Below are 57671 nucleotides of genomic sequence, written 5' to 3' on the forward strand. Positions count from 1 at the left end.
CGGGTTTGTCGATCTCTACGCGCCTGACCGCTGAGGGTTGGTATTCACYTCGCTCTAACTGATATTTACACTGTTGCCAGCCGCCTTGTTGCATCCAGAGCGGGAAGGCTTCGATGGTCATGCCATCGATGCCCGCCGCACCTTTATTGGCTTTAACTTGACGCCAAGCTCGGTGTAGATTTTCAGGTTCGAGCAGTTGTTGAAATAGATCGCGGTTGAAGGCCGGTTGCATATCAATACGCTGCCGATAGTAATCGTCTGGCGACGTAGTGGGTATCGATAAGTTTGACAAGACTCCTCCTTCTTCTAAATGTTCAGGCCTTCACCATGTCCCAATCATTACAATGGGCGTTGGGCTACTATGCCGTCTGCTGACTTCTGCTTAATCACATGCCAAGTTACCCCGTCATGCGCTATCGGTTTCCATCTGRTTCGCTCTTTTCAGTCGATGAWRYTGAAAAGCCAAGGCACTTATACACCAGAGCCTYACTGGTTAATKACCRATCGCGTGTTAAGCAGATCTCCCCAGATAAGAACATGAACTTTCTTTGCACTGCTGCATCATTTACGGTGGCCAWTAGATCACGTGGTTTCGTCGTCTTGTGCCAACTCACCTCTAGCCTACGCCTCATATGATGTTCTTGTTCATCAGCTCGCAAATTTGCTAGCGGCTTCCTCYGGACMAAACCTCGCGRTTAAGCCCTTGCCATTCGCTAGTAGTTAACGTTTAATAACAGTATGTTATTCTCTTTAAGAAAGAGTAACGGTGACCTTCCTACAGAGGACTTTCACCTCATTAGTTCATGCCCATGCTGGGCGTACACAAACGCATCAAGTCGCTCGGATAAACCGGGCTGGGACACCAAAACTACGCGGCGATTTAGTTTTGCAGCCCCTTATGCGGGCGTTACTAAATCATTTCTGTCCAGCTTCGTGCTGACGGGCTAGATCTCGTAACGCAGATATGCCCTATTCCTTGCTATGGATGCCCATTCGCCGATTTCAACATACTGAATAATTTCAGTCCATTCGAGTAATAAAGGTTTGCTCGTCATCCACAAAAGCCACAAAGCCGCCGTGATAGATAAATACCCGACCACGCCCCTCAACTAAGCAGGCAAGTTGTGGGCTCAAATCTTCTTCGTTATCCTGACGTTGAAAAGTGCCAGTATCTGTGATTACGCCGCTAAGTGTAGGCAAATATCCATAAGTGCGTTTGGCTTGCTCAATCAGGTTCAATTCGCTGGCGGTAGAGAAGCAAAAGGGGATCGTACCAGCTTCTTCAATAAATAACGTTTTCAGTTCTTCAAAAGCTGTAATCACCAGCCAGTCGATGCCGTTAACATGATGGATAAACATAGATTTTCTCGGTTATTCTAATGCGGCTATTTTATCACTACTAAGGGAGAACCTAGTAGAGATTTAGTTGCTAAAGTTATGTCCAGAGATTCATTAAACCAACTTGAAATACGTCTTTACTCAAATACAATTTAGCAAACAATCTATATCAAACAATCTATATCAAACAATCTATATCAAACAATCTATATCAAGCCAAAGCCGCTTTACGCTTTATCGATAATTTATATTATCGCTACTCAGGCTTAACCTTCCCTGCAATATAAATTAAATCAATACTGCGAATTGCAAATCCTAGGTCGTGAGGTCGTGATCAGTGCTGTTTGCATTCTGCAACGACATAGTTTCAAACCGCAATTAAAGCTTAGCAATAAGCAACCCACAGCCACGCCGCCTCAAAACAAAACCACAAACAACTGATTAATAACAGATAAATAATTGGCACGCATCCTGCTAACTATAGATTAAGCAGAGGATAAATGATTAATCCACCCCTTCAATTTTAGGCGTCATTTATCTCATCACGATTTAGTAAATCAAAGTTAGCGCATCAATAGATGTTTAGGAGCAGGTTATGAAATTTGAAATCAAAGTAGCCCAACACGCAAGCGTAGTAACATTACCTATCAGAATGTTTATGGCTCATACCCCAACTTACCGAGCGGCACTGGTTGATTATATTGATAGAGGCCATACCCGTTTAGTTATCGACATGCAGCATTTAGAGTACATCGATTCAAGTGGCTTATCTGTGCTGATCTCCGCCCGTAATCAAGCGCTGAATTATCAAGGCAACATCGTATTACTGTCACCGAGTCCTGCTGTACGTTCATTAATTGAATTAACGCGCCTACACCATATTTTTGAGATTTTTGAAACCGAGGCGTTAGCGTTAGATTTTTTACGTCATAGCAGCATTGTTGAACCTTCTGACTTTGATGAGCAAATCATTTCAGAGTTAGCAAGCTAAGCAGGAATCACTAAATCACGGACGTAAAGGGGAACAGAAATGAACATATTCAAATCACTACTTTCTATCACTATTATCGCAGGCTTAACGGCTTGCGTGACCCCTATGCAACCAGCCGAGCAAGATGTTTGTGATTTAGAGCAGCAACTCACTAGCTGCCATTACTTTGGCCAAAAAACGCCTTATAACAGAAAGGTCAGTGCTGTGACCTCAAACCATACGACTTTTCCTACTGCGCCAATTTTCGGTAATAAGTCGATGGTGGTTGATACCCAGCAAGCGTTGTCATTATCTGTGGGTGATAAAATTTCGGTAAAAATACTCAATGGTGATGAATTTAGTAAAGATGTGGAAGTAGATGCCGACGGCAATATTTATTTGCCTTATTTACCGCCAATTTCAGTTACAGGGCTGACTCTTAAGCAATTAAATAATCAAATCAGAAACATATTAATCGATGAAAATCTGATGCTGGCCCATGCGGTGCGTATCAGTATATTACCTATTAGCTGGGCGCCTATTGAAATCACCACCTCCGGTGCAGTATTTGAGCCGGGCCAGCACATGATCAACAAAAAACTCCCCATTGAACTTAAAGATGATGGCAGTAACTTTGCTGGTGACCAAGCCATTCAGCGTAATGTTGCCGCCGCGGTAAAGTCCTCTGGTGGGGTGCGCCCAGATGCTGATATTTCAGCAATCAAGGTCATCCGTAATGGTCAGGTTTTCAATATGGATTTACGTGGTATGCTAACAGGAGAGAAAGTACCAAACATGACTTTAATGGCTGGCGATCATGTACATGTTCCTTCAACGCATTCATTTAATGATCAATTAGCCAGACCTTCTCAATTGACAACGCCAGGGATCAGGGTATTTATGTCAAACTTAACGCAACCTGCAAGTTCAAATAGTCAGTCAGCAGTAGACCGTGAAGCGACACGCTTTCCTTACGGCACCCGCTTGCTAAATGGCGCCATTGCGGCCAACTGTGTCGGTGGTGCCCAAACCACCAATGCCAGTCGTTACGTTATCCTAGTGACTAAAAACCCATTATCTAATCAAATAGATGTTGTCGAACGCTCAATTGATGGCTTAATTCAAACGGCTTGGAATAATGAATCAAATCCAGTATTGCTCCCCGGTGACGGACTTGCCTGTTATGACTCTCGCGTAACTAATATCCGTGAAATAGCCAGAACAGTAACTGAATTGGTCGTGCCAACAACCCTTATCGGATGGTTGTAAGGAGACAATAATGAGCCAAGGAAACAGCAAAAGCGGCAAAGGCGAACAAAGCCAGAAACAAGCAGACTCAAGCGCAGAGGCGCGCACAAGCTCAAGCGCTGATACTGACGTTAAGCTTGATAACGAAACCCAAAGCGCACAAAGCGCTAGCACTAGCATCAAAACAGAGCAAGATTACGCCAGCTTTTCAGAACTTGCCTATTTATATTGGATTAAACGCGCCACATTAGAAGGCAGTCACTTAACCCCTAAAGCCCGTAAACGCCTGTACATCAAAACAGCCTTGATATCACTGCTCATTGTCTGGCTGTTGGTGGCTGTTTTTATTGCATTAACCCCCACTAAATACGAAAGTAAATGGGTGGTCATATTACCTGGGGTCGCTGCGGGGTCTTCCCTAAGCCTTGACAGTCTTGGTCAAGCAAGTAGCTCAAATAGCTCGCCTTATATGAGCTCTGCCATTGATCCAAGAGAGAATTTCAAAGCGATTTCCATGAGCAGCTTGCTGATGCAAACCGCTGCGTTTTATTTAAAAGTGCCTAGCAGTGAAATAGCAAAACCCAAACTTAAACTCCCCAGTCAAACGGGCTTAATGGAGTTTAGTATTAATGGCGCATCGCCAGAGCAAGCTCAAAAACGTGGCTGGGCTATGTATCGTTCTTTACAAGACATTCTTGACGATCTGCGTTTTGATGAAAATAGCCTGCGCGAGCGTGGTATTCAGCGTAGCCTGAAAAGCTATAACGCCCGAGTAAAGCAAACCCAAAAACAATTACTGGATTTTCAATCTGAGCGAGGCCTAATAACCCTTGATCAGTTTAAAGAGTTAGCCATCACCATTGAGCGCTTACGCCATAGTAAAGTAACCCTTTCAGCGTCACTGCAAGGTTTAAATGCCAGTTATGCTCTGTATGAAAAACACCTTGGCATTAATGACTCACAAGCTGCGATTTTACTCAAACTCAACAATGATAAGCTGTTTCAGCAGTTACTTGAAAAGCACAACACCGCCAATACCACCTACATTGAAAATGCCGGGCGCTTGGGTCGTCGTCACCCGACATTAGTCACCTTAAAAGCAGAATTAGACAGTATTTTCGATAGTATGAAGCAGCGCTTTAATACCATTATTGGATTTCAAGATGAGAAAATTTTGATGATGCTAACCGTGGATGATGTTGATGGCCGCGCAGTGATGATGCAAGAGTTCATTACCATAGCCTCCAAACGACAAGCGACGCAATCAGAAGTCGATTCACTGATCGCGCAAATTGATCAGTGGGAGCTACGTTTGCAGCACAGTAACGATGATGCCGCCAAGCTTGCAGATTTACAACGTGAACACCAGTTAGCCACAACGGTATTAACCTCTGCGATGGCAAAATTGGATGTGGGTAAATCAGATATCTACTCGGCTTACCCCATGTTGCAATTATTTTCGCCGCCGAGTTTAGCTCATTCTCCCAATAAATTAGCCAGCATACTAATTATCTTTGGTGGGTTAAGCGCTTCTTTCATGTTACTGCTAGGGTTGAGCATTTTATGGATCCGCAAACCATTGTTGCGCAAAATGTTGACGAAAAAATAATATACAACAGCATTGTTTATAGTTACTTATTTTGGCTGTTTGGTGCTTTATATGTCATTGCGCCTGTGATTGCATGGGTGCTATTTGCACGCTTACTTTATAAAAAACTTTCAGGTCAGCACACCTATAGAATTAGCATCAGCCATTATGTATGGGTGTTTGGCATGTTGTTCATGCTTATTGCCTTAGTGGTCGGCCACCTCGATTTTGGCTTAGGTATTGGCAAACTAATTAAATCATCTATTGGCTGGGCCAAAGGCTGGGCCTTACTGGCAATATTTCCGCTTATTGGCTGCTTATCTATTCGGCCTGAAATTATTTATCGCGCCTGCTGCAGAGTCTGCAAACATACTATTTTGCTGTTCCCGCTGTTTTTAATTGCTTGGAAAGTTGGCTTACCCAGCACCTTATATGTGTCGCCACTGAGCATTATTGGTGGTCCGGGGCCTGAGTTTTTCAGCGTCAGTTTATATGAAATCGACCCTGGCAGCGGCGTTCCCCGCTGGCGTCTGTTTACCCCATGGGCGCCGGCATTAGGCATGCTAGGTAACTTATATTTTATTTTTGCCGTACAAGAAAAGGATTCACGTTGGAAAAAGTGGGGCATTGCAGGCAGCTTACTAATGGTATTAATGTCGCAATCCCGCCTTGGTTTGGTGTGTTATTTCGCCTTAATCGGCTTTTTCACCCTATTTAAACTTGTGCGCTCACCTTTATTGTACTTTTTACTTAGCCCGTTAATGTTACTTATTGGGGTTGTCGGTGAAGCCACTATCAACAAAATACAAATCAGTATTGCCGCCATTAAAGCTGCCCGCGCCGATTCAACTCGCGTTCGTCAAGCTTTGGCGGATATTGCCGTTGAAAGGTGGATGAATGAAGCGGTGGTCTTTGGTCATGGCATCGTTGAGCGAGGGCCGCACATGGTGGAATACATGCCCATAGGTTCGCATCATACTTGGTATGGATTATTGTTTGTTAAAGGCGTTGTCGGCGCTGTAGCGTTAGCAATTCCGATGTTAGTCACCTTCTTGATGCTATTGATTCGATTATTTAGTCAGCCCATGGCCAGAGTCGGCATGGCAATTTTACTGATGTTGGGGTTATATACCTTCGGCGAGAATTTAGAAATTCTAGCCTATTTATTTTGGCCAGGATTAATTGTATTAGGTATGACGCTGCGAGCTGAAGAGCCTGAAGCCGTACTCAAAAAAGCCGCTGCATTGAAAGACTAATCATGGTGTTTTGTTACCTAAGTGGTAACAAAACACTGTCATCACAGCGGCTATGGCTTACGCCATTAAATAATTTGTATCACTTGATCAAATGCAAGACGCGACTTAGGTAAGCTGGCATTGTAATCTTCATCACTATGATGATAACCAATAGCTAAACCAACATAGCATTCATAACCATCTAATTCTTTGGCAAAAATATCACCGATAAGTTTACTATCAACCCCTTCCATTGTGGTCGAGTCAATACCTAAACGGGCTAAAGTATGCAAGGTGTTACCCAGTGCAAGATAAGCTTGAGATCGTGTCCAAGCCTCGTTATTGCCCTGTGCATCGGTATTTAATTCAGCAAAAGAGTAACCACCAAAAGCTTGCTCGCGGTTTTCAGGTTTTGTGCGACCATCTTCAATGCCCTTATCAACCACTTTGGCATAATCGTCACGGGTATAGTGAGGATTATGGGCAAATAAAATAATATGCGAACAGGCTTTAGCATGGGGCTGATTGAACTGATACTTATTGGCGAAAGTGTCGTGCATTCTTTGTTTTGCCGCATCACTTTCAAGCACAATAAACTTCCAAGGCTGTGAATTAATTGAAGATGCAGAAAGTCGCATCGCCTCACAGATCACCGCTAAATCTTCTTTTGAAACACGCTTTGAAGGATCATAACGCTTTGCTGTATAGCGATTATTTAAATCCTCAATAATTGGATGTGTCATATTTACTGTCTCCACTTTCATTAATATTCCCGGCTATCATCCACGGGAAATGCAACTGCCGAATGCCATAAGTTATAAAGTATGCAATAAAATCCATATCTTGCTTAGCTAAGCTAAGCTAAATAAAACTTAAAACAAATGCTTATTTAATAAGTTACTGTTAACTTTTTATGTGAAAAACTCTTATTAATTAAGCACTTTATATGGTTATAACCTTATTTAACCCCGCCATAGCAAACAGAATTAACATAACCTCCTAACCACATAACAGCGGTAATAATAGTCGCTAGGTCTCTAAGCTTAAAGGGGCTAATAGTTGTTACATTATCAACATTTTTTTGGTAATAGATAATTCACCCCCATAGCATGCACAGCGATGACCCCTTGTTATAATCGCAAACCGCTAACCGCTAAAGTGACGCAGAAGTCAGCCCTTGATAAGAGCTGATAATAATGGATAACACTCACATAGATAATAACAGTTAGTTACTGAGATAATTTCTGCTGCACATACGCGCACCAAGCCGTAGTGTGTCGATTAGGCACATCAGTGTCGCCCCTTACGCCTAACTTAAATTCAATCACCGACTGCCATTCATCTGAGCCTAAGTCGGGCCCATGGCCTTGACCATCCCCAGAAATCAGTTGTTGCTCTACTTGTTTAAACCAAGCTTGAGTACACAGGCTAGTTTCAGCTGCACTTGATTGTGCTGTTGCTTGCTTAGCCGATTGCGTAGCCGATTGCGCAGTTTGCTGCTTTGGCACATCTTGGCTACAGCCTGATAAGGTTACTCCAGCTAACAAGATTAAGCTCGCTGGTAGCAAACCCATACTCGCCAATAAAGAAGTCGATTTGTTCATTTGTCCATCCTGTTAATTTTGCCTGTCACTCACTTGCCAATACGCACTGGCACAGCTAATCGCTGAGGGATTAATAACTGCGGCATATCAATCCTAAACGGGTTAATGCCATACATCAAAGCAAACCAATAAAAAGCGCTTTGATGCTCTCAGTTAAAGTATTGCAAACTGCAACTGCCCTATCTCAATTTGCTAAAACACCTCAACAGTATTAGTTCCCAATAACACAAAATACTATTAAAACAACGAGATAAAAGTTGGCACGATAAGTGTAACTCCCCTTGTAAGCAGTCAGCTAGTCCTAATTTGAATTTGCAAACAACATCAAATTAGCTAACAAGATCAAGGGTACAAATAATGCAAACAACCACTAACTCACTAGGTCCTAAAACGACCGTCAACCAGATGCTGAATCAAGGCATCCGTACATTGGGTAAAAACCTAATGTGGTTGGCGAGTGCTCAGTTTAGTGGCCGCATTGTGAGATTAGCAGCTAGCGTGATAACCGCGAGATTACTGACACCTGAAATCTTCGGTCAAGTGGCCATTACCTTAACCCTATTTGAATTAATTTGTACTCCAACTCGCCGGATTACTTCAGCTGCACTTATTCGCATGAATGATACCGAGTTTAAAGACAACTTAGCCAGCGCCAATGTGATTAACTTCGGCGTCTGCCTTATTGCCTTTGCACTAATGAGTTTAATCAGCTTACCACTGGCTTATTACTACCAAGACAGCCAACTTGTTTTGCCTATCTTGTTTGTTGCCAGCAGCTATTTATTACTGCCATTTGGCATGTTGTACGCCACGGTGAACTTACGTAACAACAATATGCGTAAAGTGGCTAGCGCCAACCTTTGGCAAACCGTGGGCGATGGCATCTTAACTGCAATACTTGCACTGAGCGGCTTTGGCTTGTGGGCCATTATCATCCCTAAAGTGGTGATGGTATTGGTCTGGATTTACCTACATAAAAATGGCAATCCGTTACCGACTTTTACCCAAAAAGCCTCCGTTAAAAATGTTAAATCAATCCTTAGCTTTAGCATTCCGGTGAGCTCAAGCGATTTGATTAACACCCTAAGACAAAGCATTGATTATCTGGTTATTGGTTACTTTATGGGGGTTGAGGCATTGGGGGTTTACTTCTTTGCTTATAACGTCAGCTTGGGGATCAGTTTAGGGCTAGTTCAAAGCTTTGGTACCGCGTTTTACTCGCACCTTTGTAGCGACGATAAAATCGCCAGCAATGCAGCAAATAGCCAACAACTTGCTAAGCAGAAGTTTCGCCACAGTGTGATGGCCATTAGCGCGATTACCGCCCCTATCATCATCTTACAAACAACACTTGCGCCCTTTTACGTGCCATTTGTATACGGTGAGCAATGGTTAACAACCGATGCCATTTCAGTGTTCATCTTCTTATGTTTAAGCGGCCTTGTTCGCCCAATGGCAGAAGCCGCCAGTCAGTTATTACTTGCCCACGGCCATAGCCGTTTAAATTTCAAACTCAATTTAGCTATCACCGCTTTGTTAACTCTGGTGATCAGTGTTGCAAGTCAGTTCAGCTTAAGCACAGTCGCACTGAGTGTGATGATGACTTACTTAATTATTATGCCTTGGCTTTGCTGGTACAGCAGCCGTATCTCATTTAATCAACCAACTGTTACAAACAGTTAAGGAAAACATTATGTCTCCTAGAATCTCAGTAGTAATGCCAGTTTATAACGTTGAACAGTTTGTTAAATCGGCTATTGAATCAGTATTAAAGCAAACCTATGACAACTTCGAGCTATTGATTGTTGATGATCGCGGTGATGATAATAGCATGCAAATATGTAAACAATTTATCGGCGATCCAAGAGTACATATCATCCGCCATCAAACCAACAAAGGTTTAGCTGCGGCAAGAAACACCGGTATTCGTCATTCATTAGGTGAGTTTGTAGCCTTTATTGATTCTGATGATCTATGGCACCCTGAAAAACTCCAACGCCATGTGGTGCATTTAGATAAGAACCCACAAGTTGGATTAAGTTTTTCACGCTCAAGCTTTATTGACTATCAAGGTAAATTTATCGATTTTTATCAAATGCCAAAACTTTTTGACATTGATGCGGCCCATTTATTATGCCGTAACCCTGTAGGAAATGGCTCTGCGCCGGTTATTCGCCGCAGCACCTTAAACGACATACGCTTTCAGCCAGCAAGCAGTAAAAATCGCCACAGCTGCTACTTTGATGAAGACTTCCGCCAATCAGAAGATATTGAATGTTGGTTACGTATTGCTGCAACCACCTCTTGGGAAATTGAAGGGCTACCAGAGCCATTAACTTACTACCGTTTAAATCACGGTGGCTTATCAGCAAACCTTGAGAAGCAATATGCCTCATGGGAGAAAATGATTGAAAAAGCCCGTGGTTTTGCTCCTAAATTATTAAAGCAACATGAAGAGTCTGCTCGCGGATTCCAGTTACGATACTTATCAAGACAAGCTATTCGCATTGGTGATGGCAGCGCTGCTGTAAAGCTGTTTAACCGCGCGATGAAAGCATCACCTAGCATTATAAGAAGTGAAACCTTTAAAACCGTCACCACCATGATTGCCGCATATGCGCAGTGGATAATACCTGCTTGGGGTTATATCGCTATCGAGGCTGTTGGGCAAAAATTTATCGGCATTTTACAAAAACTGCGTATTTCACGTGACGGCGTTTCAAGTGAATTTATGCAAGAAAGTAAATTGTAACCCGCAGCGCTTATCTCATCTTCCCTGTTCTGGCTTTGCAGTGCGATTCGCATTCTGCAAAGTCAGCTTTTTATTGTAACCCCCATGCTAAAAACTCACCACTTAAACCAGCCAAAAAATACAATAAAACACCATTAATTAGATGCTTAATAAATATGGAACAGTTCGTGCAATAACAAGGTATCGAACGATTAATCATTGCATTTTATGAGGTATGGTATGGACGCTCATCAATCAGTAAACACTCAAACCCAGTCGCAGGCATCTAGTGCAACCTTATTGTCTGTCCGCGTTTTTGATTGCTTTATGGCGATAATATTACTGGTTTTAATGCTACCAATAATGGTGTTTAAAACCTTAATACTTGCCTGCTCAAAGCAAGCTATTTTCGACACCATTTACATTCATGTATCAGATCGCCAAGTCGCGCTGTATCAATTTAACCAAGGGCGCTTTTCAAGACTGCCGTTTTTATTGGGGATCATTAAAGGCGATATTGGTTTTTTAGGCAGTGCCTTTGAGTATTGCGTGTTTGAGCCAAGTTCAGCCAATAGCCGCCCTGGTGTTTTTTCCATTGAAAAAATGCAGCGCAATATGGGGATTGAACATATCAATAACGCTGCCCCTGAATTTAGCAGCTTATTTCATTACCTAATTAACCTAGGTAAGTGCCTAATTTGCCGTTTAATTGTTGTCTCTACTGAGCTGAATTACCCTGAGCAATTCAACTTACTTGGGGTCAATATTGATAATAATAAAATGGCTGACAGTGTTGAAAAACTGGTTAATGCAGCGCAGCAATCTGCGGGCGATGAAACCCAACATTTTGCCTTTGTAAATGCAGACTGCTTGAACATTGCCTCAACAGACAGCTCTTATAAAAATATCCTCAATCAATGCCAACAAGTTTTTGCTGATGGTAGTGGTGTCCGTATTGCTTGTCAGCTACACGGTATCGGCCTTAAAGACAATGTAAATGGTACTGATATGCTGCCAATACTGTGTCAACGCGCCAGTGAGCAAGGGATAAAACTGTTTTTTCTGGGGGCTGCTGCTGGCACTACTGAAGAGGCGGCGACCAACCTCAAACAGCAATACCCAGATTTACACATAGTGGGCTGTCATCATGGTTATTTAAATGAGCGCAACCAACAAGAAGTGATTGAGCAAATCAATCAATCTGGGGCGCAGCTCCTACTCGTCGGCATGGGCGCATCTAAGCAAGAACACTGGATTGAACAGCATAAATATCAACTAAATGTGGGCGCAGCCGTTGGGGTTGGTGGACTGTTTGATTACTTCGCCAATAATGTTTCTCGTGCACCTATTGCCGTCAGACAAGTAGGAATGGAATGGATATGGCGCTTAGCACAAGAGCCACAACGCATGTGGAAACGCTACGTGGTGGGTAACCCGCTATTTTTAGCGCGAGTGTTAAAGCAAAAACAACAGCTAAATTTGGCCTCAGCCACCAGCCAAGCTAAGGCTCAGCCGCTATCAGCTGTTTCAAATCACAACCGTCATTGGTACTTCTTTAAAATCAAATGTGGCCAATTTGCAAAACGCACATTCGATATTGTTGCTGCTAGCATTTTGCTAATTTTATTAGCGCCTTTATTTGCGTTAACCGCATTAAGTATCCGAATTGAGTCGAAAGGGGCGATCTTTTTTTCACAAACACGCAGTGGCATAAATAACCAGCCTTTCACCATGTGGAAGTTTCGCTCAATGTATATTGATGCCGAGCAAAGGTTAGAAAAAATCAAACAAAACAATGAAATGCAAGGTGGCGTCATTTTTAAAATGAAGCAAGATCCGCGTATTACCACCATGGGAAAACTTATCCGCAAAGCTTCAATCGATGAGTTACCACAACTTTGGAACGTTTTAATTGGTGATATGTCACTAGTTGGCCCAAGACCTGCACTACCTAATGAAGTAAGCCAATATCAGTTAAGCGACCGTCGCAGATTAGGGGTAAAACCTGGCATCACCTGCATTTGGCAAGTTAGCGGACGCTCAGATATTCCTTTTGATAAGCAAGTAGAACTGGACATTGATTACATCTACAAACAATCGCTTAAAGAAGATATCACACTGTTATTAAAAACTATTCCAGCTGTACTTTTGGCGCGTGGCGCCTACTAGGAGACCTTATGCAAGCTATCGTATTTGCCAACCGCAATGGAAATGAATTAGCGCCGCTAAACCAGCAATATTGCCCAGCGCTATTACCGCTAGCAAACAAGCCTCTAGTGGAGTACACCCTAGAAGATTTAGCGGATGCAGGCATAACCCAAGTCAAAATGGTGATTTGCGCTGATGCAAAACAAGTGGAAGCCCAAATTGGCAATGGCCAGCAATGGGGTTTGAACATTGAGTATTTTTTAAGTAAGCCACAAGAAGCTGTAAATAGCGTGCTTGCCAGAATGCATATCGATAACACCAGCCAGGCATTAGTGGTTCGAGGCGATATATTAAGAAGCCCCTGCCTAGAGCGTTTTGTGGCATTTTCCAGCATGGTACCGGCCAAATTTGTTCACGCAACAATGGCGCAGCGTAACCCTGGAATGATGATGCTACCCGCTGGCTGGAAACACCATCAATTGCTTAACTGGCCACTGCAAACCACAGCGGTAGATCATGACGATAGCATCGCCCAAGTGCTTCATGGTCAGTGCTTTTATTTAGACAGCTTGTCAGGCTATGTGGCAGCCACTGAATTTGTGATTTGTAGTCAGATATTTAGCAGTAAAGGTCGCAAACACCAAACAGGCTCAAGCAGCCAAAGCCTTATGGTTGAAGCGCAATGCGAGCTGCCGCAATTAGATAATGCGGACGTTTATGGTGCAATTGGTGAATACACCAAAGTGTCTCATAAAGCCCAATTAACTGATGCAGTGGTGGTGGGAAAATACTGCTTTATTGAAGATAGCCAGATTCAAAACAGTATCATTTTGCCTAACACCTATGTTGGGCCGCAATTATCGGTCAACAATAAAATCATTTCCCAAGATTTGATGATTGACCCGCAAACTAGCAGCTGGAGCAGAATTGAAGATCAAAGTTTAATCGCCACATCGACCCAAAGCGCCAGTAATTACCACACGCTAATGCAGCGTGGACTAATGATGATGTTTTATATCTTACTGTCACCACTATTACTGACCTTATTTGTGGGGGCATTGATCATCAAGCCTAAAAAACCTGTGCTGACTGAAACCGTGATTAATAACCACAATAAAGCCGTTAAAGCGCACAAGTTTAATTTTAACAACAAGTTTTTTGCACTACTGCCACAGCTTTGGTTAGCAGCCAAAGGCGATTTAGCCCTATTTGGCGCATCGAGTAAGCATCAACATTTGCATGACAGCAACACCCGTTATGGGGTCTATGGACCGGTGCAATTGAATTTTGACCAGCATACTCCTGATGAAGAAATACAAATGGTTGAAATGGAATTTGCCCAAGCGCAAAAGCCACTGTACCTAGCAAACATGTTGCAGCAAAAGCTTCACCACCAACAAGCTGACATCATCATTAAAAGCTAAATTGATTTTAAATTAGAGATTGTAACTAATTACTGATTAAACAAGGATATTCATTATGAAAACCATCATTACTTACGGTACATTTGATTTATTCCACTTTGGCCATGTGAGATTATTTGAACGCCTAAGCAAAATGTGTGATCAGCTCATTGTTGGGGTCTCTACCGATGAATTTAATGCCTTAAAAGGTAAAGCCGCTTTCTTTAGCTATCAGCAACGAGCAGAAATTGTCGCGGCTTGTAAATATGTATCAAAGGTCATTCCTGAGCAAAACTGGCAACAAAAATCAGCTGATGTTAGCCGCTTTGATGTTGATATTTTTGCCATCGGTGATGATTGGCAAGGTGAATTTGATTTCTTAAAAAGTCAGTGCGAAGTCATGTACCTCACCCGTACCGACGATATTTCAACCACTGAGATTAAAAATAACCTCGCGGTTAAATCTGTTAATGCGGCCTAAGCTTATTAGCAGTTTAGTGCTATCTTTGTATTTAAAGGAATTTACAGTCAAGGAGACATTGCATGAGCCAATTTATTGCCAATTGCATCAAATATGTCATGACTCAAAGCGTGTATTTTTTATCTGGCTTAACGCCAAGAACGCGCAAAGCAGTGATGGGATGTTATAAAAATAAATTTGCCGATAATAGCAAATACCTGTTTTTACATTGGCAGCACAATAAAACGATACGCGCGATATGGATAAGTGGCGATAGTGATGTGATTAAGGCATTAAGCCAGCAAGGCTATGAAGCTTATCACCGCTGGAGCGCTAAAGGGGTTTATCATGCATTAACCGCTGAGTTTTATTTTTATACCAGCTATATTGGTGATATTAATCAGTACTTTGCAAAAGGTGCGACCAAGGTTAATTTATGGCATGGCTCGCCGCTAAAACGTATTGAGTATGATATTAACAACGGCCCTTTATTAAGGGTTTATCACCCCCAAAGCCTGAGTGAAAAACTTAACGCAGCAAGTTTATACCACCAGCAAAAAGTAAAACCTGACTATATGATTGCCCCCAGTGATTTAGTGGCTAATCTTTTTGCCAGCGCCTTTAACATCAATCTCAAGCAAATGCTCCATTGCGGTAATCCGCGCACGGATTATTACCGCCACTATCCCCAAGCAAGCTCCTTAGTGGATGAACTTAAGCAAATTAATCACGCTGAGCGTATTATTCTTTATGCCCCATCATGGCGTGATGCATCAGCACTTGCTGAAAAGCAATCGAATCCTTACTTACAGGCATTTGATTTTGAGTTGTTATCAGCTTACTTAGTAGCGACTAAGCAGCTATTTTTATTACGGTTTCACCCTAATGAAGCCCAGCTTGGCAATGAGTTATCTGATTACCCCAACATCATTAATATCAGTGACTGGCAAGATACCTATGAAATTATTAATGAGGTGGATCTATTAATTACCGATTATTCGTCTTTGTATATCGATATGCTGCAAAGCCAAGCAGATATTGTGTTTTATCAATTTGATCAGCTGCAATATAGCACTGACAGCCGCCAATGCTACGACTATGCCGCCTCTATTCCTGTAGCAGGTTTGCAGCTAACTGAATTTAGCCAACTTATGGCTTACCTTGCAGCGTCGTTGGATGAAAACGGCTCCAGTCAACAAACTGAGCGACACTCTCATCAACAAACTCATCAACAAACTCATCAACAAACTGAGAATTTCATTGAGCAACAACTTGCACATAAAAAAAATAGAGCTGAGTTATCTCAGCTCTATTGGCAATATCAACATATCAATGTGTTTGATTGTATGGACGAGTTTGTTAAGGCGCAATAAAGCCCTATTAGCTACTTACTAACTAGCGAAGCAGTGACAACAAATCATCTGCATTACCCGTCCACTGGCTTTTAGCACTGCCTGCAAGAATGCTATCAGCTAGGCTTTGCTTGTGCTGCTGCATCTCTTGAATTTTTTCTTCTACCGTCCCTTGAGCAATCAGTTTATACACAAACACAGGGTTAAGTTGACCGATACGGTGCGCCCTATCTGTAGCTTGCTTTTCAGCTGCGGGGTTCCACCATGGGTCAAAATGGATCACGGTATCGGCGGCAGTTAAGTTAAGTCCTGTGCCGCCCGCTTTTAAGCTAATCAAAAACACCGGTATTTCGCCTTCTTGGAAAGCATCAATTTCAACCTGACGGTTACGGGTTTGCCCGGTAAGCTTGCTATAGCTTATGCCTAAATCAATCAACTCTTGCTCAATTAGCGCCAACATACCGGTAAACTGGCTGAAAATAAGGATTTTACGGCCCTCTTCAACCATCTCAGGTACATTCTCAGTCAGCCAAGTGAGTTTGGCGTTATCTTTGACGTACTGCGCTTGCTCTAGCTTCACTAAGCGTGGATCACAACAGGCTTGGCGCAGTTTAAGCAGTGCATCTAAAAACTCAATGTGACTGCTTGATACACCTTGTTTCGCAAACAATTCACGTAATTTTTTCTCCATCACTAAACGGATACTTTCATATAAATTACGCTGATCTTTTTCTAACTCTAAGGTTTGAATGATAATGGTTTTTTCAGGTAGCTCCGACATTACTTCACTTTTGGTGCGGCGCAGTAAAAACGGCGCGATACGATTTAGCAATATCGCCGATTTTTCAGTATCAGCTTGCTTTTCAATCGGGCCTCTAAATTCTTTATTAAAGTAATTATGCTGGCCTAATAACCCCGGTAAGCAAAAATCCATTAATGATTTTAATTCGCCTAAATGATTTTCAAGTGGCGTACCTGATAAGCACAATCTAAATTGGCCTTTGAAGGTTTTAAGCGCTTGAGTGACTTTTGCTTGGGCATTTTTAATCTGCTGCGCTTCATCTAAAATAATATGTTCAAAGCTGTATTCGCTATAGAACAATTCATCACGCAAGATCAAAGGATAAGTGGTCACAATCACATCGTAATCTTCAATCTGCTCAAGTAATGCCTGACGTTTACTGCCATGTACCACCAGCACTTTTAAACTTGGGGTAAACTTTTGTGCTTCTTTAAACCAGTTGCCCACTAAGCTGGTTGGGCAAACAATTAAACTGGGCCTAAATGCCCGCGGATTAACTGCGCTACTTTGTTGCTTTGATTGTTTCGCTTTAAGTAAAAATGCAAGCGTTTGCAAGGTTTTACCTAGCCCCATATCATCAGCAAGAATACCGCCTAATTGGTATTCTTTTAAGAAACACAGCCAGTCATAACCTTGCTTTTGATAATCACGTAAGGTGGCATTAAGCCCTTCAGGCAACGGCGCTGACTCTATGCCTTTAAATTCGGTAAGTTTATTGGCTAACTGTCTAACGCGCTCACCATTAAGTAACCGAATATCGCTTTCTGATAATTCATTCAATAAGTCAGCCCGATTACGAGGGACTTCAAGTTGGTCGCCACCACCACGCTGGAATAACTCTTGGATAACCGAAATAAGCGGTTTAATGGTTTTGGCTTTAATCTTCACAAAGCGGCCATTAGGCCCTGGCAGAATAAGCTCTTGTTCGTCATCTGGCTCGCCATTTTGCTGCAGCCAACGGGCAACTAAACTTAATAACGGCACACTTTGACCATCAATATCAGCATTAAGTGACAGTGAGAACCAGCCGCTGTCTTCATCATCGTCAAGGTCAACTTCAATGTCGGCTTCAACAATATTAAGGTCAAACTCTGGGGCAAACTCTACGTTGTAGCCTAAGTCTTCTAAGGTCATCACCCCGAAGGTGGTGAGCTGGGCCCACTCATTTACCATATCAGGCATTAAGCCTAAACTGTAAAAGCTACTGGCATGGTTATAGGTCAGCAGGCTGTTATCAATAAGTTGTAGTTGCAAGCTTTGTAGTATTTGCACCACTTGCGCTTCTTGCTCAGGATCACGATGAATTTGATACTGGACTTTACCTTGCTTAATCAAGGTGATTTTTTCGCGGGCTAATTTGCCTGACAACAGCATATCGCCATAGCTAAACTGCAACTGTAATACCGGCTGCATAACGGCGCTGTCGCTTAATTGCACCATGGTAAAAGTCAGCTTGGCAACTAATGCCTGCTCAATCTCATAAAATTCAATTTCACTGGGTACAGGCACACTTTTAGGGGAAAAGTGACGCAGCATTTTATCGCTAATATCGTCGACTTTATCTAATGGCACTGGCGGCATTTGTTGCAATAGCTTTAATTTTTCAACGCTTAAGTCAGTGTCTAAATGGCCAATCTTTAGATAGTCTAAATCCATGAACATCGGTGGATTGGTGGCTATAAACTCCCAGTTTTCAAGCTCAGGCATGGTCATACTGATTTGCGTATGGCGAGCGTCAGTTTCTTGCCAAATAAAGTCTGGGGTTAACGCGCGGGTCATCTGAATTGGGGTGCGGCTTTCTTCCCAAAAGCAACTGCCAAGCTGGATCATCTTATTTAATGCGAGTGCGCAAATTTCACCTTCAAGATAGATTTTTGAGGCACTTTTTGAAGACGATAATAATAAGCTAATGATTTGGCTATCTTCGGCGTTAATCCACCATGGCAGATGATACTTCACATCGTTCAGCGCAACTTTACTGCCTTTGTTGAATTGCTGTTTTTTGTTTAATTTACTGCGTTTAAACTCAACAAAAATACCATGATGATCGCTTGATAATACAAAGATGATCCGTTCTTTGTCTTCATCATCTTCGGTCTGTGTGAGGGTGTCTTGCTTATCTAATTGTAAGATCCATTGGCTAAGGCGCTGCTCTTCAACTGGCTTTTTATCCACTAACGCCAGTAACGCTGCGGCAACGTGCTTACAATTGCTAGCAACAGGGCAAGTACAATGAGATTTCATCACGATTTTATGATTGACATTGACCAAGCTGATGTCTTGACGATAAGGCTCGGTGGCGGTTCCTACCACATAGGATTCAACATTGTGGTTATCTTGACTGGCGTGAACGTCGAGTACCCGCCCCTCAATCAAATAATTCTGCGCCTTTTGCAGTTGAGTAGATGAAAATAGCTTAGCAACAAGTTCTAAGGTAATTTTTATTGGAAGATTAAACAATTTGGCCGACATGCATTATTCCATACGAGCTGTAGCAAAAGATGGCTACACAACAACGAGCGTAACCATCCATTCTATGGAAGATGTCAGTAAAATTCTACCGTGACATGCGCTTTAATGATTTTTTTTAAAGCTAATGTCATAGTGTGGTCAAGTATAGTGATGCTACCCTTGTTACTAACCTTGTCACTAACCCTATAACTAACCTTGTAATAAGTGCTCTTCAACGGCTTCAATTGCACGAGGTTTTCCCACCACCATCACAATATCACGGCGCTCAAACACCCAATCATCTGGCGGTGGACTTAACTCCTCACCTTTGCGCCTCACGGCTCGGGCTTCAACATGAAATTGCGACCAATCTATATCGGTGAGTTTCTTGCCGATAGCATCTGCGCCTGTATCTAACGCCACGGCGTGCAACAACTCCAAGGTAAAATCGGTTTCGGCGCCAGTGAAAAAGCCATGTAAATATTGGTAGTGATTACGGCGCTCAGACTCTAAACGTTTAATAATTCTTGGTAGCGGCACGCCGCATTTATACAGCACTTGCGACACTAACATTAAACTGCCTTCGAGCTTTTCTGGAATGACTTGAGTGGCGCCAGCTTGTGTTAAATTTTCTAATTCAGCATCATCTGTAGTGCGAACAATAATTTTAGTTTCAGGGGCTAATTTACGTGATAATGCTAAGCAGTCTTCAACCTGTCTTGACTCACCAAAGGTGATCACCACCATACTGGCTCGGCGAATGCCTATTTGCTTTAACAAGCCCATTTTACAGGCATCACCAAAATAGACAGGCTCGCCTGCAGCGCGGGCTTCAGAAACACGTTTAGGATCTAAGTCCAGCACCACAAATGGCACCGCTTCGGTTTTTAAAAAACGCGCAATGGTTTGCCCTACACGGCCATAACCCAATATTAATACCAAGTCGCCATCATCAGGGCTGGGTAAAATGAATTCTTCATCCATTTGATCTTTACTATTGGTTTTACCCTCAATTTTTGCTGCAATATCAACACAATGCCTGACTAACCAAGGCGCGATGGACATGGATAACACCGCCACCATCACTAAAATGGTACTCATTTGAGTTTCTAATAGCTGATAATTAACCGCCAAGGCTAATACCACGAAACTGAATTCGCCCACTTGAGCCAAACTGATGGCGGTACTTAATGCCACTTTAAATTGCTCGCCCCCAAGCTTTAATAAACCAAACACCACTAAGATTTTGGTCATTAACACTGCAATGAGGATTAATAAAATTTGCCACCAAAACTCAGCAACAATGGCAAAATTTAATAGCATGCCGATGGAGATAAAAAACAGTCCCATCAGTAAATCTCTAAATGGTCTAATATCCGCTTCTAACTGACGTCGATACTGACTTTCCCCTAACAGCATCCCCGCTATAAAGGCACCTAACGCCATGGATAACCCCAGCCACTGGGTAAACGCCCCAGTCACTAACACCACCACTAAGGTTGATAATACAAACAATTCATTAGAGCGAGAGCGGGCTACTTCATCAAAAATACGCGGTAAAATCCATTTACCAAATGACATCAATGCTAAAAAGGCCAAAATACCCGTGAACAGCCCCCAAGCTATTTCAACTGCGCCCATGGCTTCACTGCTAGGAGATAACAAAGGTAAGACGATAAGTAGCGGAACCACGGCAATATCTTGAAATAACAGCACACTGACAGAGAGCTCGCCATGACGGCGACGCATCCAGCCTTGATCATTAACCAGTTTTAGCACAATCGCCGTTGATGATAGCGCCACAGCAGAGCCAATCACCACTGCAGCAACCATATTTTGACCAAATAAGTAGGCCACTAAACCGGCAATTAATGCGGTGAACGTCACCTGAGCACTGCCTAAACCAAATACTGTGCGGCGCATAGACCAGAGCTTAGGAACCGAAAACTCTAACCCTAAGCTAAACATAAGCAGCACCACACCCAATTCTGCCACTGAATGCATTTGCGCTTGAGTAAACCAATGAAAGCCACTCGGTCCGCTGAAAACCCCGGTTAATAGATAAGCCAATATTGGCGGTAAACCCACTCGGCGTAACAAGGAAATTGCCACAATCGCAATGACTAGCATTGAGAGAATATGGATGAAAATACTGTGCTCCATAAAGGCATGTTCTCCGAGTCAATAAAATAACGATTAGATAAACAGTCTATTAACAAAGTGGCAAATTAACAATAACCTTATGAAAATGGTAAACAAATAATAACAGGCATAATTATTGCTTCATAAATTCATCAAACGAATAACAATTAGAAACTTGAAATCATCATTGGGATAATAGCTATGGACTACGCAGTAACGTCACAACCATACCCGAAGCTAACTATAAGTAAATCAGAAGCTTATTATAAAATATCCGATGAACAACCTAGGCTTAATTTACTGACCGTGTTACAGCAATTACATTCAAATTTAGACCCTGAAAGCGTTTTTGCCAGCTATGGCAAAAGCATCGGACAAGTTTTGCCGATCCGCGGCATTCAGCTTAATCACCAATTAAAACTGAATTGGGGTCGTTGCCAGGGGCTCAGTATTCAGCGAGTAATCACCGGTTTTGGTGAGCCCTATAGCATTAAATATTACTTATCTACGCCACTGACACCCAGTCAAACAAGATTGTTAAACACCTTAGAAGAACTGTTCAATCAGCCATTACATAATGCCTACCAATATGCACAGATGTCGAATCAAGCGATGTTTGATGCCCTGACTGGGCTAGGTAATCGCTATTATTATCGGCAAAGTATTAAGAGTGCACTGGCAAGAGCTAACCGAAAACAAGCTGATATTTCTCTGATTGTGCTGGACTTAGATAACTTTAAAAACCTCAATGATCAACATGGTCATAAACTGGGGGATACGGTATTAAAAGAGTTTGCTGATTTATTAAATGATGCTATCCGCAATACTGACCAAGCATTTAGAATTGGTGGTGATGAATTTATTATTATAGCCCAAGGAAAAGAACATACGATGACACCTTTGTGTGAACGTATTATTGCGGCAATAAATAGCCACCCATTAACCAGTGCATTTAAGGTGCAATGCAGTATTGGGGTCGCTGAGTTTTTACCACCACAAACCCAAGACAAACTTTATGAAACTGCAGATATGGCGCTGTATGCAGCAAAAGCCGCCGGTAAAAACGGCTTTAAATTAAGTATGCAAACAAACGCCTAACTCGTTATGGCTGGCAAGATAGCGTTTATCAACCCAAAAACCAATGGCGGCAACTAAGGTGTCATTGTAAAAAATAAGCGGTATTTTATGCCTTTGCCAAGGTGGCACGGCTAGCTCCTGCCAAACTTTTTTAAGCTCACGGCCCTTATCACGAAAATGCGGCTGACAACGAATACTGCCTTTGGCGCCAAATGAGATAGTCACTTGCTCCGTTGTCGCTAACCTTAGTCGTACTCCGGTTTGCGTTAAACCAATAGCGCAGTCAGCTTGCTGATTCATCTGCGCAGTTAAATTCAATTGCTTGCCAGTACACAATGATTGAATATTGCAAATCAACTCAACATCATCTGGCTTTTCATTACTAACAGGCACCAAAAATGCCTTGCCAGCAAAACGCTTTATTGAGTAATCAGCACAATTAACGTCCACCTTGGCATCATCAGCGGCATAGATCAGCTGCTGTAACATTTGCTCTAGCTGCGATTGAGACGGCAAATTAAACCCTAAAGATTGAATAAAGCCCCGCAGCAACAGTGCTTGCCATTGAGGTGTTTGCGCTGACAAGTGCTGTAATTTAAAAGCGGGCAACTCAAATGGCGTTGCGGTATCAAGCCATGCGGGTAAGCGAGTAGCAACTTCATCTTCAATCACTTGCTGCTGCTCAGCGCATAATTTTGCACTGCGTGCTGCGGTGGTGGCAATACTTGGCCAGCGCGCTTTTAGTCTCGGGATGATCTCATGACGCAAAAAGTTACGGTCAAATTGCTCATCTTTATTGCTTTCATCTTCAATGTGCTTAAGTTGATTATCACGGGCAAAATCTTCAATTTGCTGGCGAGTGACATCAAGCAATGGCCTTACTATCCAGCTTTGATGATTAAATGGCTGCATGGCGCCCATGGCCGCTAAGCCTTTGGGGCCTTGACCACGCTTAAGGGCTAATAAGAGGGTTTCCAGTTGATCATCTTGATGATGGGCGGTGAGTAATATATCGCCCTGATTGAGATAGTGTTTAAAAGCCTTATAACGGGCATCTCTGGCGAGGGCTTCTAAACTTTGTCGCGCAGCTTTTTGAATTGAGACACGTTCAATTTGAATGGGTAACTGATAGTGCTTAGCCTGAGTAAGACAATGATTAACCCAATGCTCAGCATTGTCACTGAGTCCATGATGAACGTGGACCAATAAACAAGGGATATTAGGGTGCTGCTGGGCAAACTGACTTAAGCCATAGGCAAGGCATTCAGAATCCACCCCGCCACTGTAAGCTAATACTAACTTAGCCTGAGGCTGAGCATTTAATAGCGGTAGCACCAGCGCTTGTATCGCTTTGCAAATATCTACGCTCATTGGATACCTCTATATTGCCCAAATAGCTCAGTAATCTGAGCCCGAAACCAAAGCCCGTTTGCTAAATTAATTAAACACGATTTTGACGTTTTTAGAGCCCACTAAACTTTCAATTGCCAGCATCAGTTCATCGGTTGGATTAACCCGCCATTCATCACCAAGGCGTAATTGGCCTGCGGCCTCTTGCTGCTGATAATTAATGATAACGGGCACGCTGCCGTTTTTCCAAGGCGTTAATGCTTGCTCAAATTGCTCCAGCCAAGCTTGATTGATGTCATCTGCGGTGATGTTTATTTCTACTGCATTTGCAAAGTGGCTGCGAGCCTCGCCAATTTCAATGATGTTGCGGGCCGTCATGCGATTGCCACCAGCAAAGTCATCAAAGCTGACTTCACCTTCGCAAATCAAAATTTTATCTTTTTCAAGCAAGTGGTTAAATTTTTCAAACGCTTCAGTAAATAGCATCACCTCTAAACGGGAGCTTTTATCATCTAATGTCACCAGCCCCATTTTAGAGCCACGTTTAGTGATCATCACCCGAGTCGCAATAACTAAACCCGCGGCTTTCATGGTTTTACCGCGATCGGTCGGGTGGACGTCTTTTAAACGCCCTGAAGTATATTGCTTGAGTTCTTTTAAGTATTGATTTATCGGGTGACCAGTAAGGTATAAACCTAAGGTATCACGCTCACCTTCAAGCCAAACTTTATCAGGCCAAGGAGTACATTCAACAAAGTTTTGTTTATTGTCTTCTGGTTCAGAGTTCAATAAGCCAAACATATCGTTTTGGCCAATGGCTTCAGCTTTGGCATGCTGCGCTGCGGCTAAAATCGCTTCTGGTAATGTCGCTATCATTGCCGCGCGGTGCGGACCTAAACTGTCTAATGCGCCGGCGCAAATCAGTTTTTCGATGACGCGTTTATTGAGCTTTTTAAGATCAATTCGGGCGCAGAAATCAAATAAATCAATAAATGGCCCATCTTTTCGGGCATTGAGAATCGATTCCACTGGGCCATCACCGACCCCTTTAATCGCACCGATCCCGTAGACAATGTTAAGCTCGTCATCAACGGTAAATTTGAATAAGCCTTTATTCACATCAGGTGGAATAAGCGGTATGCCCATACGCTCACATTCATCGACTAAGATAACGATTTTATCTGTGTTATCCATATCCGCTGACATTACCGCCGCCATAAACTCAGCTGGGTAATGGGTTTTAAGCCATAAAGTTTGATAGGAAACCAGTGCATAGGCAGCTGAGTGAGATTTGTTAAAACCATAACCTGCGAATTTTTCAACCAAGTCGAAGATCTTCATCGACAGGTCGCCATCAACACCGTTGTTGATAGCCCCCTCTTTGAACGTTCCGCGCTGCTTAGCCATTTCTTCAGGTTTTTTCTTACCCATTGCACGGCGCAACATATCCGCGCCACCTAGGGTATAACCTGCAAGAACCTGGGCAATTTGCATCACTTGTTCTTGATACAAAATAATGCCGTAGGTTGGCTCTAGTAGTTCTTTTAATGACTCATGTTGATATTCTGCATCTGGATAAGAGACCGCTTCACGGCCATGCTTACGCTCAATAAAGTTATCTACCATGCCTGATTGCAATGGTCCTGGGCGAAACAGTGCCACGAGTGCAATCATGTCTTCAAAACAATCCGGTTGCAGGCGTTTAATCAAATCTTTCATACCACGGGATTCTAACTGGAATACCGCTGTGGTTTCATAGCGCTGAAGTAATCTAAACGACTTAGGATCGGTTAAGTCAATGGCCTCAATCCTAACGGGCTCTTTGCCCTGCTTTGCTAGGCGCGGGTTAATCATTTGCAGCGCCCAGTCAATAATGGTCAGCGTTCTTAAGCCTAAGAAATCAAACTTAACTAGCCCCGCAGTTTCAACATCATTTTTATCGAATTGCGTTACTGGGTTTAAGCCTTCTGCATCACAATAAAGGGGCGAGAAATCGGTAATAACTGTCGGTGAGATCACCACGCCACCAGCATGCTTACCCGCATTACGGGTAACACCTTCAAGCCGTCGACACATGTCAATCAGCTCTCGGACATCTTCATCTGCGTTATACGCTTCTGGTAATGATGGCTCTACTTCAAAGGCTTTGGTCAGAGTCATCCCAGGCTCTGCTGGGATCATTTTAGTTAACCGTTCAACAAAACCATAGGGGTGACCGAGTGCACGGCCAACGTCTCGTACCACAGCTTTTGCCGCCATGGTACCAAAGGTAATAATTTGTGATACCGCATCTCGGCCATACAATTCAGCAACGTGATCGATAACTTCATCACGTCTATCCATACAGAAATCGACATCGAAATCAGGCATAGAGACACGTTCTGGGTTTAAGAAACGTTCAAACAGTAAGTCGTACTCTAGTGGGTCAAGATCGGTAATTTTTAGGGCATATGCCACTAATGAGCCCGCACCAGATCCACGACCCGGTCCAACAGGGATATCGTTATCCTTACCCCATTGAATGAACTCCATTACAATAAGGAAGTAACCAGGGAAGCCCATTTGGTTAATCACTTTTAGCTCAATATCTAGGCGTTCATCATACTCAGGACGCTTTTCTAAACGTACCTGTTCATCAGGGAATAAAAATTCTAGCCGCTCTTCTAAGCCTTTTTCAGACACATCGACGAGAAAGTCTTCAATGGTCAAATCGCCCGTTGGGAAGTTAGGCAAGAAATATTCGTGCAAACGTATGGTCACATTACAGCGTTTAGCGATTTCGACACTGTTTGCCAGTGCTGATGGAATATCAGCAAATAACTCACACATTTCTTCTTCTGTGCGTAAGTATTGCTCTTTACTGTATTTTTTGGGTCTGCGAGGATCAGCTAAGGTAAAACCATCATGGATCGCCACCCGTATTTCATGGGATTCAAAATCATCGGCCTTTAAAAAGACCACCTGATTGGTCGCCACAACCGGTAGATTGCGATCAGAGGCTAATTTAACCGCCATGTGCAGATAGCGCTCTTCATCAGCCCTGCCAGTTCGCAGTAGCTCTAAAAAGTAACGATCTTCAAAATGGGTTTGATAGAAATTTATCAGCTGATCAACTTGGGTTTGGTTACCTTTTAATAATGCCTTACCAACATCGCCTTCTTTGGCACCAGAAATAATCAAAATGCCTTTATTAAACTTAATCAGCCACTCTTGATCGATAACCACTCGCCCATCTATTTGGCCACGTAAATAGGCCTCACTGATGAGCTGGGTTAAATTTTGATAACCGTCGTTATCTAAAGCGATGACAGTTAAGGCACAAAACTCTTTTTCAAAACCTGGGACTTTCATCCAAAAATCAGCGCCAACAATCGGCTTGATCCCTGCCCCATGACAGCCACCATAAAACTTTACCAGACCACAAAAGTTATTTTGATCTGTTATCGCTAGCGCCCCCATTCCAAGATCTTGGGCTTTGGCAATAATAGGTTTTACTTTTGCCACACCATCTGACATGGAAAAATCACTGTGAACGCGAAGATGAACAAAACGAGGATCGGACATAGATTATAGTATCTTTGAAATGCGTGATTAAAAGAAGAAAACTGCTAGCCAGATTAACAAACTAACCTTGGATTTAATAGAACAGATTAGGGATATACTCGCTAAATAAGAGCATTTAACATCGTCAAAGCCATAGGCAATATTTGGCGATGTTGTCTAATGCAATATTGTTATAACGATAGCTGTTTAAGATTCAGATTGTGCCAGTACAGCCATCACAGGTTTAAAGCTTTTGCGGTGTTCAGCTAATACCCCATATTGTGCTAATGCTTCAAAATGGGCTTTGGTTGGGTAACCTTTATGATTGGCAAACCCATATTGTGGATATCTGGCATCAAGCTCAGCCATTTCCCTGTCGCGGGTTACCTTGGCAATAATCGATGCAGCGCTTATTGCTGCCACCAAGCCATCACCTTTGATAATGGCATGACTATTGATCCCAAACTCAGGACTGCGATTCCCATCCACTAACACTCGCTCTGGGGTAATACTTAACCCTTGCACTGCCCGCTGCATAGCCAACATGGTGGCATGGAGAATATTAAGCTCATCAATCTCAGTTGGGGATGCGCGGCCGACACTAATGCATAAGGCTTTTTCAGTGATTTCAGTAAATAGCAATTCACGGCGTTTTTCGGTTAATTTTTTTGAGTCATTTAAGCCTGATATCGGATTATTAGGGTCTAAAATAACTGCGGCGGTAACCACATCACCCACTAATGGGCCTCGGCCTACTTCGTCAACACCGGCAACCACGCCGCGGCTAATGTATTCAACTTGTTCAGGGGTAATGCCCTTTATTACTGCAGGAATACGACTCACAAATCACCTCTAAAATTGGCATAAAAAAACCTGCTTAAGCGAATAACATCACTCAATCAGGTTTCAAAAATTACTGATCTTAATCGAGTAAGTTAATTACCGCGTCAGCAGCTCTATCGCTGGCATTACAGCGTAGACTGCGATGAATTTGCTCAAACTCTTGCTTAAGCGGGGTAAAATCAGCATTTAACTGCTCAATCACTGCTGCTGAAATATTCTCAGGATTACACTCATCTTGAACAATTTCAGGAATAAGCTTTTTGCCCGCAAGCAAGTTTGGCAAAGAGTAATGCTCAACTAACATCATGCGTTTAGCAATATTGTAAGTCAGCGCATTAACCCGATAAGACATCACCATAGGCCTTTTAACCAGCATGGCTTCAAGTGCTGCAGTGCCTGATGCTAGCAAAATAGCGTCAGCAGCGGCCATGACTTCCCTTGATTGCCCTTCAATTAAATCGATTACCAAATCTGGCGCATACAGCTCAAGGGCGGCAATAAACTGCTCCCTACGGGCCTTATTCACCAGCGGCGTGACAAACTTAATATCTGGATAAGCTTGCTTAACAATCAGCGCCGCTTTAATAAAAGGTTCAGCTAACTGTTTTAGCTCACCACCGCGAGAACCTGGCAAAATCGCTAAATATTCTGCGTTGGCATCTAAACCCAGCAGTTTACGGGCTGCTAATTTGTCGCTTTCAAGCGGAATATCATCCGCTAATGTGTGACCGACAAAAGTACATGGCACCTGTTGTTGGTCATAAAACGCTTTTTCAAAGGGTAATAACGACAGCACCATATTGGTGGCTTTTTCGATTTTAAAAATACGTTTTGGACGCCAAGCCCACACCGACGGACTCACATAATGAACAGTCTTAATGCCTTTATTTTTTAACTTGAGTTCGACCCCAAGATTAAAATCTGGTGCATCAATACCAATAAAACAATCAGGCTTAGCGGCACAAATTTGCTCAATCAAACTGGCGCGCACTTTAAGTAAACGCGGCAGCCTTGCTAGCACTTCAACAATTCCCATAACGGCAAGCTCTTCAAACGAAAAAAAGCTCTCGAAACCAAGAGCCTCCATTTGAGGACCACCAATGCCAATAAAGCGCGCATCTGGGTAGTGTTTTTGTAGTGACTTAATTAAGCCTGCGCCTAAAATATCGCCGGAGATTTCTCCGGCGACCATAGCAAATATACGAGGGGTATTATTTGTCATTATCAATACTATCGAATGATCCCGCGAGATGAACCATTAATGAATTCAACCATGCCTTTAACGTATTCGTCGGCTGCAGCGTCTTCAGTAATTTCTGCTAATGCTTCTTCAATCGTTAAATTTTTACGATATAACGATTTATAGGTACGGCGAATAGCATGTTGGGTTTCTTTAGTGAAACCGCGGCGCTTTAAACCTTCAACGTTCAGGCCTCTTGGGATAGCAGGGCTACCGGCAGCCATCACAAATGGCGGCACATCTTGGAAGATGGTTGAAGATCCGGCGGTAAACGCGTGAGCGCCAATATGCACAAACTGATGTACACCTGTCATGCCACCTAAAATAGCCCAATCACCAACATGCACATGGCCTGCAATAGAGGCATTGTTTGCCATAATAATGTTGTCACCTAGCACACAGTCATGGGCGATATGCACATAAGCCATGAGCAGGTTGTTTGACCCTATACGGGTTTCACTATTATCTTGAATGGTACCGCGATGAATGGTCACGTTTTCACGAATGATATTGTTATCACCCATGATTAATGTTGTTGGCTCACCAGCGTATTTCTTATCTTGGCACTCTTCGCCAATTGAAGAAAACTGGAAGAATCGATTGCCTTTACCAATGACACTTGGGCCTTTTACCACAACGTGTGAGCTGATCCAGGTGTCATCACCTATTTCAACATCAGCACCAATGTAGCTCCACGGGCCAATAGTGACATTGTTACCAATTTTTGCGTCTGGATGAACGAATGCTAACTTATCAATCACTTGTTGATCTCTCTGCGTGCACACATGATTTCGGCTGAACAGGCTAGCTCGCCATCGACGAATGCTTGTCCTTCAAATACACCAATCCCTCGGCGCTCTTTAATCATTTTAACGTGGAAATGAATCTGATCACCTGGAGATACCACCCGCTTAAAACGTGCTTTATCAATACCAGCAAGTAAATATAAAACATCTGGTGATGGATCTGGACTCATGGTTTTAAATGCAAGCAATCCTGTTGCTTGGGCCATCGCTTCAATGATTAATACACCAGGCATTACTGGTTTAACGGGGAAGTGACCTTGGAAAAAAGGCTCATTAAAGGTGACATTTTTAATCGCATGTAAAGACTCACCTACGGTGTAATCTAGAACACGGTCAACTAACAAAAAAGGGTATCTATGAGGAAGATACTGAAGGATCTCTTCAATATCCATGGTATTTAATTGGTTTGACACGCTATTTCCTCGCAATGGCAATCATGCCATGACTTCTAATCTTGTATTTTCTTTTCAATCACTTTGACGCGATTAAATAATTCATCTAAATGACGGAAACGAACAGTATTGCGACGCCATGATTTGTTATCCATTGCAATTGTAGCAGATGAATACAAACCTGGTTTACGAATTTCGCTTGTCACATTGGTGCTGCCAGAGATATGGGTACCGTCTGCAACCTTCAAATGGCCCGCGATACCGCTACCACCACCAATAATACAGTACTTACCAAGAGTCGCACTACCGGCTAAGAAAGAGGTTCCTGCAATAGCGGTATTTTGGCCGACAACACAATTATGGGCAATTTGAACTTGGTTATCGATGATAACGCCATCATGAATTTCTGTATGAGATAAAGCACCACGATCGACTGTGGAATTGGCCCCAATTTCTACATTATCGCCAATTCTTACACCACCAGTTTGTGGGATTTTGATCCAGTTACCGCGCTCGTTCGCATAGCCAAAGCCATCAGAACCAATCACGCAACCAGAATGAAAAATACATTGCTGACCGACTATCACATCATGATAAAAAGTCACATTGGCTTTTAAAATACAGCCAGAACCTATGATGGATTGCTCGCCAATAACACTACCTGCAGCAATTTGTACGTCGTTACCAATAATGACATTGGCATCGATGACAACATTAGCCCCTATAGCGACATTCTCGCCCAGTTGCGCTGAGGCATCGATTTGTGCCGAAGGATGGATCCCTTTGGCAACTTTTGGGGTGGTATCTAAAAGTTGTGCTACCCGTGCAAAACCAACGTAAGGGTCTTTTAACACTAAGGCATTGCCGCTGTAATCTTCGGCATCTTTTTCACTCAATAACACCGCACCCGCTTGAGAGTTCTCAAGCTGGGCACGATATTTACTATTGGCTAAAAAAGAAAGTTGATCTGAGGCGGCATCTTCTAAGGTCGCGACACTGGTAATTACCAAAGTGTCGTCGCCTTTAACAGATGCGCCTAATAGCTGACCAAGCTCTTTTAAAGTCACTGTTTTCATTAGTTGCCTTTACTTAACGCTTGAACAACTTGATCGCTGATATCAGCATCTGGCTTAACGTAGATAACTGCACCACGTTGCAATACGATGTCGTAAGACTCTTTTGCAGCAATAGTATTAATCGCTTCTTGTACTTTAACTAAAAGCTTGTTTTGCTCTTCACCTTGACGACGACGCATGTCTTCATCAAGTGCTTTGCCTTTTAGTTGGAAATCAGACTTTAGTGATTCCATTTCACGTACAAGCTCAGTTTTTTGACTTTCGCTCATTAACGCGCCATCACGCTGTTGCTTTTCAACTAATTTGCGCATTTCTTCTTGCATTTTTTGTACATCAGCAACTCGATCACCAAACTCAGTTTTTAGTGATTGTGAAATTTGTTCACGTTGAGGCAGTTGCTCAAATACTTCGCCCATATCAACCACAGCAATTTTTTCAGCATGTGCCATCATAGGTGCACTTAAAAATGCCATTGTTACTAACGCGCGATTTAACATCTTTTTCAAAATAGACTCCTTGTTATTATCAGCAAAACTTGCCGAGTGTATTTGTTTTAGAACGTTTTGCCAATATTGAACGAAAATATCTCTGTTTCATCATCTTCGTACTCTTTAATCGGCCAAGCCAAGCTAAACACCATAGGTCCCATTGGTGATAACCATTGGACACTCATACCCCAAGAGGCACGGATCCGACCTGGGTCGCTATAATCTTCCAGTTTGTCAAACTCATCCGCTGGAAGGTACCTATACGAGTCATAATCAAACTCGGTATCCCATACGTTACCAGCATCAACGAAGAAACTAGTACGTACTGAATTAGAATAAGCCTCATCCAAGAAAGGCGTTGGAACAATCATTTCCACACTGGCTGTCGCAATGGCGTTACCACCAATTGAACGACCAGAACTCACTTGAATTCGGTTAGGATCACCCGGCAGTGTACAACCGTCACCTGATGGATCGGGCGCACATGGCTCACTACCACGGTATAAATAGAACGAACGTGGGCCGACAGAATTAGACTTAAAGCCACGTAATGAGCTACTACCACCTGAGTAATAATTTTCCCAGAAAGGTAAAATTTGATCATTATCATTAAACTGACCATAACCATTGGCATAACCTAAGCGCGCTCGTGTTAGTAACACAAAGCTGTGGTTACGGGTTAAGGGTAAGTAAAAATTGGTATCAAAGTCAGTTTTAAAATACTGTAGATCCGACCCTGGAATAGTCGCTTTCGCACTTAAGCGCTGCGATGAACCATCGGTTGGGAAGGTGCCGCGGTTTAATGTACTGCGATACCAGCCACCATTTATTTCAAAGTTATCAAAGGCTAAATCATCGTTCGGGTCATCAGACTCACGGTAAACATTATAAAAACGTAATGCTTGTTCATAAGCCGAGATTTCTGAAATCGCGTTATGACGATAACCGATACCGCCGTTTAAACGGTTGTTTTCGTTTATTGGGAAGCCTGAGTTTACTGCGATGCCATAAGATTTATTCTTATAACGCTCAAGGTTAGCCTCGTTTGCATCAAACTCGTTCCAGAAGATACTGCCGCCTAAGCTGACACCATCTTTAGTAAAGTACGGGTCAGTGTAAGAGAAGTTAACGTTCTTAGAATACTTATTGGTATTTAAGTTAATACCCGCTTGGTTACCCGTACCTAAGAAGTTACTTTGTTGTACACCAAACTGCAGACTTAAGCCTGACTCGGTACCATAACCGACACCGGCGTTAAATGAACCAGATGGCTGCTCTTTCACATTGAAAGCGACATCCACTAAATCATCACTGCCTGGCACTTGCACAGTTTCAGTATCCACTGTTTCAAAGTAGCCCAAACGGTTTAACAGCACTTTTGACTGCTCAACTTGCGCTGAGTTTAGCCATGCTCCTTCCATTTGACGCAATTCGCGACGCATAACTTCATCTTTAGTAACTGTGTTACCACTGAAGTTAATTGAACGTACATAAACGCGCTTACCAGGGTTAACATTAATGTTTAATGCAACCTGTTTGGTCTCGTCGTTAATTTCAGGATAGGTTTTTACTTCTGGGTAAGCGTAACCAAAACGGCCTAAATACTTGCTGTACATTTCTTCGGTGAAGGTCACATCACCGCCGTTGTACATGTCGCCTTCTTTGATCGGCAAAATAGCTTTCATTAACTCTTCACGGCCCATTAAATCACCGGTTAAGTTAACTTCAGATACCTCGTACTTATCACCTTCATCAACATTGATGGTGATGTACAAGCCTTTTCTATCAGGGGTCATTGCCACTTGGGTTGATGTTACCGCAAAGCGAATATAACCTTGGTTGTGATAGTAGGTTTTTACCGTTTCTAAATCGGCTTCAAGCTTTTGCTTTTGGTACCGGCGCTCACCAAATAAATCCCACCAAGCAACGTAATCTTTAAGTTCAAGTAAACCAATCAATTCAGCATCTGAAAAGACGGTATTACCCACTACGTTAATTTGGCGGATTTCGGCGGCTAAGCCTTCAGTGAAATTAAATTTAAGTTCGACACGGTTACGAGGTAAGTTAATCACTTCAGCTTCAACTTTCGCGCCGTATTTACCCACACCGTAATAGAAATCTTGCAGGCCTTTTTCAATGCCTGACAACATGGTTCTATCGAGTGACTCACCGATTTTAATGCCTGAGCCATCTAAGCTTTCTTGTAACTGCTCATCTTTAATATCTTTGTTACCTTCAAAGGTAACAGCACTAATAGTGGCACGCTCTTTAACGGAAACAAGCAATACACCATCTTCATGGCTAACACTGATGGTTTCGAAGTTGGTTGAGGCATACAAGCTTTTAATGGCTTGCTGTAATTTTACTTGGTCTACCGTATCGCCCACTTTAACGGGCAGGTTTAGCAAGGCAGCACCAAGTGCGACTCGCTGTAAACCATCAATCTGGATGTCGGTCACTTCAAATGGTTGGAAAGTTTCCGCCATACCATTGCCTGAAAATGACGCGCCGACTAAAATCATCGAGGCAAAAAGTTTATTCAATCTCATAGAGCACTTCTAATTATTTGTGTTCCCTGCTCAGAGTCTGGAAAAATCATTAAAGAGTGCAACACTCATCAACAATAACAGCATCGCTGCGCCAAACCTGAATCCTATGTCCTGTACCTTCTCCGGTACAGGCTTACCCGTAATCACTTCGATAAAGTAATACAGCAAGTGTCCCCCATCGAGTACTGGCAAAGGCATTAAATTAATGATGCCTAAGTTCACACTGATGAGTGCGATAAACCCAAGAAAGTACACAAATCCATAGTCTGCACTGGTACCAGCACCTTGAGCTATAGAAATAGGACCACTTAAGTTTTTCACCGACACATCGCCGGTAAACAGTTTTCCAATCATCTTAAAGCTGACAACCACCAGTTGCCATGTTTTATCAGCGGCTGCTGTGAAGGAATCTACTATGCCATACTCAAGCTGGAAGCGCATACTTTCCGGCCAATCAATTTGAGTAGGACTTACCCCTACCATGCCAATTATTTCGCCCGCTGCATTGGTTTGTGCTTGCGGGGTGACATTAAGGGTTAATGCTTGATTATCACGTAATATTTTTAGCTGCACCGTTTTATCGGCAGACTTTTGTATCACATCTACAAACGCATTCCAATCGCGGTATGGTTTACCATTGATGGCTGTAATTTTATCGCCAACCTGCATACCAGCATATTCTGCCGCGCTGCCTTTGCTGACCAAGGCTATTATAGGTTCAATGGCCGGGCGATAAATACCTAAACCAATTGCACTAATTGGCGATTCTTTATCGGGATCAAATGTCCATTGGCTAATATCAAGCGTATGGGATTGGCCAATCTGGGCATCTGTAACGGCCGCAGAAAGCGGTGTAAGGCTGATCTCTAACGAATCTCCACCAATGTGGCTTACTAACGCTAAATTAACTTCTTCCCAGTTTCTGACTTTTTGACCAGATACCGATAAAATTTCCATTGGCTCTTTAATGCTTATCTGCGCCGCTGGAGTATTGGCTTGGGTGGTATCAATAACTGGTTTAAACGAAGGTACGCCAATGATGTACATAAGGTATAAGGCAACAATGGCGAACAAAAAGTTGGCCATAGGCCCGGCTGCAACAACGGCAATACGCTGCCAAACGGTTTTTCGATTAAAAGCTTGGTCGAGTAATTCCTCTGGGACTTCTTCTACTCGCTCATCAAGCATTTTGACATAACCGCCAAGCGGGATCATCGCAACGACGTACTCAGTGCCGTCTTTGCCAATCTTGCGCCAAATTGCTTTACCAAAGCCAATAGAAAAACGTTCTACTTTGATGCCACAACGGCGTGCAACCCAAAAATGTCCGTATTCATGAACTGTAATCAAAATACCTAGTGCGACAATAAATGACCCTAGGTTCCATAAAAAATCTAACATTGTTCTCCTAAGAACTAGTTAATTGATTTGATTGCTTCATGAGCAATAGCACGTGCTTGTGCGTCTAACTGTAAAATATCTTCTATCGTCGATAACGACGACTGTGGCACTTTTAATAAACACGCTTCATTAACTTTAGCGATGTCGGTGAACTTAATTTGTTCAGCTAAAAAGGCTGCTACGGCAATTTCATTAGCGGCATTAAGCACTGTTGTTGCCTCTTGTCCCTGCTCACAGGCCTGCATTGCTAAGCCTAAACATGGGAAACGATTGAAGTCAGGTTCACAGAAGCTCAATTCTCGGACTTTGAAAAAGTCCAAAGGTTCAACTCCAGCGTTAATTCTTTCAGGAAAAGACATACAATGAGCAATTGGTGTACGCATATCAGGGTTACCCATTTGCGCAAGTACCGAACCATCTCGATATTGCACCATCGAATGAATCACACTTTGCGGGTGAATAACCACCTTTAATTGCTCTTTATTAGTATTAAATAACCAGCGCGCTTCAATAAACTCAAGACCCTTGTTCATCATGGTGGCTGAATCGACTGAAATTTTAGGCCCCATTGACCAATTAGGGTGGTTACACGCTTGTGCTGGCGTCATGGATTGAAGCGCGGCTAAATCGGCGGTTAAAAATGGGCCACCAGAGCCTGTCAGTAAAATATGCGAAATACCAGAGGCGGTTAAATCACAGTGGCCAAGGTTGGCTTGGATATCGGCAGGTAAGCACTGAAAAATAGCATTATGCTCACTATCGACCGGCAGTAAGGTCGCGCCACTTTGCACTGTGGCCTGCATAAACAATTCGCCAGACATCACTAAGGCTTCTTTATTTGCCAGCAATACCCGTTTGCCCGCTTTGACAGCGGCAAAGGTTGAAACAAGACCTGCGGCGCCGACAATCGCGGCCATCACGGTATCGACTTCAGCAGCCGTGACAAGACCTAATAACGCATCCTCACCTGTTGTCACCTTAGTGGCAATATTAGCAGGCATACGCTGCTGCAGCGCCTTAGCCGCAGATTCATCGACCATATGGGCATATACTGGTTTATGTTCGATACATAATGACAACATTTTATCGACGCTGGCATTGGCAACGAGACCATAAACCGCATATTGCTGTGGGTTTTGGCTAATAACACTTAACGTACTTGACCCAATGGAGCCAGTAGCGCCTAAAATGACCATATTTTGCATTGTATTAAATCCAGAATGCGATGTAGATAAGAGTGAAGATCGGTAGTGCAGCCGTTAAACTGTCCATTCTATCGAGTACTCCACCATGGCCTGGTAAAATAGTACCTGAATCTTTTATATCAGCAGCACGTTTAAACATGCTTTCAGATAAATCACCAAACGCTGAAGCTAAAGCCGTTATCAGCGTAACCGTAATCACTAAGGCTAATTCTTGTTCTGGTGAGTAATACATCACCCCAAATGCGACGACCAAGGTTGCTAATAAGCCACCAAGCAAACCTTCAAGGGTTTTATTAGGGCTAACATTGGGCATCAATTTATGCTTACCAAATGCGCGACCAGCAAAATAAGCACCAGTATCAGCTGCCCAAACAACTAACATGACTAAAAAGACTAAGGTGCCGCCAAAATAAGGGTCAACATTACTGCTGATTGATTTGAGCGTGATGAGGGCTACAAAACAAGGAATAAGCGTTAACTGGCCAAACATCGACTTCAGCATTGGGCTGTTTTTCCACATGCTGTCAGTTTTAGGAAAGGAAATTACTAAAAGCGCGCTTAAAAACCACCAAAAGGCACCAATAGCAATGATAGAAACAAAAATGGGGTGAAGCTGGCCCTTAAGCCACATTGCATCCACAGGGACGATAAAGTTTAACGCTAATAAAATAACGCTGACGGTGACGGTAAATGTCCACTGGGTCACTTTACATTGAGGGTCAATAAAGCTGCCCCACTCTTTTGCACCGATCATAAATACCGGCACCAAAACCCAAGCAAAATACTCTGCAGGCAAAAAGAAAATGGCTCCAATAACGAGAGGAAGTAACCATAATACTGTTATAATTCTTTGTTTTAACAAAAGTTTAGCCTCTTAATTCTTTATATAGCGCGAATGTCTTCGATTTGACTACCTGTCAAACCAAAGCGGCGCTGTCTACTGGCAAATACAGCAAGGGCATCTTTAAACGCTTGCTCATTGAAATCTGGCCACAAGGTGTCAGTAAAGACTAACTCCGCATATGCAGCCTGCCATAAAATAAAATTACTGATGCGGTAATCACCGCCGGTTCGGATCATCAAATCAACTTCATTTTGGCCGTGCATGCACAGTTGTTGATTTAATAATTCTTCAGTTAACTCATCGGATGCTAAATCACCTTGGGCGACTTTATCCGCTAATTTTTGTGTCGCCTGTAAAATATCCCAGCGGCCACCATAGTTAGCTGCAACATTAAGCACTAAACCAGTATTGCCTGCCGTTTTTTGTTGTGCTTCATGGATCTGTTTTTGTAAACGTGCAGAAAAGCGACTGATATCACCGATGATATTTAATCGCACTTGATTATTATGCAGTAGTTTGATTTCGCGCTGTAATACAGTGAAAAACAGTTCCATCAGCAAACTGACTTCTTTATCAGGACGACGCCAATTTTCACTGGAAAAAGCAAATAAGGTTAACGACTCGATTTGTAACTGACTCGCCACACTGACCGCTCGGCGCACGGCCTTTACACCGGCCTTGTGGCCAAACACTCTTGGTTTACCTTGTTGCTGAGCCCAGCGGCCATTGCCATCCATAATGATAGCAACATGTTTAGGCAACGACTGTTTAACCACATCAGATAACTGCCCAGGCAATTGCTCTGATGAATCAATATCGGTATCTAATTGTGTTTCTGGCTCAAATCCAACAGTGGATGACATCTATTGCAACCCTTTCAAATAGACAAACGCCGTGTAGTATAACCTTACACGGCGCTTCAACTCTAGCTTTGCTAAGAGGAGAATTAGACTTCCATCAATTCTTTTTCTTTAACAGCTAAAATTCCATCAATATTCTTGATACTAGCGTCGGTGAACTTCTGAATTTCATCTTCGCTACGACGAACATCATCTTCAGTACACTCTTTTGCTTTCTCAAGCTTTTTGATTTCGCTGATAGCATCACGGCGAACGTTACGTACTGCAACACGGCCATTTTCAGCTTCACCACGAACAACTTTGATGAAATCTTTACGACGCTCTTCAGTCAATGCTGGTAATGGAATACGCATTGAGTTGCCGGCTGTCATTGGATTTAAGCCTAAATCAGAGCTCATAATCGCTTTTTCGACAGCTTGCACCATAGTAGCATCAAATACGGTTACATTTAGCGTACGTGAATCTTCGATACCAATATTAGCAACTTGCTTAAGTGGTGTCATAGAACCGTAGTAAGAAACCTGAATTGAATCAAGTAAACTTGGGTGAGCACGGCCGGTACGCACTTTGGCCATTTGGTTTTTAGTTGCTTCAACACATTTGCTCATACGTTCTTGAGCATCTTCTTTAATTGTATTAATCACGTTAAATATCCTTTTGGTCACAAATACTTAATACTTGAACGGCACCTTGATAATGGTACACAGGTTGCCCTATGTCGATACCCGTTCAAGTTAAATTTCTAAGCCTGATTTAGCTCGATTTTTTAGCGCTAATATACGTGCCTTCTTCTTCACCCATGATAACACGGCGCAATGCACCTGGCTTATTCATGTTGAATACTAATATTGGCATGTTGTGGTCACGGGCTAGCGTAAATGCCGCTAAGTCCATTACCTTAAATTCGTTTTCTAACACTTCGTTGAAACACAGGGTGTCGTATTTAACCGCTTCTGGATCCTTCATTGGATCAGCTGAATAAACACCGTCAACTTTAGTGCCTTTAAGTACAACTTCAGCTTCAATTTCAATGCCGCGTAAGCAGGCTGCTGAATCGGTTGTACAGAATGGATTACCAGTACCTGCTGCAAAAATGACAACACGACCCGATTTTAATAAACTGATTGCTTCTGCCCAGTTGTAGTCATCACACACGCCTTTTAAAGGAATGGCTGACATCAAACGTGCATTTACATAGGCACGGTGCAGTGCATCACGCATTGCAAGGCCGTTCATTACGGTTGCTAACATGCCCATATGATCGCCAACAACACGATTCATACCAGCTTGTGCTAAGCCTTCACCACGGAATAGATTACCACCACCAATTACAACCCCAACTTGAATTCCTAACTCAACCAGTTCTTTGACTTCTTGAGCCATACGATCAAGTACTTTAGGGTCAATACCGAAGCCTTCTTCGCCCATCAAGGCTTCACCACTTAATTTTAAAAGAACGCGTCTAAATGCAGGTTTTGGATTGGTGCTCATAACTTTTTCCTAATTATAACAAAACCGCAGCGGTTGCTGCGGCTTTAGGGTATGAAGAGATGTTGAATTACGCTTTTTTAGTAGCGGCGATTTGTGCAGCAACTTCTGCAGCGAAATCTTCTTCTTTCTTCTCGATACCTTCACCCACTTCTAAACGAATGAAGTTAGATACTGTTGCGCCTTTCTCTTTAAGAATATCGCCAACAGTTTTCTTAGGCTCCATGATGTAAGCTTGACCAGTAAGAGAGATCTCACCAGTAAACTTCTTCATACGGCCAATAACCATCTTCTCAGCGATTTCTTGAGGCTTACCTTCGTTCATCGCGATTTCTACTTGAAGCGCTTGCTCACGAGCAACAACATCAGCAGGTACGTCAGTTGGATTAACGAATTCAGGCTTAGAAGCAGCAACATGCATTGCAATGTGCTTAAGGGTTTCAGCGTCAGCTTCACCCGTTACAACAACACCGATACGGTCGCCGTGACGGTAAGTAGCTTGAGTAGCACCATCAATGTATTCAATGCGACGAACATTGATGTTTTCACCGATTTTAGCAACTAGAGCAACACGTGTTTCTTCAAACTGTGCTTTTAACTCTTCGATTGTTACTTTAGATGCAGCAGCAACTTCAAGTACTTCGTTAGCAAATGCTAAGAAGTTACCGTCTTTAGCAACGAAATCTGTTTGGCAGTTAACTTCTAATAATGCAGTGTAGCCTTCAGCTTGCTTGATTAGAATTGTACCTTCAGCAGCAATGTTACCTGCTTTTTTAGCAGCTTTTGCAGCACCGCTCTTACGCATGTTATCAATCGCTAGCTCGATATCACCGTTAGTTTCAGTCAATGCTTTTTTACAGTCCATCATGCCAGCGCCAGTGCGGTCACGAAGTTCTTTAACTTGGGCAGCAGTAATTGCCATTGTTAAGTCCTCAAATTTGATTCGTTTAATATTTCATCTATAAAACAGGGGCCTAAAGGCCCCTGTTCACCAATTAATTATTGGCAAATAAGGGAGATGGTAACCATCAACCTTATTAAACAGTTTCTACGAAACCGTCTTGCTCAGCTTGAACAGCTAAATCTTGACCACGGCCTGAGTTAGCAGCTGCAGCAACAGAAGAAGTGTACAAACGGATAGAACGCATAGCATCATCGTTACCAGGAACGATGTAGTTAACACCATCTGGAGCAGAGTTAGTATCAACAACAGCAACAACTGGGATACCTAAGTTGTTAGCTTCTTTAATAGCGATATGCTCGTGGTCAGCACCGATAACGAATAATACGTCAGGTAAGCCGCCCATGTTTTTGATACCACCAAGAGATTTTTCTAACTTCTCTAGCTCGCGAGTACGCATTAACGCTTCTTTCTTAGTAAGCTTGTCGAAAGTACCGTCAACAGACTGGCTTTCTAGCTCTTTAAGACGTTTGATTGACTGACGAACAGTTTTCCAGTTAGTCAACATACCGCCTAACCAGCGGTGATCAACGTAGTACTGGTCACAAGAAATTGCAGCTTCTTTGATAGCTTCGCCAGCAGCGCGCTTAGTACCAACAAAAAGAACTTTACCTTTCTTAGAAGCAACGTTGCTAATGAAAGCTAATGCTTCGTTGAACATTGGTACAGTGTGCTCAAGGTTGATGATATGAACACCATTACGAGCACCGAAGATGAAAGGCTTCATCTTAGGATTCCAGTAACGAGTTTGGTGACCGAAGTGAACACCAGCTTGAAGCATGTCGCGCATTGAAACAGTAGTCATTTTATATACCTTAATTTGGGGGGTTAGACCTCCACGGATCCCATACCTTCGACCCTTGCCTAAATAGACTAAGAGCACCCCGAAGAATGTGTCGATACGTGTGTGATTTAGTATTTAGTTAAATTGCCATCTATAACATGTATAATGGCCGCCATATTTTACTCTTAGTGAAGCAATAAGTGAAGAAAGCTTTGATGCTTAGTTCTCTTTTATGTTTCGTTAAGACTTATACATAACGGCGCGCTTTATACCATAACTGGGTAAAAAGTACAAATTTTGCCACATTTTAAATGCGCTTTTTTGACAGCGACAACGGTAAGAGAAAATTCATGAGCATAGTTATCAAGACAGCAGAACAAATCGAAAAAATGCGTGTAGCCGGTAAATTAGCCGCTGACGTTTTAGAAATGATAGCCCCACATGTCAAAGTGGGAGTAACGACAGATGAACTGAATGAAATTTGTGCTAAATACACTGAAGAACATGGAGCTATCTCTGCGCCGCTGAACTATCACGGTTTTCCGAAATCAATCTGTACTTCGGTAAATGAAGTGGTGTGTCATGGCATTCCAGGCCCTTACATATTAAAAGACGGTGACGTGCTCAATATCGATATCACCGTGATTAAAGATGGCTTTCATGGCGACACCTCTAAAATGTTTTTAATTGGCGATGTTAGCCCTAAAGACAAACGTCTAGTTCGTATTGCTCAAGAAAGCCTTTATTTAGCCATTAAGAAAGTCAAGCCGGGTGCTAAGTTAGGTGAAATTGGCACGGCAATCGAAAAATTTATTAAAGCCAGCAAATCCGGTTTAGATAAGTACTCAATTGTGCAAGATTATTGTGGTCACGGCATCGGTGAAGGCTTCCATGAAGAGCCACAAGTGGTCCATTATAAAAACAACGACAAAACGGTTTTAAAAGAAGGCATGTGTTTCACAATCGAGCCAATGATTAATGCAGGACGCTACACAACCGTTTTAGATAAAGAAGATAACTGGACAGTGACCACTTCAGATGGTAAAAAATCAGCACAATGGGAACACACATTGCTAGTGACTAAAACCGGAGTCGAAGTACTCACACTACGTAATGAAGAAGAATTCCCAAGAACGCTTTAACTTTTAGGTAAAAAGGACGTCAATGAACACTGCGCTGGTAGCTAAAAACACCCTAGTCGATCTAAACCAGCGCTTATTGGCGCAATTTGCTCAAAAGCAGCCAATAACTGAACTCGTCAAAGAGCGTTGTGTATTTGTTGATGAGCTATTACAACAAGCTTGGCAATCGTTTGATTTTAATGAGCAGACGATTGCACTCATTGCGGTGGGTGGTTACGGCCGCGGTGAATTGCACCCTCACTCTGATATTGATTTACTGATCCTGACCCAAACCGAAGCCCAGAGCCAGCAAGCCCAAGAGCTTATCAGCCAATTTATCACTTACCTGTGGGATTCTGGCTTAGAAATCGGTCACAGTGTGCGCACCATTGAGCAAACCCTTGAGCTTGGCCTTAGTGATATCAGCACTGCAACTAATCTACTTGAAGCTAGATTGTTATCAGGTGACGAAAGCTTATTTGATCAATTATATGACGCCATTCGTGAACATGATTTTTGGCCTTCTGACACATTCTTTCTTGCCAAAAAACAAGAACAGCAATATCGACATGCAAAAGCCAACGCCTTTGATTTAGAACCCAATATCAAGTCATGCCCCGGTGGCTTACGCGATATTCAAACTGTGGCATGGGTGGCTATGCGCCACTTTGACGCCGCATCATTACAAGAATTAGTTGGCTATGGTTTTCTTGAGCCCATTGAATTAACCGAGTTACTGGAATGTCAGGATTTTCTCTGGCAACTGCGTTTTTCACTGCACATGATTGCTGGCAGAGATGAAAATAGGCTGCTGTTTGACTTACAACGCCAAGTAGCCGCGGCCATGGGTTATGAGGATGCTACTCAGCTCGCGGTCGAGCAAATGATGAAACGCTATTACCGCACAGTAAGACGGGTAATGGAATTAAATGAAATGTTGCTGCAGTTATTTAAACGCGCAACCTTGCATCAAACTGCGCCGTTAACCATTCAGCCAATCAATGATCATTATCAGCGCCGTGGTCACTTCATTGAAGTACTCGATAATCAACTGTTTGAGCAACAACCTGAACAAATTATTAATTTATTTTTGTTAGTGGCCAAAAACTCTAATATCCAACGCATTTATGCGCCAACGCTGCGGCTTTTACGCAAAGCACGACGTGGCCTTAAGGGGCCACTGCAAGATAACCCAGAGTGTAGAAAATACTTAATGCGTATTTTAAAGCACCCTCGCGGCATAACGGCTTTATCCTTAATGCATAAACACGGCATATTATCTTCATACTTACCCGCATGGCGTAACATCGAAGGTCAAATGCAGTTTGATTTATTTCATGCGTATACGGTTGATGAGCACACCCACCGCTTACTGCTCAACATTGACCGCTTTTCGCAAACTGAGCAGATAGATGAATTCCCCTTAGGCGCGATTTTAATTAATCAGTTGCCAAAAAAAGGCTTGTTAGTTTTAGGGGCTATATTCCATGACATTGCTAAAGGTCGCGGCGGCGATCATAGTAAATTAGGCTCTAAAGATGCGCTGGATTTTTGTAAGCTCCATGGATTAAACGATCATGACGGCCGTTTAGTGGCTTGGCTGGTTGAAAACCATCTAGTGATGTCAGTCACCGCCCAGCGCCGTGATATTTCAAATCCTGATGTGGTGGCCGCTTTTGCTGATAGAGTTCAAGATGCGGTGCATTTAAGTTATTTATATTGCTTAACCGTAGCCGATATTTGCGCGACCAACCACAAAGCATGGAATAACTGGAAAGGCTCATTACTGCGGGATTTATATTTTTCAACTCAGCGCGTGTTAGCCAGAGGCAAAGAAAAGCCCATTGATGTGGCTGAGCGAGTCCAAGAAACCAAACAAAAAGCGCAAAAAGAGCTACTACGACGCGGCGTAAAACAAAAAAATATTGATGCGTTATGGCTAAGGTTTAAAGATGATTACTTTTTACGTCATCAACCTAATCAGGTTTCATGGCATACTGAGGCCTTGTTAAAACACGACAAGCAAAAACCCTTGGTGCTTATTTCAAAACACACGACCCGTGGTGGCAGCGAATTATTTGTCTATGCCAAAGACAAACCTAAGCTGTTTGCCACTGTTATGGCGGTGTTAGACAATAAAAACATTAATGTTCATGATGCTAACGTTATGACATCAAATGATGATTACGCCTTAGATACATTCGTTATTCTAGAGCAAGATGGTGAACCAATCAGCCAACTTTCACGCATTCAGTCGATTAAAAAGTCGCTTGAAAAGGCATTAACAGCACAAAAACCTAAACCATCAAAATTTAGAAAGCTGTCACGAATCATGAAACCTTTTAATGTTCGTACCCAAGTGAGTTTCTTACCTGGGACTAACCATGATACAAGTATGATGGAACTCATCGCATTAGACTTCCCGGGCTTATTAGCCAGCGTCGGAGAAGTGTTACATCGCTGCGATATCACCTTATTATCAGCTAAAATTACCACCATTGGAGAGCGCGCCGAAGATTTCTTTATCTTACAAAATAATGCCGGCAGCGAGCTCAATGAAGCGCAACAAGCACAATTATCTGAAGCCCTCTTAGGAGCGCTTTCAACACCTTTACCACAATAAACTAATCGGGAGAAAGTAATGGAGGCATTACGCCAACGCATAGAAGCTGCATTTGAGGCTCGTCAGGACATCACACCTAGCACGGTAGAGCCAAGTGTTCGTGCAGATATCGAAACTGTTATTAGCATGCTAGACAAAGGTCAGGCTCGCGTAGCAGAAAAGATTGATGGCGAATGGCATGTACACCAGTGGTTAAAGAAAGCGGTACTGCTTTCTTTCCGTATCTTTGATAACCAAGTTATCGACGGTGGTGATACTAAGTACTTTGATAAAGTGCCGCAGAAATTTGCTGACTACACAGCAGAGCGTTTCAAAGAAGAAGCGATCCGTGTTGTACCACCAGCAACGGTTCGTAAAGGCTCATTCATTGGTAAAAATACCGTATTAATGCCTTCTTATGTCAACTTAGGTGCATTCGTTGACGAAGGCACTATGGTCGATACATGGGCGACTGTGGGTTCTTGTGCACAAATTGGTAAGAACGTACATTTATCTGGCGGTGTGGGCATTGGTGGCGTATTAGAGCCACTACAAGCAGGTCCTACTATCATTGAAGATAACTGTTTCATTGGCGCGCGCAGCGAAATCGTTGAAGGCGTAGTTGTTGAAGAAGGCAGTGTGATTTCAATGGGCGTATACATCGGCCAAAGCACACGTATTTTTGACCGTGAAACAGGTGAAGTACATTACGGACGTGTACCAGCAGGCTCTGTTGTTGTTTCTGGTAACTTACCTTCTAAGTGCGGCACTTACAGCTTATATGCTGCAATTATCGTTAAAAAGGTAGATGCTAAAACGCGCGGAAAAGTTGGTATTAACGAATTACTACGTATCGTAGATTAATTGTTAGTCACCCAATTAAAAGGGCTTCTTTTGAAGCCCTTTTTTATATTTTAGCCTAGCAGTCAATTACTGATTATCTTTTCCATCGGTATACAAGCAAGCTCAAGCCCCCTTGGGGAATGATAAATGGATTGTTTGTCACCTTTAAAGCCACAAGCCCGATAAAAATCAGCTGCATTTAAAGAGGCATCCAGTATTAATTTTTTACAGCCTGCTTTAATTGCGACAGCTTCAAGTTGTTGTAACATCGCCCTGCCAACACCTTGACCAAACGCAGTGGGCCGCACAAACATCGCATCGACCATGCCAGTAGTCACAATAGGACTGTCGACGGCATCATGGTTAACATCAATCATGCCAACCCCAACCACTGCATCATTGACCATAGCAACATAGCCGTGCTCAGAAAATGCATCAGTAAATGCTATCGGCAGCTCACCAGCAGTCCAAGCTGCCAGCATTGCGTCATCATAATGCCCTTTGCATTGGCTTAGTATCGCTTGGTTTCGAATTTCAAATGCCACTTTGGCGTCATGGCGCTGCGCTTTTCTGATCTGCATCCTTGCTCCGTGTAAATATCATGTTTAATCATTACACATTATTGTTTTACCGATATAAAAACAACACATCAAGCTTGATTAATTGACGTTGATTAATTGGGGTTGAGTTCGGTTAACTCGCGGCTTTCAGTTTTTCGATATTATCGGCAATCTCCATAAAGCTGGGATTTAAATTCACATCAATGGGGAGTTTTAAGGTTCGCACAATATCATTAGCCGAAATTAAACCACGAATAACGTGGGCTCGCTCGTCAACGACTAAGCAGTGCTGATGTTGGGAATGTTTTAGCGTCTCAATGACATCAATAATTCGCGCTTTAACCAGTTCCACATAATCTATGGCTTTCAACTCATGTTTGGGCAACATAAAGTCACTCAATAAAAGTTGATCTCGCGAAAAACCTGCGGCGACCTGCTTGAGCATTTCTTGGTTATGAAGCATTTGTAAACTCACCAGCCCCATAAAATGCCCTTGTTGATCAATGACAATTTTTAACCTGACATGGGATTGTTTCATTAAATGCTCAACGTCTACCGCAGCGGTATTCATTTCAATTACAAAAGGTTTTAGTTGGCTAAAATCGGTAAACACCGCAGCGGCGGCTGAATAGATATTGATATGCTTAGACACTTCAGGGCGGGCTAGCTCATCGACTTTGTCAACTGAATATAACTTTAGCGTTTTCATTAAAAACTTCCTTTTTAGACAAAACAACCGATATTTTGAGGTGTTATCGAGTCTAATTGAGGGAAGTTATCAAGCTTATTACAATTAAAGCTTTTAAATTATAATCACTTGCAATGACTTCATAGTTTAAATTGCCACTATCAGGCTTTGGCATAGGCAAACTTGATAGTGGTATACGACGGCTTAATTTAGACAGGTTAACCTTTAAATTATAGTGCAAATTGTATAATTTTTAGGTTTAAAACAAATATAAGCTCTTTGGTTGAGCTTACTTTAAACGCTCTGGTTGAACCATCAGGCTATTGGCTTCGTCAGACAACCAGATTTCACCATCAGTAATACTCACCTGTAATTTCATGCTGCGATTAACAAACACTTCCATTGCTGCAACACTTTCTTCAGCAATATTAAATACGCTTAAGTTTTTATAGCGTTGCAGTGCTTGTTCATTTTGTTTCCACCAAATAGGCACACTGCGACCACTGTAGGTGATTAACTGAACCTGCTTTGAACGACCACAAGCTTTACGCAGCCACTTCTCATCAGCTTGACCAAATTCAATCCATAAATTGATTTCATCAGATAAGCTTTTTTCCCATAACTCAGGTTCATCTTCAACACAAAGCCCTTTGCTAAATTGCAGCGAGTCCGAAGCATTCATAATAAACGCTAAAATTCTCACCATCATGCGGCTATCCGTTTCTGAAGGATGCTGGGCAATGGTAAGTTGATGATCGGCATAGTAATGTCTATCCATATCAGCGATTTGAATTGTTGCTTTATAGACGGTAGCTTTAGGCGCCATGGGAGTTCCATACAAATAAAAAAACCGAGTCTAACCTGTTTAGCACAAGTATGAAACTCGGTTTAGAATATGTTTCTAGCTCAGTCAATTTACCACTACGCTAGACTGTAACTATTCCCACAAAAATGACTATAAAGCCCCCGGTTGAAGGTGCTTCGCCATGGGGAAATGTGCTTTAAATTTTTTTAACTTTTCACTGTCTAGCACCAATAGCATGCGCTCGCCATGGTGATACTTTGCTGTAATTTCACTGAGATTAGGGACGGTTTCTCGGCTAGCATCACGCCTGATAAGTTCATTAATATCGGTACTTACGCCATTTTCAGTCAGCGGGCTGTCCCGATAAATTACTTCAATTTTCTGCAATAATGGCATAGCGGCAATAGGCAATAAGGCCGCGTTATCGTTTTCATCTAACAATAATATTTCGCCATCGGCAGCTAAACTGCTAAATGCATCTTGATAATGCGCTTCTGTTACACTATCAAAACGATCACTGTTTAGTTTAAAGAATCGCTCCCAAAATAAACGTCTATCTTTACCTGAGCTGATTTTTTGCTGTACTTCGGTGCGCTTTGACGCGACAAAATCAAATAGAGGGCTCAATGACTGGGGTAATAGTGTTTCAAGTCGGGAACGAATAGTGCGAGCAAACACTGGCGCAGCGCCAGCGGTACTGATGGCAACCACTAAGCGGCCTCTATCGACAATGGAAGGTGTTATAAAGCGGCAAAAACTAGGGTTATCAACCACATTGACCCAAATGCCTTTTTGGCTGGCTAAAACGGCATAGTCTTTATTGAGTTGCTCATTGGCTGTGGCCATGTAGATCACATCGACATCAGCAATATCCGCGGCTTCAATATCGCGCCTATGTAATCGAATTCGCCCTTTTTGATGATAGCTTTCAATTTCTTGAGCGATATCCGGGGCAATAACAGTAATGTCAGCTTCGGTACGTGACAGCAAATCAAGCTTTCTAGTGGCCACTTCCCCCGCACCGACAATTAATACCTGTAAATTTTTGGTATCCACAAATAATGGAAAATACTGCATCGATCACTCACAAAGTAATTAACATAATCAACTATAACCAGTTAATAGCGCCATTGTCATCGTCTTATTTAGTATCAATAATAATGATTCAATCTTAAGACATTTACAGCGGTTAAAAGATAAACCTTAGTTGTGGGTGGTACTTTGTGGCGAGCTGCATTGCCAGCACAGTTCAAAACTGCCTTCATTCATCTCATGACATTGAAGACATTGCCATTGCGGGCTATCCATATTATGAGACTCTAACAGCGTTTTAGCTTGCTCGAGTTGATTTTGACAAACCCAGATATCCACCGTTTGCATTTCAGTGGGTAACTCACCGACACCACCGAGTAAAGCTTCACCGGTCAATTCTACCCATATGCCATTTGTTTCAAGCAGCCCTTTCCAAGTATGCGCTTGGAGTAAATTACCGCCCGTTAAGAGTACTTTTCTATTATCCATTATTATTCCTACTGCATTGCTCTGATGGCAAATTTTTAATCATCGTACTTGTAAATGGTTCTTGCTGTCGAGCATTGATTAAACTTTATACTCATTATATGCTCTTGATAGCCTTTAAAGGAGAATCATATGAATCTGCAAATTTCCGGTGTATTTCAAATTACAAATTGGGATGAAGCCACAGATATAGAACACCCTGATGGTGCAAAGCAAACGTCAGCAAGCATTAGCCAAATGTACTCAGGCGATCTTGAAGGTGTCAGCCAGCCCAAATATATCATGTGTTATACCGCAGATGGCAAAGCAGTGTTTTGTGGTTATGAAAATGTGGAAGTCAGCATTAATGGCAAGTCCGGCAGCTTTGTGCTGCAACACAATGGCAAGTTTGACAATGGTGTCGCCAGCAGTGACTTCATTATCGTGCCAAACTCTGGCCAAGGCGAGTTGGTTAACATTGCTGGCAAAGGCGCATTTACTTCTGGAGAGAAAGGCCAAGCTGAGTACCAAATGGAGCTAAGCCAAATATGATGGGGTTTTCTATTAGCCGCTTACACTCTTCAGTTGGCATAATTAAAGCTGCTGGGCAGTGGGATGCTAACACTATTTCAGGCACTGAATTTACCCAATTAGAACAAATGTCCACTGATGGTTGGGTCGCATTGGATATACAGCATCCGGCTAACAGCCAGTTCATCGCATCCATTAAAGCTGACGTTTATAGGCACTTGTTATCCCAGCAAGCGGCTTAAGCATCACTAATTAAATATAAGTAATAAATACCCATAAAAAAGCCACTCGATTGAGTGGCTTTTATGTTTTTCGGCTTAAGATTAAGGCATCATTGAAGGTTGATCTGCACCTTCTTTCTCAATCTCAACTGGCATCATATGCTCGCGACAAATACCCAATTTAATGGCTAAGTAACTTGCCACGTAAATAGATGAGTAAGTACCAACAAAGATACCGCACAGTAGCGCCGTTGCGAAACCATGGATCATGCTACCACCCTTAAGGAATAGCGCAATCACCACTACCAAGGTAGTACCTGTAGTAATAATAGTACGGCTCATGGTCTGTGTGATAGACGTATTTACCACTTCATCAGGACCGCCTTTACGCATCTTTAAGAAGTTCTCGCGGATACGGTCATAGACTACGATGGTATCGTTCAACGAGTAACCCACTACCGTAAGCAAACCTGCTAATACCGTTAAATCAAACTCTAACTGTAAAATCGAGAAAATGCCTAAGGTGACGATGACATCGTGAGCAAGTGCGGCTACCGAGCCCATTGCTAAACGCCATTCGAAGCGGAATGATACGTAAATGAGAATACAAATTAACGCCACAATCACGGCTAAGCCGCCTTGCTCTGCTAACTCTTTACCCACTTGAGGACCAACAAATTCAACACGTTTTTGAATGACATTGGCATCAATCACTTGAGCGCCGTGCACAATCGCAGCGACTTGATCATCACTTTTTAGATCATCACGAACAGGTAAACGTACTAAGATATCTCGGCTTGAACCGAAATTTTGTACTACTGCTCCGTCAGCGCCATCAGTACTGTATTCAGCACGTAGCTCTAATAAGTCTACTGGCTTTGAAAACTCTAATTCAACAACCGTACCACCAGTAAAATCAAGACCCCAGTTGATGCCTTTTGTGCCTAACGACACAAAAGAAGCCACGACCAAAATCATTGATAACACACTGATTGGCATTGCATGTTTTAGAAAGTTGATCGTTTTCTTTACTGAAAATATTTGTAACATGGTCAACTCCTTAAATTGATAGTTTCTTAACGCGTTTACCACCCCACATGAGATTCACGATAACGCGCGTTCCCACGATAGAAGTAAACATTGACGTTGCAATACCAATCATCAGAGTAATTGCGAAGCCTTTAACCGCGCCCGTACCCACAGCAAATAAAATTAATGCCGTCATAAAGGTGGTAATGTTGGCATCAGCAATGGTTGAAAATGCATTGGCGTAACCTTCATGAATCGCTTGTTGAACACTGCGTCCAGCAAGTAACTCTTCACGGATACGTTCATAAATCAGCACGTTACCATCTACAGCCATACCTACAGTCAATACCATACCGGCAATACCAGGCAGGGTTAACACAGCGCCTGGGATCATTGACATCACGCCAACAACCATCACTAAGTTAGCGGTAAGCGCTAAGTTTGCGATAACACCAAATGCACGGTAATAGATAAGCATAAAGACTAAAACAACTGCCAAGCCCCAAATCATTGCTTGAACACCATTTTCGACGTTCTGTGCACCAAGGCTTGGACCAATAGTACGTTCTTCAACAATCGTCACTGGCGCAATAAGCGCACCTGCACGAAGTAATAACGCTAAACTTTGTGCTTCTGAGTGATCAAGACCGTTAATAACGAAATTTCGGCCTAGACGAGCTTGAATGGTTGCTACTGAAATAACTTCTTCAAGTTTAGTCATTTTCACTGAGCCATCAGGATTGCGAACACCGCTATCCTTGTACTCAATAAATAAAGTCGCCATTGGGTTACCAATGTTGTCTTTAGTGACGTTAGAGAAGATGTTGCCACCTTTCGCATCTAAGTTAATCGATACTTGTGGGCGGCTATATTCATCAAAAGAAGGCTGAGCACCAGTAATATGATCACCAGTTAACATCACTTCTTTTTTCAGCACCGCAATGCCACCTGAACGACGAGGAAATACCTCAGATGTAGCAGGAACGCGGCCATTTGCTGCTGCGCTTTGATCAGTATTTTGATCTACCATGCGAAATTCAATCGATGCTGTAGCACCTAAAATCTCTTTTGCACGCGCAGTGTCTTGTACACCTGGCAGTTCAACAATAATACGCTCAGCGCCTTGACGTTGTACTACCGGCTCTGCAACACCCAGTTCATTAACACGATTACGAATAGTGGTCATGTTTTGCTGTAGTGCTTCTTCCTTAATTTGACTAAGGTAGCCGTCACTCATGGTGGCATACAGGGCAAAGTTTTCACCGCTGCTACCATCATTAAATACCATTTCGTTATTATTGCGAGACTTTAAGAAGCGTTCTGCTTTGGCTAAGTTTTCAGCATCGCGGAATTTAATCTCAAGGCCTTTTGCTGTTTTACGAACACCTGCGTAACGAATTTTCTCTTCACGCAATTGGCTTCTAAAATCAGCAATTTTAGCTTCTTCCATCTTACGAATGGCTTCGCCCATATCCACTTCCATTAAGAAGTGAACACCGCCGCGTAAATCCAAACCGAACTTCATTGGTGATCCGCCAAGGGCTTCAAGCCACTCAGGTGTCGCCGGTGCTAGGTTTAATGCAACGGTATATTTATCACCTAATGAATCAGCAATGGCTTCTTTTGCAAGCAATTGCTGCTCAGAATTTTGAACACGGACAAGTAATTGTCCATCTTCGAGCTCAGAGCGCTTTACCGCAATGCCTTTACTTTCAAGTAATCCGTTTACTGTCGATAGAGTTGAAGTTGTCACTTCTGCACCACGAGTCGCTACGACTTGTACTGCATGATCCTCACCAAATAGGTTTGGAGTTGCGTAAAAAGCACCTACGGCGATGACTAGCATCACCATGATGTTCTTCCACATTGGGTATTTATTTAACACACCTGAGCCCTCTTGGCTTACAACGACTGGATAGAGCCTTTAGGCAATACCGCTGCAATATAGTCCTTTTTAATGGTGATCTGACTGGTTTCATTAATGCTTAATAAAACATAATCACTGTCATCGCTGATTTTAGCAATCTTGCCTAAAATGCCACCGCTTGTAAGCACTTCATCGCCTTTACTTAATGCAGACATTAAGTTTTTGTGCTCTTTTACACGCTTAGACTGCGGACGGAAGATCATGAAGTAGAAGATCAAGCCAAAAATAACTAGCATGAAAATCAGTTCCATGGTGCCGCCACCTTGAGGAGCGCCTGCTGCGTTTGCGTATGCATTTGAAATTAACATATTACTCTCTTCTTATTTTCTAAAAAAAATCAGTCAACTATAGTTCTGGTACTTCACGACCCAGTTTGGTGTAAAACTCTGTCACGAAGGCGTCTAATGTACCTGTCTGGATTGCGCCACGCAAACCTTCCATCAACATTTGATAGTAACGTAGGTTGTGAATGGTGTTTAAACGCGCACCTAAGATCTCATTACAGCGATCTAAGTGATATAAATACGCGCGGCTGTAGTTTTTACAGGTATAACAATCACAATTTTCATCAAGGGTAGAAGTATCATCGCGATGACGAGCATTACGAATTTTAATCACACCTTCAGAAGTAAATAAGTGACCATTACGTGCGTTACGGGTTGGCATAACACAATCAAACATATCCACACCACGACGTACGCCTTCAACTAAATCTTCTGGCTTACCAACGCCCATTAAGTAGCGAGGCTTATCTTCAGGGATCTGAGGACAAACATGCTCTAAAATACGGTGCATATCTTCTTTGGGCTCTCCAACAGCTAAACCACCTACGGCGTAGCCATCAAATCCGATTTCAGTTAAGCCCTTAATACTTTCATCACGCAAATCTTCGTACACGCCGCCTTGAATAATGCCGAATAACGAGTTCGGATTTTCTAAACGGTTAAATTCGTCACGTGAACGCTGTGCCCAACGTAATGACATTTGCATCGACTTACGCGCTTCATCATGTGTTGCAGGGTATGGCGTACATTCGTCAAAAATCATCACGACATCGCTGCCTAATGAGTCTTGAATTTGCATCGACTTTTCAGGGTCTAAGAAAATCTTCTCACCATTGATAGGCGAACGGAAATGCACCCCTTCTTCAGTGATTTTACGAATATCACCCAAGCTAAATACTTGGAACCCGCCTGAGTCAGTCAAAATTGGACGCTGCCAATTCATAAAATCATGCAGATCGCCATGCTTACGCATGATTTCTTCACCTGGGCGCAGCCATAAATGGAAGGTGTTACCTAACAGAATATCAGCGCCTGTGGCTCTAACTTCTTCAGGTGTCATTCCTTTCACAGTACCGTAAGTACCCACTGGCATAAATGCTGGGGTTTCAACTGTGCCGCGCTCAAAAATCAAACGGCCACGACGTGCGCGACCATCAGTTGTATCTAATTCAAATTTCATAAATCACCTTGCCAGATAAACAGTCTGACTCGCTGTTGTTTCATTAAGACATGAGGGCAGATGTTGCAACTTCAAGTGAGGCTGCAAAATAAACCCAAAAAAATACCCACCTCTGTGGGCGGGTATTTTAGATCAAAATCAATCGTTACGGGGCTTTTTTCGTTAAAAACATGGCATCGCCATAGCTAAAAAAGCGGTATTTGTGCTCAATCGCATGCTGATAAGCATTCATCACATTTTCATAACCCGAAAATGCGCTGATTAACATAATCAAGGTTGATTCTGGTAAATGGAAATTAGTCACCATGGCATCAATGACTTTAAATTGATAACCTGGATAAATAAAAATATCGGTATCACCTTTAAATTCAGTCAACGGATCATCACCACAGGCTTTGGCCGCACTTTCTAATGAACGAACTGAGGTGGTGCCCACCGCAACAACGCGTTTGCCCGCCGCTTTCGTTTGTGCAATTAAGTCGACAACCTCTTGGCTAACTTCAGCCCACTCAGAATGCATCACATGTTCATCAATGGTATCCACTCGCACTGGCTGGAAAGTCCCTGCGCCAACATGCAAGGTTACAAAGGCGATATTAACGCCTTTGTCTTTTAATGCTGCAAGCATGGCATCATCAAAGTGCAAACCTGCTGTAGGTGCTGCCACAGCGCCTGGGGTTTGGTTATAAACCGTTTGATAGCGCTCTTTATCGGTATCCTCATCAGGACGGTCGATATACGGTGGCAAAGGCATATGACCAACTTCTTCAAGCACTTCTAAAATGGTTTTATCATCTTCAAGGGCTAACTCAAATAAAGCGTCATGACGGGCTAGCATTTTCATTTTGTAGCCACCGTCAACAATAATCATAGAGTCAACTTTAGGAGACTTAGAGCAACGAACATGGGCAAGAATGCGCTTATCATCAAGCATTCTCTCCACCAACATTTCTAATTTACCGCCGCTCTCTTTCTGACCGAATAAGCGTGCAGGAATAACACGGGTATTATTAAATACCATCAAGTCGCCGCTATTCACTTTAGACAGTACATCGGTAAATTGCTTATCGGCTAACTCTCCTGAATTGCCATCTAAGGTCAATAAACGCGAAGCATTTCGCTCAGCCATTGGATATCGAGCAATAAGCTCATCTGGTAATTCAAAAGAAAAGTCTGCTACGCGCATTTTCGATACTCTTTTTTAGACAATAAAAACCGCGCTAGTCTAGGACTAGTAACAGCTAATATCAAGCAAAGGGTATGAAATAGTGATCGATTAATGCACGCCTGCAGCTAATGGCTAACGCCAACATTAAAATCAATTGGGGATTTGGATTATGTGCGGCGATTAAAAAACCACGAAATAGGGTTATTTTGAGTTCGCTGATGGTACATTTGCTAAATTGTCATCAACTTCAGATACTGATGAAAGCAAATTTTTATCGACAGAATTACATAAACTGTCAGGTTTAAAACTATGGCTTTCAATCTTGAGGTCTATATCAACTTTTTTGCGTTTTTTAGCCGACTGCTGCCTTAATACCGACTCTATCCAGTTTTTCATCATCCATGATCCCTACAGCCCAAATTTCAACAGGCATAAAATATCTTCCATCAGTACAAATTGTAAATAATAGCCATGACTTTTAAAGAGAAACCTATATGATGAATCTTACAGTCAGTTGTTACTACATTTCCAATTATGTTGTTTAGTATCATACTGTAAAAATCCGAAAATAAAAGTACAAAATATGAACTTTCTAGCGCACCTACATTTAGCTGATATTAGCGACACCCACTTAGCAGCCAATCTTGCTGGAGACTTTGCCAAGGGCGATATAAAACACTTCCCAAAGCATTTGCAACAAGGTTTATGGCTACATCGACAAATCGATCAAATTACTGACAGCCATGAATTAATCACCGATTTAATCACATTATTTCCAAAAAGTTCACGCCGTGTGGCGCCAATTTTAATTGATTTAGTGTTTGATCATTACCTTG

50 protein-coding genes and 1 pseudogene (1 of these 51 running past the window's edge) are annotated in these 57671 nt (G+C 42.6%); 17 read left to right on the forward strand and 34 right to left on the reverse strand.

Annotated features, from left to right (window positions below):
- Both BM739_RS17145 and BM739_RS17150 read right to left on the reverse strand, forming a co-directional pair.
- Nucleotides 1-292: pseudogene (locus BM739_RS17145) on the reverse strand (group II intron reverse transcriptase/maturase); the annotation flags it as partial.
- 728 nt (nucleotides 293-1020) lie between these two features.
- Nucleotides 1021-1359, reverse strand: a complete 339-nt coding sequence (locus BM739_RS17150; protein WP_076542876.1) for a cytosolic protein — start codon at nucleotides 1357-1359, stop codon at nucleotides 1021-1023.
- Nucleotides 1360-1933: 574 nt separating this feature from the next.
- On the opposite strand from BM739_RS17150, the gene BM739_RS17155 reads away from it, so the two are divergent.
- The 4 genes from BM739_RS17155 to BM739_RS17170 are packed head-to-tail and all read left to right on the forward strand — an operon-like array spanning nucleotide 1934 to nucleotide 6400.
- Nucleotides 1934-2329, forward strand: coding sequence for an STAS domain-containing protein (locus BM739_RS17155; RefSeq protein WP_076542877.1), 396 nt, complete (start codon nucleotides 1934-1936; stop codon nucleotides 2327-2329).
- 39 nt (nucleotides 2330-2368) lie between these two features.
- Nucleotides 2369-3577 carry a polysaccharide biosynthesis/export family protein gene (locus BM739_RS17160; protein WP_076542878.1) on the forward strand — a complete coding sequence of 403 codons (1209 nt, stop codon included), beginning with the start codon at nucleotides 2369-2371 and terminating at the stop codon, nucleotides 3575-3577.
- A gap of 10 nt (nucleotides 3578-3587) precedes the next feature.
- The gene (locus tag BM739_RS17165) at nucleotides 3588-5165 is read left to right on the forward strand and encodes an exopolysaccharide biosynthesis protein (protein WP_254843576.1); all 1578 of its coding nucleotides are present in this window, start codon (nucleotides 3588-3590) and stop codon (nucleotides 5163-5165) included.
- Nucleotides 5120-6400 (forward strand): capsular biosynthesis protein, encoded by a 1281-nt coding sequence (locus BM739_RS17170; RefSeq protein ID WP_076542879.1) that lies wholly within the window; start codon nucleotides 5120-5122, stop codon nucleotides 6398-6400. The genes BM739_RS17165 and BM739_RS17170 overlap by 46 nt, the downstream gene beginning before the upstream one ends.
- Nucleotides 6401-6465: 65 nt before the next feature.
- Here BM739_RS17170 and BM739_RS17175 read toward each other — a convergent pair whose 3' ends face one another.
- Together BM739_RS17175 and BM739_RS17180 are read right to left on the reverse strand one after the other, a co-directional pair.
- Nucleotides 6466-7122: an NAD(P)H-dependent oxidoreductase gene (locus BM739_RS17175; RefSeq protein ID WP_076542931.1), complete on the reverse strand. Its 657-nt coding sequence runs from the start codon at nucleotides 7120-7122 to the stop codon at nucleotides 6466-6468.
- A 486-nt stretch (nucleotides 7123-7608) separates the two neighbouring features.
- On the reverse strand, nucleotides 7609-7983 hold the full coding sequence (locus BM739_RS17180; RefSeq protein ID WP_083698209.1) for a hypothetical protein: 375 nt from the start codon (nucleotides 7981-7983) through the stop codon (nucleotides 7609-7611).
- Nucleotides 7984-8340: 357 nt separating this feature from the next.
- On the opposite strand from BM739_RS17180, the gene BM739_RS17185 reads away from it, so the two are divergent.
- The 6 genes from BM739_RS17185 (at nucleotide 8341) to BM739_RS17210 (ending at nucleotide 16098) form a co-directional block, all read left to right on the forward strand.
- Complete coding sequence (locus tag BM739_RS17185; protein WP_076542880.1) at nucleotides 8341-9666, forward strand: oligosaccharide flippase family protein; 1326 nt, start codon at nucleotides 8341-8343, stop codon at nucleotides 9664-9666.
- Nucleotides 9667-9676: 10 nt separating this feature from the next.
- Entirely contained in the window at nucleotides 9677-10735 is a 1059-nt protein-coding gene (locus BM739_RS17190; RefSeq protein ID WP_076542881.1) for a glycosyltransferase family A protein, read from the forward strand.
- 219 nt (nucleotides 10736-10954) lie between these two features.
- Complete coding sequence (locus BM739_RS17195; RefSeq protein ID WP_076542882.1) at nucleotides 10955-12883, forward strand: WecB/TagA/CpsF family glycosyltransferase; 1929 nt, start codon at nucleotides 10955-10957, stop codon at nucleotides 12881-12883.
- Between the two features lie 8 nt (nucleotides 12884-12891).
- Nucleotides 12892-14286, forward strand: coding sequence for a sugar phosphate nucleotidyltransferase (locus tag BM739_RS17200; protein WP_076542883.1), 1395 nt, complete (start codon nucleotides 12892-12894; stop codon nucleotides 14284-14286).
- A gap of 55 nt (nucleotides 14287-14341) precedes the next feature.
- A complete protein-coding gene (gene tagD, locus BM739_RS17205) occupies nucleotides 14342-14746 on the forward strand; it encodes a glycerol-3-phosphate cytidylyltransferase (protein WP_076542884.1) in 405 nt (134 codons plus the stop codon).
- Nucleotides 14747-14808: 62 nt separating this feature from the next.
- Nucleotides 14809-16098: a CDP-glycerol glycerophosphotransferase family protein gene (locus BM739_RS17210; protein ID WP_076542885.1), complete on the forward strand. Its 1290-nt coding sequence runs from the start codon at nucleotides 14809-14811 to the stop codon at nucleotides 16096-16098.
- 22 nt (nucleotides 16099-16120) lie between these two features.
- On the opposite strand, the gene BM739_RS17215 is transcribed toward BM739_RS17210, so the two are convergent.
- Together BM739_RS17215 and BM739_RS17220 are read right to left on the reverse strand one after the other, a co-directional pair.
- Nucleotides 16121-19351, reverse strand: a complete 3231-nt coding sequence (locus tag BM739_RS17215) for a DEAD/DEAH box helicase (RefSeq protein ID WP_076542886.1) — start codon at nucleotides 19349-19351, stop codon at nucleotides 16121-16123.
- Between the two features lie 189 nt (nucleotides 19352-19540).
- Nucleotides 19541-21493 (reverse strand): monovalent cation:proton antiporter-2 (CPA2) family protein, encoded by a 1953-nt coding sequence (locus BM739_RS17220; protein ID WP_076542887.1) that lies wholly within the window; start codon nucleotides 21491-21493, stop codon nucleotides 19541-19543.
- Between the two features lie 180 nt (nucleotides 21494-21673).
- Between BM739_RS17220 and BM739_RS17225 the strand changes: the two genes are divergently transcribed.
- The gene (locus BM739_RS17225; protein WP_076542888.1) at nucleotides 21674-22570 is read left to right on the forward strand and encodes a GGDEF domain-containing protein; all 897 of its coding nucleotides are present in this window, start codon (nucleotides 21674-21676) and stop codon (nucleotides 22568-22570) included.
- Here BM739_RS17225 and tilS read toward each other — a convergent pair.
- The 17 genes from tilS to rpsB all read right to left on the reverse strand — a co-directional run bounded on the left by tilS (nucleotide 22547) and on the right by rpsB (nucleotide 42400).
- The gene (gene tilS, locus BM739_RS17230) at nucleotides 22547-23920 is read right to left on the reverse strand and encodes a tRNA lysidine(34) synthetase TilS (RefSeq protein ID WP_076542889.1); all 1374 of its coding nucleotides are present in this window, start codon (nucleotides 23918-23920) and stop codon (nucleotides 22547-22549) included. The two genes, BM739_RS17225 and tilS, sit on opposite strands and share 24 nt — an antisense overlap.
- Before the next feature lie 66 nt (nucleotides 23921-23986).
- Entirely contained in the window at nucleotides 23987-27463 is a 3477-nt protein-coding gene (gene dnaE / locus BM739_RS17235) for a DNA polymerase III subunit alpha (RefSeq protein ID WP_076542890.1), read from the reverse strand.
- A gap of 186 nt (nucleotides 27464-27649) precedes the next feature.
- Nucleotides 27650-28276, reverse strand: coding sequence for a ribonuclease HII (rnhB, locus tag BM739_RS17240; protein ID WP_254843577.1), 627 nt, complete (start codon nucleotides 28274-28276; stop codon nucleotides 27650-27652).
- An 88-nt stretch (nucleotides 28277-28364) separates the two neighbouring features.
- The gene (lpxB, locus tag BM739_RS17245; RefSeq protein ID WP_076542892.1) at nucleotides 28365-29507 is read right to left on the reverse strand and encodes a lipid-A-disaccharide synthase; all 1143 of its coding nucleotides are present in this window, start codon (nucleotides 29505-29507) and stop codon (nucleotides 28365-28367) included.
- Between the two features lie 8 nt (nucleotides 29508-29515).
- Nucleotides 29516-30286 (reverse strand): acyl-ACP--UDP-N-acetylglucosamine O-acyltransferase, encoded by a 771-nt coding sequence (lpxA, locus tag BM739_RS17250; protein ID WP_076542893.1) that lies wholly within the window; start codon nucleotides 30284-30286, stop codon nucleotides 29516-29518.
- Nucleotides 30283-30744, reverse strand: a complete 462-nt coding sequence (fabZ, locus tag BM739_RS17255) for a 3-hydroxyacyl-ACP dehydratase FabZ (RefSeq protein ID WP_076542894.1) — start codon at nucleotides 30742-30744, stop codon at nucleotides 30283-30285. Before fabZ ends, lpxA begins: the two co-directional genes overlap by 4 nt.
- Nucleotides 30745-30779: 35 nt before the next feature.
- On the reverse strand, nucleotides 30780-31799 hold the full coding sequence (gene lpxD / locus BM739_RS17260) for a UDP-3-O-(3-hydroxymyristoyl)glucosamine N-acyltransferase (RefSeq protein WP_076542895.1): 1020 nt from the start codon (nucleotides 31797-31799) through the stop codon (nucleotides 30780-30782).
- On the reverse strand, nucleotides 31799-32296 hold the full coding sequence (locus tag BM739_RS17265) for an OmpH family outer membrane protein (RefSeq protein ID WP_076542896.1): 498 nt from the start codon (nucleotides 32294-32296) through the stop codon (nucleotides 31799-31801). The genes lpxD and BM739_RS17265 overlap by 1 nt, the downstream gene beginning before the upstream one ends.
- Nucleotides 32297-32352: 56 nt before the next feature.
- Complete coding sequence (bamA, locus tag BM739_RS17270; protein WP_076542897.1) at nucleotides 32353-34836, reverse strand: outer membrane protein assembly factor BamA; 2484 nt, start codon at nucleotides 34834-34836, stop codon at nucleotides 32353-32355.
- Between the two features lie 30 nt (nucleotides 34837-34866).
- Nucleotides 34867-36237, reverse strand: a complete 1371-nt coding sequence (rseP, locus tag BM739_RS17275) for a sigma E protease regulator RseP (protein WP_076542898.1) — start codon at nucleotides 36235-36237, stop codon at nucleotides 34867-34869.
- Between the two features lie 14 nt (nucleotides 36238-36251).
- A complete protein-coding gene (gene ispC / locus BM739_RS17280; protein ID WP_076542899.1) occupies nucleotides 36252-37442 on the reverse strand; it encodes a 1-deoxy-D-xylulose-5-phosphate reductoisomerase in 1191 nt (396 codons plus the stop codon).
- A 4-nt stretch (nucleotides 37443-37446) separates the two neighbouring features.
- Nucleotides 37447-38304 (reverse strand): phosphatidate cytidylyltransferase, encoded by an 858-nt coding sequence (locus tag BM739_RS17285; protein ID WP_076542900.1) that lies wholly within the window; start codon nucleotides 38302-38304, stop codon nucleotides 37447-37449.
- Nucleotides 38305-38324: 20 nt separating this feature from the next.
- Nucleotides 38325-39149: an isoprenyl transferase gene (locus tag BM739_RS17290; protein ID WP_076542901.1), complete on the reverse strand. Its 825-nt coding sequence runs from the start codon at nucleotides 39147-39149 to the stop codon at nucleotides 38325-38327.
- 83 nt (nucleotides 39150-39232) lie between these two features.
- Nucleotides 39233-39790, reverse strand: a complete 558-nt coding sequence (frr, locus tag BM739_RS17295) for a ribosome recycling factor (protein ID WP_076542902.1) — start codon at nucleotides 39788-39790, stop codon at nucleotides 39233-39235.
- Nucleotides 39791-39899: 109 nt separating this feature from the next.
- Nucleotides 39900-40637 carry a UMP kinase gene (gene pyrH / locus BM739_RS17300; protein WP_076542903.1) on the reverse strand — a complete coding sequence of 246 codons (738 nt, stop codon included), beginning with the start codon at nucleotides 40635-40637 and terminating at the stop codon, nucleotides 39900-39902.
- Nucleotides 40638-40704: 67 nt separating this feature from the next.
- Nucleotides 40705-41556: a translation elongation factor Ts gene (gene tsf / locus BM739_RS17305; RefSeq protein ID WP_076542904.1), complete on the reverse strand. Its 852-nt coding sequence runs from the start codon at nucleotides 41554-41556 to the stop codon at nucleotides 40705-40707.
- 115 nt (nucleotides 41557-41671) lie between these two features.
- Nucleotides 41672-42400, reverse strand: a complete 729-nt coding sequence (gene rpsB, locus BM739_RS17310; RefSeq protein WP_076542905.1) for a 30S ribosomal protein S2 — start codon at nucleotides 42398-42400, stop codon at nucleotides 41672-41674.
- Nucleotides 42401-42729: 329 nt separating this feature from the next.
- Here rpsB and map point away from each other — a divergent pair, with 329 nt between their 5' ends.
- From map to dapD, 3 genes are read left to right on the forward strand one after another with little or no spacing between them, the layout of a single operon-like run.
- On the forward strand, nucleotides 42730-43521 hold the full coding sequence (gene map / locus BM739_RS17315; protein ID WP_076542906.1) for a type I methionyl aminopeptidase: 792 nt from the start codon (nucleotides 42730-42732) through the stop codon (nucleotides 43519-43521).
- Nucleotides 43522-43543: 22 nt separating this feature from the next.
- Entirely contained in the window at nucleotides 43544-46123 is a 2580-nt protein-coding gene (gene glnD / locus BM739_RS17320; protein WP_076542907.1) for a bifunctional uridylyltransferase/uridylyl-removing protein GlnD, read from the forward strand.
- An 18-nt stretch (nucleotides 46124-46141) separates the two neighbouring features.
- A complete protein-coding gene (gene dapD / locus BM739_RS17325) occupies nucleotides 46142-46966 on the forward strand; it encodes a 2,3,4,5-tetrahydropyridine-2,6-dicarboxylate N-succinyltransferase (protein ID WP_076542908.1) in 825 nt (274 codons plus the stop codon).
- Between the two features lie 62 nt (nucleotides 46967-47028).
- Here the strand turns inward: dapD and BM739_RS17330 are convergent, their stop codons facing one another.
- The 5 genes from BM739_RS17330 to BM739_RS17350 form a co-directional block, all read right to left on the reverse strand.
- Entirely contained in the window at nucleotides 47029-47526 is a 498-nt protein-coding gene (locus BM739_RS17330; protein WP_076542909.1) for a GNAT family N-acetyltransferase, read from the reverse strand.
- Nucleotides 47527-47638: 112 nt separating this feature from the next.
- Entirely contained in the window at nucleotides 47639-48214 is a 576-nt protein-coding gene (locus tag BM739_RS17335; protein ID WP_076542910.1) for a CBS domain-containing protein, read from the reverse strand.
- A 268-nt stretch (nucleotides 48215-48482) separates the two neighbouring features.
- On the reverse strand, nucleotides 48483-49019 hold the full coding sequence (locus tag BM739_RS17340; protein WP_076542911.1) for a YaeQ family protein: 537 nt from the start codon (nucleotides 49017-49019) through the stop codon (nucleotides 48483-48485).
- A 129-nt stretch (nucleotides 49020-49148) separates the two neighbouring features.
- Nucleotides 49149-50075, reverse strand: a complete 927-nt coding sequence (locus BM739_RS17345) for a bifunctional precorrin-2 dehydrogenase/sirohydrochlorin ferrochelatase (RefSeq protein WP_076542912.1) — start codon at nucleotides 50073-50075, stop codon at nucleotides 49149-49151.
- 126 nt (nucleotides 50076-50201) lie between these two features.
- Nucleotides 50202-50519, reverse strand: a complete 318-nt coding sequence (locus tag BM739_RS17350) for a DUF2007 domain-containing protein (RefSeq protein WP_076542913.1) — start codon at nucleotides 50517-50519, stop codon at nucleotides 50202-50204.
- Nucleotides 50520-50648: 129 nt separating this feature from the next.
- On the opposite strand from BM739_RS17350, the gene BM739_RS17355 reads away from it, so the two are divergent.
- A complete protein-coding gene (locus BM739_RS17355) occupies nucleotides 50649-51047 on the forward strand; it encodes a DUF3224 domain-containing protein (protein WP_076542914.1) in 399 nt (132 codons plus the stop codon).
- Entirely contained in the window at nucleotides 51044-51268 is a 225-nt protein-coding gene (locus tag BM739_RS17360) for a hypothetical protein (RefSeq protein WP_076542915.1), read from the forward strand. The genes BM739_RS17355 and BM739_RS17360 overlap by 4 nt, the downstream gene beginning before the upstream one ends.
- Before the next feature lie 81 nt (nucleotides 51269-51349).
- Here the strand turns inward: BM739_RS17360 and secF are convergent, their stop codons facing one another.
- From secF to BM739_RS17390, 6 genes are all read right to left on the reverse strand, one after another.
- The gene (gene secF / locus BM739_RS17365; RefSeq protein WP_076542916.1) at nucleotides 51350-52297 is read right to left on the reverse strand and encodes a protein translocase subunit SecF; all 948 of its coding nucleotides are present in this window, start codon (nucleotides 52295-52297) and stop codon (nucleotides 51350-51352) included.
- Nucleotides 52298-52307: 10 nt separating this feature from the next.
- Nucleotides 52308-54161, reverse strand: coding sequence for a protein translocase subunit SecD (secD, locus tag BM739_RS17370; protein WP_076542917.1), 1854 nt, complete (start codon nucleotides 54159-54161; stop codon nucleotides 52308-52310).
- A 17-nt stretch (nucleotides 54162-54178) separates the two neighbouring features.
- On the reverse strand, nucleotides 54179-54511 hold the full coding sequence (gene yajC / locus BM739_RS17375) for a preprotein translocase subunit YajC (protein WP_076542918.1): 333 nt from the start codon (nucleotides 54509-54511) through the stop codon (nucleotides 54179-54181).
- A 37-nt stretch (nucleotides 54512-54548) separates the two neighbouring features.
- Nucleotides 54549-55667, reverse strand: a complete 1119-nt coding sequence (gene tgt, locus BM739_RS17380; protein ID WP_076542919.1) for a tRNA guanosine(34) transglycosylase Tgt — start codon at nucleotides 55665-55667, stop codon at nucleotides 54549-54551.
- A gap of 145 nt (nucleotides 55668-55812) precedes the next feature.
- Nucleotides 55813-56853, reverse strand: a complete 1041-nt coding sequence (gene queA / locus BM739_RS17385) for a tRNA preQ1(34) S-adenosylmethionine ribosyltransferase-isomerase QueA (RefSeq protein WP_076542920.1) — start codon at nucleotides 56851-56853, stop codon at nucleotides 55813-55815.
- 183 nt (nucleotides 56854-57036) lie between these two features.
- Complete coding sequence (locus BM739_RS17390; RefSeq protein WP_076542921.1) at nucleotides 57037-57234, reverse strand: hypothetical protein; 198 nt, start codon at nucleotides 57232-57234, stop codon at nucleotides 57037-57039.
- A gap of 184 nt (nucleotides 57235-57418) precedes the next feature.
- Between BM739_RS17390 and BM739_RS17395 the strand changes: the two genes are divergently transcribed.
- Nucleotides 57419-57671 carry the start of an ACP phosphodiesterase gene (locus BM739_RS17395; protein WP_076542922.1) on the forward strand. It continues 344 nt past the right edge of the window, so 253 of the gene's 597 nt are visible here — the first part of the coding sequence; it begins with the start codon at nucleotides 57419-57421; the stop codon falls past the right edge of the window.

Origin of the sequence: Shewanella sp. UCD-KL21, assembly GCF_001957135.1 — a bacterium.
Taxonomy (GTDB): domain Bacteria; phylum Pseudomonadota; class Gammaproteobacteria; order Enterobacterales; family Shewanellaceae; genus Shewanella.

What these genes read in the sequence shown, in the direction of transcription:
- BM739_RS17165 (WP_254843576.1), top strand. Translation starts at nt 3,588, where the DNA reads ATGAGCCAAGGAAACAGCAAAAGCGGCAAAGGCGAACAAAGCCAGAAA.
- BM739_RS17220 (WP_076542887.1), bottom strand. Translation starts at nt 21,493, where the DNA reads ATGGAGCACAGTATTTTCATCCATATTCTCTCAATGCTAGTCATTGCG.
- BM739_RS17265 (WP_076542896.1), bottom strand. Translation starts at nt 32,296, where the DNA reads ATGTTAAATCGCGCGTTAGTAACAATGGCATTTTTAAGTGCACCTATG.
- dapD (WP_076542908.1), top strand. Translation starts at nt 46,142, where the DNA reads ATGGAGGCATTACGCCAACGCATAGAAGCTGCATTTGAGGCTCGTCAG.
- BM739_RS17340 (WP_076542911.1), bottom strand. Translation starts at nt 49,019, where the DNA reads ATGGCGCCTAAAGCTACCGTCTATAAAGCAACAATTCAAATCGCTGAT.
- BM739_RS17190 (WP_076542881.1), top strand. Translation starts at nt 9,677, where the DNA reads ATGTCTCCTAGAATCTCAGTAGTAATGCCAGTTTATAACGTTGAACAG.
- bamA (WP_076542897.1), bottom strand. Translation starts at nt 34,836, where the DNA reads ATGAGATTGAATAAACTTTTTGCCTCGATGATTTTAGTCGGCGCGTCA.
- BM739_RS17350 (WP_076542913.1), bottom strand. Translation starts at nt 50,519, where the DNA reads ATGGATAATAGAAAAGTACTCTTAACGGGCGGTAATTTACTCCAAGCG.
- BM739_RS17180 (WP_083698209.1), bottom strand. Translation starts at nt 7,983, where the DNA reads ATGAACAAATCGACTTCTTTATTGGCGAGTATGGGTTTGCTACCAGCG.
- BM739_RS17195 (WP_076542882.1), top strand. Translation starts at nt 10,955, where the DNA reads ATGGACGCTCATCAATCAGTAAACACTCAAACCCAGTCGCAGGCATCT.
- BM739_RS17390 (WP_076542921.1), bottom strand. Translation starts at nt 57,234, where the DNA reads ATGATGAAAAACTGGATAGAGTCGGTATTAAGGCAGCAGTCGGCTAAA.
- BM739_RS17360 (WP_076542915.1), top strand. Translation starts at nt 51,044, where the DNA reads ATGATGGGGTTTTCTATTAGCCGCTTACACTCTTCAGTTGGCATAATT.
- BM739_RS17355 (WP_076542914.1), top strand. Translation starts at nt 50,649, where the DNA reads ATGAATCTGCAAATTTCCGGTGTATTTCAAATTACAAATTGGGATGAA.
- rseP (WP_076542898.1), bottom strand. Translation starts at nt 36,237, where the DNA reads ATGTTAGATTTTTTATGGAACCTAGGGTCATTTATTGTCGCACTAGGT.
- queA (WP_076542920.1), bottom strand. Translation starts at nt 56,853, where the DNA reads ATGCGCGTAGCAGACTTTTCTTTTGAATTACCAGATGAGCTTATTGCT.
- BM739_RS17335 (WP_076542910.1), bottom strand. Translation starts at nt 48,214, where the DNA reads ATGAAAACGCTAAAGTTATATTCAGTTGACAAAGTCGATGAGCTAGCC.
- BM739_RS17200 (WP_076542883.1), top strand. Translation starts at nt 12,892, where the DNA reads ATGCAAGCTATCGTATTTGCCAACCGCAATGGAAATGAATTAGCGCCG.
- dnaE (WP_076542890.1), bottom strand. Translation starts at nt 27,463, where the DNA reads ATGTCCGATCCTCGTTTTGTTCATCTTCGCGTTCACAGTGATTTTTCC.
- secF (WP_076542916.1), bottom strand. Translation starts at nt 52,297, where the DNA reads ATGTTACAAATATTTTCAGTAAAGAAAACGATCAACTTTCTAAAACAT.
- yajC (WP_076542918.1), bottom strand. Translation starts at nt 54,511, where the DNA reads ATGTTAATTTCAAATGCATACGCAAACGCAGCAGGCGCTCCTCAAGGT.
- tgt (WP_076542919.1), bottom strand. Translation starts at nt 55,667, where the DNA reads ATGAAATTTGAATTAGATACAACTGATGGTCGCGCACGTCGTGGCCGT.
- BM739_RS17215 (WP_076542886.1), bottom strand. Translation starts at nt 19,351, where the DNA reads ATGTCGGCCAAATTGTTTAATCTTCCAATAAAAATTACCTTAGAACTT.
- BM739_RS17170 (WP_076542879.1), top strand. Translation starts at nt 5,120, where the DNA reads ATGGATCCGCAAACCATTGTTGCGCAAAATGTTGACGAAAAAATAATA.
- BM739_RS17185 (WP_076542880.1), top strand. Translation starts at nt 8,341, where the DNA reads ATGCAAACAACCACTAACTCACTAGGTCCTAAAACGACCGTCAACCAG.
- tsf (WP_076542904.1), bottom strand. Translation starts at nt 41,556, where the DNA reads ATGGCAATTACTGCTGCCCAAGTTAAAGAACTTCGTGACCGCACTGGC.
- BM739_RS17160 (WP_076542878.1), top strand. Translation starts at nt 2,369, where the DNA reads ATGAACATATTCAAATCACTACTTTCTATCACTATTATCGCAGGCTTA.
- tilS (WP_076542889.1), bottom strand. Translation starts at nt 23,920, where the DNA reads ATGAGCGTAGATATTTGCAAAGCGATACAAGCGCTGGTGCTACCGCTA.
- BM739_RS17330 (WP_076542909.1), bottom strand. Translation starts at nt 47,526, where the DNA reads ATGCAGATCAGAAAAGCGCAGCGCCATGACGCCAAAGTGGCATTTGAA.
- lpxD (WP_076542895.1), bottom strand. Translation starts at nt 31,799, where the DNA reads ATGAAAACAGTGACTTTAAAAGAGCTTGGTCAGCTATTAGGCGCATCT.
- ispC (WP_076542899.1), bottom strand. Translation starts at nt 37,442, where the DNA reads ATGCAAAATATGGTCATTTTAGGCGCTACTGGCTCCATTGGGTCAAGT.
- lpxB (WP_076542892.1), bottom strand. Translation starts at nt 29,507, where the DNA reads ATGACAAATAATACCCCTCGTATATTTGCTATGGTCGCCGGAGAAATC.
- BM739_RS17225 (WP_076542888.1), top strand. Translation starts at nt 21,674, where the DNA reads ATGGACTACGCAGTAACGTCACAACCATACCCGAAGCTAACTATAAGT.
- BM739_RS17345 (WP_076542912.1), bottom strand. Translation starts at nt 50,075, where the DNA reads ATGCAGTATTTTCCATTATTTGTGGATACCAAAAATTTACAGGTATTA.
- pyrH (WP_076542903.1), bottom strand. Translation starts at nt 40,637, where the DNA reads ATGAGCACCAATCCAAAACCTGCATTTAGACGCGTTCTTTTAAAATTA.
- BM739_RS17155 (WP_076542877.1), top strand. Translation starts at nt 1,934, where the DNA reads ATGAAATTTGAAATCAAAGTAGCCCAACACGCAAGCGTAGTAACATTA.
- BM739_RS17290 (WP_076542901.1), bottom strand. Translation starts at nt 39,149, where the DNA reads ATGTCATCCACTGTTGGATTTGAGCCAGAAACACAATTAGATACCGAT.
- rpsB (WP_076542905.1), bottom strand. Translation starts at nt 42,400, where the DNA reads ATGACTACTGTTTCAATGCGCGACATGCTTCAAGCTGGTGTTCACTTC.
- BM739_RS17175 (WP_076542931.1), bottom strand. Translation starts at nt 7,122, where the DNA reads ATGACACATCCAATTATTGAGGATTTAAATAATCGCTATACAGCAAAG.
- glnD (WP_076542907.1), top strand. Translation starts at nt 43,544, where the DNA reads ATGAACACTGCGCTGGTAGCTAAAAACACCCTAGTCGATCTAAACCAG.
- tagD (WP_076542884.1), top strand. Translation starts at nt 14,342, where the DNA reads ATGAAAACCATCATTACTTACGGTACATTTGATTTATTCCACTTTGGC.
- BM739_RS17210 (WP_076542885.1), top strand. Translation starts at nt 14,809, where the DNA reads ATGAGCCAATTTATTGCCAATTGCATCAAATATGTCATGACTCAAAGC.
- BM739_RS17150 (WP_076542876.1), bottom strand. Translation starts at nt 1,359, where the DNA reads ATGTTTATCCATCATGTTAACGGCATCGACTGGCTGGTGATTACAGCT.
- map (WP_076542906.1), top strand. Translation starts at nt 42,730, where the DNA reads ATGAGCATAGTTATCAAGACAGCAGAACAAATCGAAAAAATGCGTGTA.